This is a genomic window from Lutibacter sp. (assembly GCF_030692605.1).
Taxonomy (GTDB): Bacteria; Bacteroidota; Bacteroidia; order Flavobacteriales; family Flavobacteriaceae; genus Lutibacter.
In genome coordinates this window covers 1-45,170 of record NZ_JAUYUD010000124.1, presented here as the reverse complement: position 1 = coordinate 45,170, position 45,170 = coordinate 1, and the positions used below count along the sequence as shown (strand labels likewise).

Genomic DNA, 45,170 nt, shown 5'->3' with positions numbered 1-45,170 from the left:
GCCAAAACATTTGATGGATTTAAAACAAGAATACTTTCTAAATTAACCTCGTTGACAATTATTCAATACATTAACAAGTTTATTTTTGAGAGAAATATTAACAACTTAAAAATTAACATTGTCTAAATGCACAACGGGTTAAATAAAATTATTTCTTCATCAAAAGTGTTGAAATCATAAATAATAACAAATAGCTTAAATTGGCTTATTTTCTAAATAGCTAATTGGCTCATTAAATAACGAAGTTATGAGTTTAAAAAATACACAAAATTTCAACTACGGATTAGAAAAAATATTTTCGGAAGCAGAAGATTTTTTACCATTATTAGGAACCGATTATGTAGAGCTTTATGTTGGCAATGCTAAACAAGCGGCACATTATTATAAAACAGCATTCGGATTTCAATCTCTTGCATATGCAGGTTTAGAAACTGGGATGAAAGACCAAACAAGTTATGTATTGGTTCAAGATAAAATTCGATTGGTTTTAACAACACCCATGCCAAATTCAAAAAACAAAGAACTCTTTGAACATATAGAAAATCATGGTGACGGTGTAAAAGTAGTTGCACTTTGGGTTGAAGACGCTACAAAAGCTTGGGAAGAAACTACAAAAAGAGGGGCAAAATCATTTCTAAAACCCATTAAAGAAAGTGATGAAAACGGTGAAGTTGTTCGCTCAGGAATTCATACATATGGTGATACTGTTCATATTTTTGTTGAACGAAAAAATTATAAGGGCATCTTTTTACCAAAATTTGAAAAATGGGAATCAAAATATAACCCTTCAGATCTTGGATTAAAATATGTTGATCATATGGTTGGAAATGTTGGTTGGAATGAAATGAATGTTTGGTCTAAATTTTATGCCGAAACAATGGGATTTGCAAACCTAATTACCTTTGATGATAAAGACATTTCGACCCAATTTACTGCTTTAATGAGTAAGGTAATGACCAACGGAAATGGGAGAGTTAAATTTCCAATTAATGAACCTGCTGAAGGTTTAAAAAAATCTCAAATTGAAGAATATTTAGATTTCTATAATGGTCCTGGAGTACAACATATTGCAGTTGCAACAAACAATATTTTAGAAACTGTAAAAGCAATGACCGAGCGAGGCGTTGAATTTTTATATGTTCCTGGCACTTATTACGACACTGTTTTAGACAGAGTTGGCGAAATAGATGAAAATTTGGCAGAGCTAAAAGAATTAGGAATTTTAGTTGATAGAGATGAGGAAGGATATTTGCTTCAAATATTTACCAAACCTGTTTCAGATAGGCCCACATTGTTTTTCGAAATTATTCAACGAAAAGGGGCTCAATCATTCGGAAAAGGAAATTTTAAGGCCTTGTTTGAATCTATTGAAGCAGAACAGGAACGAAGAGGAACATTATAAAAAAATTTATTTAATAAAAGCTTAACAATACAATCCTAACCCTTTTATTATTTTTGGAACAAAAATTACAACCTCAATAATCTAATGCCTATAAATTTTTAAAATGAAGAAATATTTTGTCATACTATTTACACTTTTACTTTCTTTAGGTTTGTTCGCTCAGCCTTCAAAAGGTATGAAAACCATTACCAATCATGCATTTAAACATGGAGAATGGTTAAAATTTAGAATGAGTTATAGTAATTTTTTAAATGCAGGTTATTCTACAATTCAAGTTTCAGAATTAAAAACAAACGGAAGAGATGCTTTTCATATAGCAGGAATAGGGAAATCTACGGGCTTGGTGAGCCTTTTTTTCACAGTAAAAAATGATTACCAAACCTATATGTACAAAGAGACCTTACAGCCATATAAATTTATCCGAAAAATTAATGAAGGTGGTTACACTAAGGATCTAGAAATTTTATTCGATTATGAAACAAAGCAGGCAACTGTTAAAGATTTTAAACATAACAAAATAGACCGTTATCCAATAGGTACTAATATTCAGGATATGATGTCGGCTTTATATTTTTTGAGAAATCAAGATATGAGTTCTTTAAAAGTAAACGACCAAATAGATTTAAAAATGTTTATTGATGATGAAGTTGTATCGTTTAAACTTCACTTTTTAGGAAAAGAAGTAATTAGAACAAAATTTGGAAAAATTAGGGCTTTAAAATTTAGACCTTTAGTACAAACCGGACGTGTTTTTAAAGAGCAAGAAAGCCTAACAATATGGGTGAGTGACGACGATAATAAAATTCCACTTCAAATAAAAGCGTCACTTGCAGTTGGTTCTTTACGTGCAGATTTAGACGAATTTAAAGGTTTAGCACATCCTTTTAACATTATTTTTTGACAATTAAATTGTACTTTTGCATTTTATTTTTTAAAACCAATTAATTTACAAAATTTACAAAATTGAAAAAAATAGTTTTCCTTCTTTTAATATCCTTCATATTCTCTTGTAAAAACAAAAATGGTGATAATGATATAATAGTAGCAGAGCCAAAAATAATATTTGAATTCGGATACAGATTAAATGATTATAAGGTTATTAATGATACGATTAAACCAGGAGAAAATTTTAGTACAATTCTAGATAAATATGGTATTGAATATGTGAAAGTATTAGAAATTGTAACTAAAATTAAAGACACCTTTGATGTTAGAAAAATAAAAGGAGGTATTCCCTATACCATTTTAGCCAAATTAGATTCTACTCAAAAAGCCCAAGTTTTTATATACAAACATTCACTTGTAAATTATACAGTAATTGATTTTAAAGATTCATTAGTTGTTGCCTATAATGGTAAAAAACCAATGAAAACCATTGTAAAAACAGCTTCAGGAATTATTAATAGTAGTTTAACACAATCTATAATTGATGCAGGGTTAACTACTTATTTAGCCTATAAAATGGAAGATATTTATGGGTGGTCTATTGATTTTTATCGACTTCAAAAAAACGATCGATTTAAATTAATTTATGAACAACATTATATAAATGATACTATTCCTGTTGGAATTGGCGAAGTTAAAGCTGCCTTTTTTGAACATGACGGCAAGCCTTATTATGCCTTCACATATGTGATTGATTCTACAAATAATAAAGTAGATTATTATGATGATGTTGCCAATGCCTTACGTCGTCAATTTTTAAAAGCCCCTGTTAAACTAAGTAGAATTTCATCTCGTTATAACTTAAACAGAAGAATTGCACTTTATGGGAATCGTGTTAGAGCTCATAAAGGAACTGATTATGCTGCTCCTATAGGAACTCCAATTTTAACTACAGCTAGTGGTATCGTTCAAGAATCTAGGTATGGCGGCGGAAATGGAAATTATGTAAAGGTTAGACATAGTGGAGCCTATAGCACTCAATACCTTCACATGAGTAAAAGAGCTGTGCAAGTAGGACAAAGAGTGAGCCAAGGCGATGTTATTGGCTATATTGGAATGACTGGAAATACATCGGGACCCCATGTTTGTTACCGGTTTTGGAAAAACGGAGTTCAGGTAGATCCATTAAGAGAGCGATTGCCAAATTCTGAACCGATGAAGGAAAGCAAAATACCTGCTTATTTTAAATACATTGAACCAATAAAATTAAAATTAGATGCAATTCCTTTTGCCAAAAAGAAATCTATTATTCCATCCTAATTTATTAAAAATAATTTAATTCATTTAGTTATGAAAAATGTAAATCCGACCCAAACAAAATCTTGGGAAAAATTAACGAATCATTTTAACGAAACAAAAAACGTTCATATAAAATCGCTTTTTAATCAGAATCCAAATCGTTCAAAAGAATTTAGTATTAAATTTAGTGAATATGAATTCGATTTTTCTAAAAACAGAATAACCGCTGAAACTCTGAATTATTTGGTTGAATTAGCAAATGAGGTAGATTTAAAAAGCGCTATGAATTCTTATTTTTCAGGAGAAATAATAAATAAAACTGAAAATAGAGCAGTATTACATACTGCTTTAAGGAATCAGAATTTGTCTGAAATCAATGTTGAAGGAGAAAATATTGTTCCTAAAATAAAGGAAACTCTTCAAAAAATAGAATCTTTTACCAATGAAGTAGTTTCAGGTAATTGGAAAGGATTTACAGGAAAAAAAATAACTGATGTTGTAAATATTGGAATTGGAGGTTCAGATCTAGGTCCAGATATGATTGTTGAATCACTAAAATTCTACAAAAATCATTTAAATGTTCATTTCGTTTCTAATATAGATGGAGATCACGTACAAGAAGTTATTAAGAATTTAAATCCAGAAACCACGTTGTTTGTAATTGTTTCAAAAACTTTCACTACTCAAGAAACCCTTACAAATTCAACTACTATAAAAAATTGGTTTTTACAAACTGCATCTGAAGAAGATGTAGCAAAACACTTTGTGGCAGTTTCTACCAACTTAAAAACAGTAAGTGAATTTGGAATAGACTCCAATAACATTTTTCCAATGTGGGATTGGGTTGGAGGCCGTTTTTCATTATGGAGTAGTGTTGGTTTATCTATCAGTTTAGCAGTTGGATTCGATAATTTTAACCAACTTTTAATAGGAGCTTTTGAAATGGATGAACATTTTAAAAATGAACCATTTGAAAAAAATGCACCCGTTATTTTAAGTTTAATTGGCATTTGGTATACCAATTTTTTTAACTGTGAAACAGAAGTAATTTTACCCTATACTCAATATTTAAGCAAACTTGCTCCTTATTTGCAACAAGCAATAATGGAGAGTAACGGAAAAAGTGTTGATAGAAATGGAAAACCAGTTTCATACCAAACCGGAACCGTTATTTGGGGTAGTACAGGTACAAATTCTCAACATGCTTTTATGCAATTATTACATCAAGGTACCAAACTAATTCCTGCCGATTTTATAGGGTTTAAAGAATCTCTTTATGGAAACGAAGACCATCATACTAAATTGATGGCAAACTTTTATGCACAAACACAAGCTTTAGCAGAAGGTAAAACAAAGGAAGAAGTTCATTTAGACTTAAAAACTCAAGGTAAAATGGACGCTATTGAAACGTTATTGCCATACAAAGTATTTGAAGGCAATAAACCAAGTAATACTGTATTAATAAACAAATTAACTCCAAAAACATTGGGTGGGTTAGTTGCTTTTTATGAACATAAGATATTTGTTCAAGGTGTTATTTGGAATATTTTTAGTTTCGATCAATTTGGTGTTGAGCTAGGTAAAGAATTGGCTCATAAATATTTGCAAAAATTTAACTAACCAGCCACATACAAAGCATTTAAAGTTTTTAACAATTTTTAACATTTTCTTCGATATTTGTTAATATTTATTTGGTTGATATTCAGTAAGGCTTTGCCTTTTTTGTATATTTAAACTTTCTTAATTTAATGTTAAATATTAACATTAAATTAAAGGAGAAAAGAACAAAAAGTCGCATTTTTGCAGAACATTTAATTCAAATCAAATTCAAATTAAACAATGAGAAATTTAAAAAATTGGCTAATTGCCTTGGTGTTTATCACTACAGCATCCATGTTTGGGCAAGGTGTGACCACCTCTTCCATTAATGGTAAAATACTAGACAACAACGGTGCTCCTTTACCCGGTGCAAACGTAGTTGCTGTCCACACAGAATCAGGTACGAAATATGGTGTTTCTACAGATTTCGATGGTTATTTCAGAATCTCAAATATGAGAGCTGGAGGGCCATACAACATTACACTTTCTTATGTAGGATTTAATGACTACGCTCAAAACAATGTTTACCTTCAATTAGGTCAAACTTTTGCAATTAACCACAAAATGGTGGAGGCAGCAAATGCATTGCAAGAGGTGGTTATTACGGGTGCACTTAATGGTGTATTTGATGGTAATAAAACAGGTACTGGTACCTATGTGAGTAAAAAACAAATAGAAACTTTACCAACAGTTTCTAGAGGTATTGGAGATTTTTTACGTACAACACCACAAGCTCAAGTTAGTGGAAGTACAATTTCAATTGGTGGTCAAAACAATAGGTACAACGCAATCTATATAGATGGGGCTGTAAATAATGATGTTTTTGGTTTAGCTTCTTCTGGAACAAATGGAGGTCAAACAGGTGTTAATCCAATTTCAGTAGATGCTATTGAATCTTTCCAAGTTTCTGTTGCTCCTTTTGATGTTAGAATCTCTGGTTTTTCTGGTGGAGCAATTAGTGCAGTTACACGTTCTGGAACAAATAATTTTGAAGGATCTGTATATGGTTTTATTCGTAACGAATCATTAGCTGGTAAAACGCCTGTTGATTTGGTTCCTTCTGGAGGTAGCAGAGAAAAATTATCTGATTTTTCAGCTAAAACATTTGGAGTTAGAGCTTCTGGTGCTATAACTAAAGATAAATTATTTTATTTTGTAAACTACGAAAATCAAAACGATGAAACTCCAAGACCATTTAATTTCGCTAATTATATTGGAACTTCAAATGAAAGTGCCATTCAAGGTTTAAGCAATTTTCTAACAACCACCTACGGATTTAATCCTGGAACATATTTAAGTACTGCTGATGAATTAAAAAGTGATAAGTTAGTTGTTAAATTAGACTGGAATATTAATGAAAACAATAAACTATCTTTTAAACACAGTTATGTAAATGCAGAACAAATTAATGCGTCTACTTCTAATACAACTAGCATAAATTTCAGTAGTGGTTCTATTTATTTCCCATCTACAACCAATACAACTTCAGTAGAACTAAACTCAAAATTAAGCGAAAAAACTTCAAACAGCTTAACTTTAGCTTACACTTCTGTACTTGATGATAGAGATCCTTTAGGAGATCCTTTCCCAAGAGTTAGAATTAAAGATGGATCAGGTAATATCTTTTTTGGTTCAGAACCTTTTTCAACTGGAAATATATTAGAACAAAAAATAATGACTCTTACAGATAATTTTGAAATTTATAAAGGTGCACACACTATAACTTTAGGTACACATTTAGAGTCTTCTGATGTAAGAAATGTATTTATAAGACAAAATTATGGAGATTATGTGTTTACTAATTTAAATAGATTTTTAACTGGTGGTCTTGCAGAAGATTACAACAGAAGTTATTCATTACAAGGAGGTATCGGGGATGATTCAAAAGGAGCTGCTGAGTTTGATATGTTCCAAGTTGGAGTGTATGTTCAAGATGAAATACAAGCAACTGATAATCTTAAACTTACAATTGGATTACGTTTTGATGCACCTATTTGGTCTGATGGTTTAGTGAATGATTCTTTCAATAACACGACTGTTGGCTTATTAGAAGCACAAGGAAAAGATTTACAAGGGGCAAGAGTTGGAAAAGGAGTATCTACTTCAATCCATATTTCTCCAAGAGTTGGATTTAACTGGAACGTAAATGGCGAATCAGATACCCAAGTTCGTGGTGGTTTTGGTATATTTACCTCAAGAGTGCCTTTAGTTTGGCCTGGAGCTGTTTATAACAATAATGGTATGGCAATTGGAGCCGCTGAAGAACGAAACCTACCTGGTGGAGGTTTATTTGTAGCAGATCCTTTTGGGCAGCCTGTTGGGCCTGCAGTGGGTTCAGGACAATTAGGAGGTGATATCAACCTTTTTTCAAGTGATTTTAAATTACCTCAAGTATTTAAAGTAAATTTAGCTGTAGATCAAAAATTACCTTTCTGGGGATTAGTTGCCTCTGCTGATTTATTATACAACAAAAACATCTCAGCTGTTTATTACGAAAACTTAAATCTTAAAGCTCCTATTTTATTCCAATCAGGAACTGGGGATACACGTCCTTATTATAATAGAAGTTCTAGAATTGACCCAACTTATTTTGGAATTTATTTAGGATCTAATACAAGTGAAGGTCATTCTTGGAATAGCTCTTTAACAATTACAAAACCTTTAGCTAATGGTTTCCAAGGTAGTGTTTCATATGGTTATGGTGATTCTCAAACAATTTTTGAAGGAACAAGTTCGCAAAACTCGTCACAGTGGAGAAATCAACTTAGTGTGAATGGGAAAAATTCAAAATTACCAACTTCTAGATCTCAATTCGCTCAAGGGCATAGAGTTATAGCAAATGGTTCTTATGATATAAAATGGAATGACAACATTAAAACTACTTTTGGTTTATTTTACCAAGGTGTTAACGGAAATTCATTTACTTATACTTATCAAGAAGGACAAGACGTGTTAAATGATGACTCAAGTGATAATGCTGTTATTTACGTTCCAAAAAATGCTGCTGATATTAGATTAAAAGAAGGTGCTAATGGTTTAACTGCAGCTCAACAATGGACTGCCTTAGATGGATTTATTCAAGGTAATGATTACCTTAGAAGTAGAAGAGGAAAATATGCTGAAATAAATGCAGACAGAGCTCCTTGGAGTCATATTGTTGATTTAAAAGTTTTACAAGATTTCTCAATTAAGTTTGGCGAAAAGAAACATACTTTCCAAGCTTCATTTGATATTTTCAACTTTACCAATTTAATTAACAAAGAATGGGGTGTTCAAAAATTCGCTCCTAATTTTGGAGAAATTGATATTCTAAGAACTGAGACCGCTGGTGTTGCTCCAGTTTATAGTTTTAATCCAGCTGTTATTGATAATATGTTCACTATTGATGATAGTGGTATTGAAAGTTCAAGATGGCAAATGCAAGTTGGAATAAGATATTCTTTTAATTAGTATTTTCACAAATAAAAATTTAAATCCGCTCAATTTGAGCGGATTTTTTGTTTAATAACACCCGAATAAGTTTAAATTAAATTTCATATTTTTACAACCAATTAAAACTAACTATTATGACAAAAATGATTCATTCTTATTGGGCTTACTTAGTATTACTTATTATTGTAATTGCAGTTGCAAATGCCATTATTGGATTAAACTCTAAAAAGGAATTTAAAGCAACCGATTTACGTATTTCATTGTTCGCATTAATTGCTTCTCACATTCAATTAATACTCGGTTTTATAGCCTACTATACTTCTGTGTTTTACGAAACAATGCGCGATATGGGTATGGGTGAAGTGATGAAAAATAGCGAACTTAGAAAACCGCTGATTGAACATCCTTTATTAATATTAATTGCAATTGCATTAATTACTATTGGTTTTTCTAAACATAAAAAGAAAACTACAGATGCTGCAAAATTTAAGACTATTGCTGTTTTTTATGGTATTGCATTGTTACTAATTTTAGTTGTAATTCCTTGGGGTTTATGGTTTACTAAATAATAATAAACATGTCTGTTTTGAGCCTGCCTGACTTGCAAGCAGGCTCAAATTGGCAAACAAAATTACCTTATAGATATTTACATTCTTTTTAAAAATGAAAAATATTCTTTCTTACATACTCTCCATCATTTTTTACTTTTTTTATGGTTTTTTACTCATCCTATTTCATGTGATTCAATGGGTAGGTTTTAACCTAGGAAAATATCGTGGGCATAAAATAACCGTTGATTTAATGAATGGTACGTTAACATATCTCCTCTATGTTTTAGGTACTAGAATTCAATTTGTTAGTAAATATCCTATTCCACAAAATGTTCCTTTAATAATTGTATCCAATCATCAAAGCATGCATGATATTTGCCCCATTGCATTTTTTTTAAGAAAATACCATCCTAAATTTGTTTCTAAAATTGAATTAGGGAAAGGCATCCCGAGTGTTTCGTATAATTTAAGGCACGGTGGTTCGGTTTTGATTGATAGAAAAGATGCCCGACAATCTTTAACAGCGCTTAAAGAATTTGGACAATATATTGAAAAAAACAATTATGCGGCAGTTATTTTTCCTGAAGGCACCAGAAGCAAAGACGGTGCTCCTAAACGATTTTCAGAAAACGGATTAAAAATGCTTACCAAATTTGCACCTTCAGCTTACATTATTCCTGTTACCATCAATAATTGTTGGAAACTTAATAAACAAGGTGCGTTCCCGCTAGGTATTGGAGAAAAAATCACTTTTGAATTTCATCAAGCCATTGAAGCGAAATCATTAACATTTGAAAATTTATTTCAAAAAGTAAAAACTACCATTAAAAATTCGGTAGTTTAGCAAACTACTACTAAAAAAATGGACATGTCGGCACACAATATCAGGTTAGAGGTAATGCTAACCCTTGAAAAGAATATAGATATCTTTGTTGAAAAATTTTTAATTACCCCCGAAAAAATTTGGCAACCAACTGATTTTTTACCCAACTCTCAAAGCGATTCATTTATTGAAGAAATCAAAGAAATTCAAGAGCTCTCCAAAGACTTAAATGATGATTTTTGGACTGTTTTAGTTGGAGATACCATTACAGAAGAGGCCTTACCAACCTACGAATCGTGGCTGTTAGATGTTGATGGTGTTTCACAGCATAGTAATGAAAATGGTGGAGGAGATAATGGCTGGGCAAAATGGTTACGGGCTTGGACTGGAGAAGAAAACAGGCATGGTGATGTGTTGAGTAAATACTTATATCTATCTGGCAGGGTTAATATGCGCGAAGTAGAAATTACTACTCAACATTTAATTGCAGACGGATTTGATATTGGAAGTGCTCGCGATCCATACAAAAACTTTGTATACACAAGCTTTCAAGAGTTAGCTACTTATGTTTCACATAATAATGTTGCTAAAATTGCACGTAAAAATGGGCATAAATTATTAGCAAAAATGTCTATGATTATTGCAGGAGATGAAATGCGCCATCATTTAGCATATACCGAGTTTGTTAAGCAAATTTTTCAGCACGACCCAAGTGAAATGATGTTAGCTTATCAATACATGATGAAATATAAAATTGTTATGCCAGCAATGAATTTAAGACATTCTGGTGAAGAAAAAGGAAGCCTTTTCAATCAATTTTCAACAGTTGCTCAACGCGTTGGTGTTTATACCAGCTTTGATTATATCGATATTATTACGAAATTAAATACTTCTTGGGAACTTGATAAAATTACAGGTTTATCTGCTGAAGCTGAAAAAGCCAGAGACTATTTAATGAATTTACCAGACCGAATGTGTCGTATTGCCGAACGTATTGTTGTTCCAAACACAAAATACAATTTTAAATGGATAAATCCTGTATGCTAAGTTTGTTTTAAACTACTTAACCTAATCATGTCTAAGTAACTATATTTCGTCAAGATAAATTAGATTGTTTATTACTTTATTTCAAAGCTATCTTTATCATTCAAAAAGTTTAACTTAGTTCGCACTTCTGCTATATGTTTTTTATGCAACGTTATAATGGTGTTATCCTCCTGATTTGTTTTTAGATGGGTTAGCTTTTTCCCTAAACAATTATATGCTACTGAATGGCCTGAATATTCAAAATGGTTTTCATCAACTCCTACTCTATTTACACCAATAACATAGCTTAAATTCTCAATGGATCTCGCTTTTAATAAAGCATCCCAAGCGGCAATTCTTGGTTTTGGCCAATTGGCAACATATAAAAGAACATCGTAATTTTCTACATTTCTCGACCAAACAGGAAAACGCAAATCGTAACAAACTAATGGGCAAATTTTCCAATCATTATAATTAACTATCAGTTTTTCTGTTCCAGTTGTATATTTCAAGTGCTCACCAGCCAAGCTAAATAAGTGTCTTTTATTGTAATAATTTATTTCACCTGAAGGATGAACAAATAATAATCTATTGTAAAAATTGTTATTTTCAATTATAATAATACTTCCTGCAATTGCTGCATTTTTTTTTAGTGCCAAATTACGCATCCATTCCACTGTTTCACCTTGCATTGTTTCAGCAACGTGTTGCGGATTCATTGTAAAACCAGAGGTGAACATTTCAGGCAAAACAAATAAGTCAACCTCCTTAGAAATTGACTCAATGGTAGTTGAAAAATTTGATCTATTTTTTTTAGGTTGTTCCCAAACTAGATTACTTTGAATAATGGCAATGTTTAGGGTATTTTTCATTTATAATTTTTTGCGTTTTTTTTCAACATCACGTTTCATTCTATCTATTTTTTTTTGCCACTTCTCATCGTCTAGTGGTGATATTTTTCCGTTACTTTTTAGCTTATCGTACTTTTTATGTTTTTATCTAAGCTATTTCGTGCTTTGCTATATTTCTTTTCAGCATGTTCTTTTTGCTTTATTTCCTTTTCAGCTTTTTTTACCTTTTTTTCTGCAGCTTTTTGTTTTTTAGCTGCCTTTTTAGCTGCCTTCTCAGCCTCTCTCAATTTTCGGTCTGCCAATAATCGTTCACTGTTTTTATTTTTTATGGCAATTTGTTGTTCAAAAGAAAGACTTTTTGTTACTTCCTTCCCGTCAAAAAATATTTTATTGCCTTTAACATCATACATTCTACCTTCATAATCAACTTGTTGTGCGGTTAAAATTGAAAGTGAAAATAACAACATAATTACCCAGAATAATTTTATTTTTTCATATTTCATAATTTTATATACACAAATTTACAACTAAATATTACATAATATATCGGCAGCTCTTTTTAATGTTTCTTCCGTTTTAGAAAAACAAAAGCGCAATACTTTAGTGTCGTAATTACTATTGTTGAAAACTGAAATTGGCACAGACGCTATTTTATATTCTTTTGTTAATCTAATGGCAAAGTCATAATCGCTTTCTTCTGTTATATTTTTAAAATTTAACAACTGAAAATAAGTCCCTTTTGAAGGTATACTGGTAAATTTAGAATCCTTAATGAGCGACAAAAACAAATCCCTTTTTTCTTGATAAAAAGAACCTAAATAATTATAATTATCTGGCGATTTCAAATAAGAAGCAAGTGCTATTTGCATGGGATGATTCACACTAAACACATTAAATTGATGCACTTTTCTTAGTTCATTTGTTAACTGTGCTGGAGCTAAACAATATCCCATTTTCCAGCCTGTATTGTGAAATGTTTTACCAAATGAAGCTACAATAAAAGCTCTTTCGGCTAAAGAAGGAAATAAAGCTGCCGAATAATGCTTTTCATTATCAAAAATAATATGTTCATACACCTCATCGCTTAATAATAAAATATTGGTGTCTTTAAGTAATTGTTCCAATTGAAACATATCTGAATAAGTCATTATTCTCCCCGAAGGATTATGAGGTGAGTTTATAATAATCATTTTCGTTTTATCGCTTATTAAACCTCTAACCTGTTGCCAATCTATTTTAAAATCTTCAGGATCTAACTGAATTGCAATTGGTTTACCTCCAAATAATTCTATTGTTGGCTCGTAACAATCATACGCTGGTTTAAAAATTATAACTTCATCATCCTTTTTAATAGTGGTTGCAATTATGGTAAAAATTGCCTGAGTAGCACCCGCTGTAACAGTAATTTCTGTATCTGGATTATAATTTACTTGATAAAGACTCTCCGTTTTTTGAGCAATTGATTCTCTTAAACTCATTACTCCAGGCATTGGAGCGTATTGGTTATTTCCTTCAACCATTGCTTTATTAACTAATGAAATTAATTTTTCATCACTCTCAAAATTTGGAAATCCTTGCGCCAAATTCAAGGCGCTGTGTTCATTGGCTAAACCACTCATTATAGCAAAAATGGAAGTTGGTACATTTGGTAATTTTGATTGAAAAGGTATGTTATATGTTGGCATATATTTAAGGTTTAATTATTCTTAAAATTTCTGAATTTCATCTTTCAATAAATAAAATGAGTTTGAGACTCTGAACTTGATTTAGGGTAACAAAATCGGTTTTAAAAATACTAAATATTCACTTTATTAACGGCTTTTGTAAACAAAAAACCCATTTCAAAATTGAAATAGGTTTTAATATTGAACTTAATATGTAAAATAACTATATAATGCTTGCTTTCAAATACTCACGATTCATACGTGCAATATTTTCTAATGAAATTCCTTTCGGACATTCAACTTCACAAGCACCTGTGTTTGTACAGTTTCCAAATCCTTCTATATCCATTTGGGCAACCATGTTAAGTACACGTTCTTTAGCTTCCACTTTACCTTGTGGTAACAACGCAAATTGCGACACTTTTGCAGCAACAAATAGCATAGCACTCGAGTTTTTACAACTAGCTACACAAGCTCCACAGCCAATACATGAAGCAGCATCCATAGATAAATCTGCATTGTATTTTGAAATTGGAATTGAATTAGCGTCTTGAGTATTCCCAGAAGTATTTACTGAAATATAACCACCAGCTTGTTGAATACGTTCAAAAGCCATACGATCTACAATTAAATCTTTAATTACTGGGAATGCTTTCGCTCTCCAAGGTTCTATATAAATAGTATCGCCATCTTTAAAAGTACGCATGTGTAATTGGCATGTTGTTATACCTCTGTCTGGACCGTGAGGTTCTCCATTAATATGTAATGAACACATTCCACAAATACCTTCTCTACAATCGTGATCAAATGCAATAGGCACTTCATCTTTTGCTACCAAACTTTCATTTAAAACATCCATCATTTCTAAGAATGACATATGCTCTGAAATATCGGTTACTTTATATTCGACCATTTGACCCTTTTCTTGAGGTCCTTTTTGTCTCCAAATTTTTAACGTTAAATTCATATCTTAAGTTTATTAGCCATTAGGCAATAGGCAATAGTTTTTTAATTGCTTATTGATTTAATAAAGGCATTTAACATTTTGTTTTCTTCTGTGATTAAATTTATTATTTTATCAAACTGATCATTACTTATCAAATCTAATTCTCTTGAAATAATTATTTGAGTTTCTAACTCTAATAATCAACCTCTGGCAATTTCAGAAATTGAATATAATTTTGAGTGTAATTTCTACCATAACCCTCTGCAATATTTGAAGGGATAGAAATTGCTGCTCTTTTCATTTGACTTTGCAAACCAAACACTTCGTCTTTAGGTAAATCTTTACATAATAAATAAATTTCTTTGACTAACTGAATTCCTTTTTTCCAAATTAATAGATCTTTATAAGATTTTATTGAACTCATTTTACCTATTGCCTAATGCCTTATTCACTATTGCCTATTTATAAGAACGAGTTTTTAATTCGATATCTTTAAATTCTAATTGTTCTTTATGCAAAATAGCTTCACTAGGTTTTCCTGTGTATTCCCAAGCTGCGACATACGCAAAGTTTTTATCGTCACGTTTTGCCTCACCATCTTCAGTTACGTGCTCTTCTCTAAAGTGACCTCCACAAGATTCTTCACGCTCTAAAGCATCTTTTGCAAATAATTCTCCTAATTCTAAGAAATCAGCTACTCTACCTGCTTTTTCTAATTCAGGATTCATTTCATTTAAATCTCCAGGAACTTTTACGTTTTTCCAGAAATCTTCACGAATTTCTTGAATTTCCTTAATCGCTTCTTTTAAACCTTTTTCATTTCGGGCCATTCCAACTTTATCCCACATTACTTGTCCCAATTTTTTGTGGAAATAATCTACAGAATGTGTTCCTTTATTATTGATAAAGAATTCTAATTGATCTTTTACAGATTTTTCAACTTCATCAAATTCAGGAGAATTGGTTGGTATCTTCCCTGTTCTAATATCATCAGCTAAATAATCACCAATAGTATAAGGCAATACAAAATATCCATCTGCCAAACCTTGCATTAAAGCAGAAGCTCCTAATCTGTTTGCACCGTGATCAGAGAAATTTGCTTCACCAATACAATACAATCCAGGAACAGTTGTCATTAAGTTATAATCTACCCAAACACCACCCATTGTATAGTGCGTTGCTGGATAAATCATCATAGGAGTTTTATATGGATTTTCATCTATAATTTTCTCATACATTTGGAACAAGTTTCCGTATTTTTCTTCAATAACAGCTTCACCTAATTTAATAACTTCTTCTTTTGAAGGATTATGAAGTCCTTGAATTTTAGCTTGTGTGCTTCCGTATCTATGAATAGCAGCAGCAAAATCTAAATACACAGCTTCTCCAGTTGCATTTACTCCGTGACCTGCATCACAACGTTCTTTAGCTGCTCTTGAAGCAACATCTCTAGGAACTAAATTCCCATAAGCAGGATATCTTCTTTCTAAGAAATAATCTCTATCTACTTCAGAAATTGCAGTTGGCTTTAAGTTGCCTTGTTGAATTGCCTTTGCATCTTCTATTTTTGCAGGAACCCAAATTCTACCATCATTACGCAATGATTCTGACATTAACGTTAATTTAGATTGGTAATCTCCTGAACGTGGAATACACGTTGGGTGAATTTGCGTAAAACAAGGATTTGCAAAATATGCTCCTTTTTTATGAATTTTCCAAGCTGCAGTTGCGTTAGAACCCATAGCGTTGGTTGATAAGAAATAAACATTTCCATAACCGCCAGTTGCAATAACTACGGCGTGAGCAGAATGACGCTCAATTTCACCAGTTATTAAATCACGAGCAATAATACCTCTTGCTTTACCATCAACTTTAACTACATCTAACATTTCGTGACGATTGAACATTTCAATTTTCCCTCGAGCAATTTGACGGTTCATTGCAGAATAACATCCTAGCAATAATTGTTGTCCTGTTTGTCCTTTTGCGTAAAAAGTTCTTGAAACCAATACTCCACCAAATGAACGGTTGTCTAACAATCCACCATAATCACGAGCAAAAGGAACACCTTGCGCCACACATTGGTCAATAATAGCTCCTGAAACCTCCGCTAAACGATGCACGTTTGCTTCACGTGAACGGTAATCTCCACCTTTTACGGTATCATAAAATAAGCGATAGTTAGAATCTCCATCACCCATATAATTTTTTGCGGCATTGATACCTCCTTGTGCTGCTATTGAATGCGCTCTTCTTGGAGAATCTTGGTACGCAAATGCTTTTACGTTATATCCTAGCTCAGCTAAAGTTGCAGCGGCTGAACCACCAGCCAAACCTGTTCCAACAACTATAATATCAATATTTCGTTTGTTAGCTGGGTTTACTAGGTTAATTTTATCTTTATAAATTGTCCATTTATCTTTTATTGGACCTTCTGGTACTCTTGAATTTAAAGTAGTCATATTCTCTTAAGATTAATGGTTAAAATGGTGAAACAATGCAATAATGATAAATCCTAAAGGAATTACTATTGAATAAATAGTTCCTAAATTTTTCACACATTTTGTGTATTTGTTGTTAAAACCCATTGATTGAAATGCCGATTGAAAACCATGTGCCAAATGAAGGCCTAATAAAATAAAAGCAACTATATACGCTCCCACCCTCAACGGACTTACGAACTTGTGTTGCAATTCTTCAAAATAACGAAGCTTCTCAGTCCCTTCTAAATAACCAGACATATCACCTAGGACATATTTAGTGTTTAATTCAGGAATCCAAAAATCTAGAAAGTGAATTACTATAAAAATTAAAATAACTCCGCCGCTAATTGCCATATTTCTTGACATCCAAGTAGCACTTGCCGCGCCATTATATTTTACATATTTTACATTTCTTGACGCTCTATTCTTTAGTTCTAAAACAAACCCCATAACAAAATGAAAAACAACTCCAAAAATTAATACAGGTTGCATTGCAAACTGAATTAATGGATTGGTACCCATAAAATGTGACGCTTGGTTAAAAGCGTCTTCACTAAATAATGATGTTACGTTTACTGCTAAGTGAATAATTAAGAAAATTATTAAGAAAAGTGCTGATAGTGCCATGGCAACCTTTCTAGCAATTGATGAAGATAAAATCCCGCTCATTAGTTTTAAATTTTAAAACATCAAAGATAATAAATATGTTAAAGTTAATTTGCTCTATTTGGACATTTAATCTTATTTAGAATTGATTTAAATAATATATATTATTCTAAATTTAACACTTGTTAACACTGATTTATTTAATTTTATTCATAAACCTTTTTAAAACCAAACATAATGAAAAAACTTGTTCTGCTAGCCTTCTTTATTTCACTAGCTACTGTTTCACAGGAAATTAATTTAGAAAAACTAAAAAATATTAAGCCAAGATCTATTGGGCCAGCTGGAATGAGCGGAAGAGTAACTGCTATTGATGTGGTTGAAAATCAACCAGATGTGATTTATGTTGGTACAGCCTCTGGAGGGTTGTGGAAATCTGAAAGCGGTGGTGTAGATTGGATTCCTGTTTTTGATGAACAAGGCGTTTCTTCAATTGGAGCAGTTGCCATACAACAAAGTAATCCAGATGTTATTTGGGCTGGAACGGGCGAGGGAAATCCTAGAAATAGTTTAAATGGTGGTTATGGCTTATACAAAAGTTTAGATGCTGGTAAAACATGGAAGTTAGTTGGGTTAGAAAAAACTAGAAATATTCATAGAATTATAATTGATAAAGACAATCCAAATACCGTTTATGTTGGGGCTATTGGTTCTCCTTGGGGAGCTCATTCAGAACGTGGCGTTTTTAAAACTACCGATGGAGGAAAAACATGGACGAAATCTCTATATGTAAATGATCAAACAGGATGTGCAGATTTAGTTGTAGACCGTTCAAACCCAAATAAAATAATTGCTGCCATGTGGCAACACAGTCGTAAACCGTGGACATTTAATTCTGGTGGCGAAGGTTCAGGTTTGTACATAACTTATGATGGTGGTGAAAATTGGAAAAAATTAACAGATAAAGACGGCCTTCCAGAAGGTAATTTAGGAAGAATTGGATTGGCTATTTCACAAAGCAATCCAAAAATTATATATGCTTTGGTTGAAGCAAAAAAGAATGCCCTATACAAATCTGAAGACGGCGGAGTTAAATGGAAAATGGTAAATGATAAATCAAGTGGAAGAGGTCCCGATGGAATTGGAAATAGACCTTTTTACTATTCTGATATTGCTGTAGATCCACTAAATGAAAATAGAATTTATTCAGTTTTTACCTATGTAAATGTAAGTGAAGATGGAGGTAAATCTTTTAATCAATTAATGCCTGCTTATGGTACCGATAAAGGGGTTCATCCTGATCATCATGCATGGTATATTCATCCTAAAAATCCTTCATTTATGATTGACGGAAATGATGGAGGTTTATATATTACAAGAGATAAAGGAACAACGTGGCGTTTTGTTGAAAATTTACCGGTTGCCCAATTTTATCATATAAGTGTTGATAATGATTATCCGTATAATGTATATGGCGGTATGCAAGATAATGGGTCTTGGGTTGGTCCTGGTTATGTCCTAAAAGATCAAGGTATTCGTAATTCCTATTGGCAAGAAATTATGTTTGGTGATGGTTTTGATGTGGTTCCAGACCCAAAAGATTCTCGTTACGGCTATGCAATGTCTCAACAAGGTTCTGTTGGAAGATATGATAGAGAAACGGGAAATACGAAAATGATCGTTCCTACACATCCTAATCCAGACGTAAAACTTCGTTTTAATTGGAACTCTGCAATTGCTATGAATCCAACAAATCAAGAAACTATTTATTTTGGAAGTCAGTTTGTTCATAAATCATCCGATAAAGGCCATACTTGGGATATTATTTCACCCGATTTAACAACTAATAATCCAGAAAAACAAAAACAACACGAAAGTGGTGGAATAACTATGGACGCTACTGGTGCAGAAAATCATTGCACTATTTTAGTTATTGAACCAAGTATTTTAGATGAAAAAATGTTATGGGTTGGAACCGATGATGGAAATATTCAATTAAGTTTAGATGGAGGAGCAACTTGGGAGAATGTTTCAAAAAACATTAAAGGAATGCCAAATGAAAGTTGGGTTGCACAAATACGTGCTTCAAAATTTAAAAAGGGGGAAGCCTATGTCGTTATCAATAATTACAGGCAATTCGATTTTTTACCATATCTATATAGAACCCGTGATTATGGAAAAACTTGGGAAAATTTATTGGTTGGAAAAAACGAAACATTTGGATATACCCTTTCGGTAATTCAAGATATAGAAGAGCCTAAGCTATTGTTTTTAGGAACAGAAAATGGTCTTTATTTTAGTATTGATGAAGGCAAAATTTGGACTAAATACACCAATGGTTACCCTACTGTTCCTACCATAGATTTAGCAATTCACCCACGTGAGCACGACTTAATTATTGGGACTTTTGGTAGAGCTGCCTATGTTTTAGATGATATTAGACCTTTTAGAGCCTTAGCAAAAGAAGGTAAACAACTTTTAGATAAAACGTTACATTTATTTGTGCCTCCAGCAGCTATAAATGCTGAAAACCAACAACCAGCTGGTACTCGTTTTGGTGCAAATGCCATCTTTAATGGTGAAAATCGAAAAGAAGGAGCTATGATCACTTATATTATAAACACCCCCGAATCTGCAAAAAAGAAGGACGATTCTGATAGTAAAAATTCAAAAGAAAAATCGTCAGAAAAAACAGCAGTTAAAGGTGAAAAACCTGCAGTAAAATTTGATTCAATATTTTTTGAAGTATTTAATGTCAATAATGAATTAATAAGAAGCATTAAAACAAAAGCACCCAAAGAAAATGGTGCCCATAGAATTTATTGGGGACTAGAAGAAAAAGGGGAGCGAGGCCCATCGAGAAGAAAAGAAAGAGACAATGCCCAAGAACCAAGAGGCAACACAGTATTACCCGGTACTTATACTATAAAAATTCACTTTGGGAATTTAACTGAAACCTCATCAATCAATGTTTCTTACGATCCAAGAATTCCAATGAGCTTTGATGTGTTAAAAAGTAAATATGACCTGTTAAAACAATTAGAATCTAAAACTGGAATTGCCGGAAAAGCTACACAACAATTACTTGAATCTAAAGAAATTGTTGAAGATTATAAAAAACGTTTAAAGGCACAGGATGAAAAAGAAAAATTAAAAGATTTGATAAAATCTCACGATGAATTAATAAAAAAAATAGATGGTTTATTGGATGATATGTTAGGAAAAGAAGATGAGCGACAAGGTATTACCGATACTGAATTTCCAAGTACTGTTTCATATTTATTTACAGCAAGAAGATATGTTGGGTCATTAATGCAACTTCCTGGTAAAACAGAATATAAATTAATTGAAAATGCCAATGCAAAAGTTGGCGCTGTCATTGAAAAAATTAACGAATTTTATAAAACCGATTGGGTAAATTATAGAAAGTCTGTTGAGAACTTACAGCTTTCGAAATTTAAAGAAATTGAAGAGTTAAAGTATTAGATACAAATTAGGTTATATTTTAAAAGCCATTCTGAATTTGATTCAGAATGGCTTTTAAAATATAGAGATTTTTTTTGTTTTAAAAATTAAATCTTGGATTAACAATTGTGTTATATATAGATCCAAAAGAATAATTTAAACCAGTACTTATAAAATAATTATAACCCGATTTTACTTGTTGTTGCCTTAATAATAACTCTTCTAAAGACAAATTACCGCCAGCTAAATTAATTTGGTTATTTGTTATCTCGTAATTAGCGTTAACATTTAATGATAATCCTTTAAATATTCTAAAACTAGTTCCTAAGTAAAAAGAAAATTGATGTAACGAAGTGTCTTGTAAAAAGCTTTGATACGAAACTTCGCTTGTTATATTTCCCCAATTTTGATTTACACTTCCGCCTAACATAAAATTGTGTTCCCATAAAAATTCCTTTTCTTTATTAAATATGGTTTTTTCTACATAATTATTTTGTAAGGCTCCAACTTTATATGATAATGTTAATTGTTTTTTTGAAGAATCATCATAAGAAAAGAGATTATACTCAACAGCTGGTTTTAATGATGTGTAAAAATCATAATTTCTAAAAGTAGATTCCCCGGCCGTTGCAAATATTCCGGCAGACCAATGCTTATTAATGCTAACTACATTGTACATTGTTAAATTGGTAGATTTCTGTTTTGAAATAATATCGTTACCGTCGTAGGTAAAAACCGATTTACTATTATTCAAACTTCCTCTTAAATAAAATTTATTTTTTTCGGTAACTTGTTTAATAGTTGTGCTAAAACTTATACTGTTATCCTTGCTGGTCTCTTGCCCATAAAAATATCCATTAACCCCTAAATTAAACACCCATTTGTTCCAAGGATCCTTTTCTTCCTCCTTTGTATTTGGCTCAATTTTTTCTAATTGAATGGAAATTTTATCTTGTTTTCCGTTTTTGACCCAATAACGAACCAATCCCAATTTTATATTTTTAAAAATTAAATCTCTAATCTCATTCTCTGTATTATCTGCATTTGTAGAAAAAATTAACTTTTCGTTAATTTCACTATAACTATTTTGACCTGTAAATTCAATTTCATAAGAAGTACCACCGCTACCGTTTTGCTGAGTTCTAAATAACACAATTGCATCAGCATAATTTTGGTCTCTTACAAATTCTACAAATGTCAAATTTTGTTTAATGTACGTCTCGTCGCAATAATTACAATTAAGAAATAATTTAATGTTTGATTCATTGTTTTGAGAAAAAAGTTGGAAACAAGAAAATATAGTAATTATTAATGTGTGCTTCTTCATAGATTTTTTTTTAATTATAACTAAATATTGAATCAATAATTATGCCTAGAAAGGCGTTTTATTTTATTTATTGTTAATTCTAAATAAATCCCCCTTTTTAATAAAAATGGTTAGCTATTAAAAATCTATTTATTTGAAGGAATTACACATTTACCATTTTCCCAAGTATGACGTATTTCTTCAACTAGAATTACATTACCATTACAAGAAATATAATTTCCTAAAGTATCCTTTTTGATAATTTTTAAATTGCCTTGATGAATTTTATTTACAATTTTAAAAATAAGACCACTTTTTAAACGTGAGTCGTTTTTATATGTCATACCTAGTCCAACATCATTATTAAACAAATCCATTTCTTTCGAAGCTTTGTCTGGCAATATACCATCTTCCAATTGGTGATTTTTAAATAATTTATAATTAGCTCTTTCGTGTGCTTTCCCTAATGAACGAGCCGCGCATTTACCAATTTCTTGGCGCAATGTAGCCATCCAATAAGCGTGTCTAAATGCATCTACTTGCCCACCAGATTGGTCTTTATCCAATAAATTTGTTTTAGAAATAGAATCGGAAACCTTATTTGCTTCCAAAGAAATTTTATATGCTTTTTTAACCTTAAAAGGATGCATTAGTACCCAAACCTTAATTGGATTTGATTCTTTCCGAAAAAGTTCCCAATTAGACTGTGCATTTAGTTGACTACATAGCAACAAAAACAAGCCTGTAATTGGGAGATTTTTCATTATTTATTTTATCTCAAAAAATTGAGAGGCTTCACCAATGGTAACCTTATATTTTCCTTTAATGAAATAATAAATATTGTTCTTGGCTTTTTTAATTTCAGCAGTTTTACTCTTTTTTAAATAAGTTTCTTTCCCTCTTTCTGAATAAGCCAAGTTGAAATTAGTTGAGTTGAACCCTGCTGTAACATTTATTTGAATTCGATTAAGTTCAATGCCATCTTCTGAAGAAATAATAACATCATATTTCCCTTCATTTATGGCATAAAATGGTATGGCAATTGATGGTTCATTTACATCGTACCATTGGCCCCAAGAACTACCCCAACGCGAAGATTGGCGAACATCTGAAATATCAAAAATTGCCACTGGTTTCGATTTTACTTTATTATATTGTTGCAATGCTGCAATACTAGTTTTGTAAATAGAACGCCCGTGAGTTCCAACAACTAAGTCTTTTGCCTCTTTCTGAATTACTAAATCGTGCACCGCAACTTTTGGTAAATCTTTTGAAAATTCTTGCCAGTTTTCACCTTTATCAAAGCTAACAAACACGTTATTATCAGTTCCAACATATAAAATGTTATCATCTAAGGTATCTTCAACAATTACATTCACCGAAAAATTTGGTAAATTACTACCAATATTTTTCCAAGTTTTTCCCATATTTTCACTCATAAAAATGTATGGTTTAAAATCGTCGTTTCTATACCCATTTAAGGTAACATATATTCTTTCTTTTTCATGCTGTGAAGTTACAACTCTAGAAACCCAAAGACCTTGTGGTAAATTATCTGAAATTTTAGTCCAGCTACTTCCACCATTGGAAGTTAAATGCACAAAACCATCATCACTTCCAACATAAATTAATCCAAATTGAAAAGGACTCTCAGAAATACAAGTCAGTGTTCCAAAAGGAACATTCCCTTTTTTTCCTCCAGTTGTTAAATCTTCTGAGATTACATCAAAAGTTTCTCCTTTATTCATAGAGCGCAATAATTTATTGGCACCCATGTATAAAATATCTTGGTTGTGAGGAGACAATAATATTGGTGTTTGCCAATTGTATCGATACGGTGTGTCTCCTAATTCATGTTTTGGATGAATATTAAGTCGCTCTCCTGATTTTAAATTTACTCGATAATAATAGCCAAATTGTGAACCAGAATAAACCACATTATTATCTCTGCTATCTATTTGAACTTGCATACCGTCACCGCCTCCAATGCTCTTATAAGGATATTGACCAGAATCGTTCCAATCTTTAGAAGCTTTATAATTACTTGGCCCATACCAAACCCCATTATCTTGAAGCCCTCCATAAACATTGTAAGGCTCTTGATTATCAACGTTTATGCTATAAAATTGCCCTACTGATGGCACATTATTTTTTGTCCAGTTTTCACCATCATCATAGGTTATATTTAGTCCGCCGTCGTTACCATTTACAACATGGCCTTCTGCATTTGGATTTACCCATAGAGCCTGATGATCTGAATGTACATTTTCTTTGCCTATTGCTTTAAAGTTTTTTCCACCATCATCCGATTTTAACAAAGGAACCCCGCCAATATAAATTTTATTTTCATTGGCGGTATTTACTGCAATAATCCCAAAATAATACCCATAGGAACTATACACATCATCTAAAAATCCATCGTGTGTTTTTCTCCAAGTTTTTCCGCCATCAATAGATTTATAAACCTCTGCTCCAATAACTTCTGAATTTAACAATACAAAATTGGCATCCTCTAAATAAAATGCTAAATCGCTTGGTTTTATTTTTCCTTTTTTAACAGAAGATTTTACACTTTCGGCAGTATACTTTTTATCAAAATCATTATCTTTTAAATAAGTATTTAACTTTTTGTTGTCCAAATTTGAAAAATCAATTACACTCATTGATTTAAAATCGTCCTTTTTAAGTCCTTCACCTTCTTTCTTTTTTTCTTCAGGACGCATAAATTGATTATCTAACAACGCATAAATTACTTCATTATTAAAGGTTGCTAAACCAATTCTGCCCACTCCTGCTCCTGTTGGGAAACCACTCCCTTCTGAAGTGATTTTAGCCCATGTCGAACCTGCATCGATGCTTTTATAAATAGCAGAATTTTCGCCATCACCATCAAAATTCCACGATTTTCGGTCGCGTTCCCAAGATGCTGCATATAAAACCTTAGAATCAGTTGGAGAAACACTTACGTCTATCACACCCGTGTTTTCATTTATAAATAATACATTTTCCCACGTCTTTCCTCCATCAGAAGTTTTAAAGATTCCTCGTTCGTTATTTGGGGTGTATAAATGTCCAATAACTCCAACTACAACCTCATCTGGATTATTTTTATTAATGATAATTCTGCCAATATGATGCGAATCTGTTAAACCAACATTTTGCCATGTTTTACCTTTATCGGTGCTTTTTAAAATTCCTATACCTGCATAAGAAGATCGTGAAGAATTGCTTTCTCCAGTTCCAACCCAAATAGTTCCTGTATTCCAATCTACTGCAATATCTCCAATATTTTGGGTTTCAGAATTGTCCATAACAGGCGTAAATGAAGTTCCATTATTATTAGTATACCATAAGCCTCCGGAAGCATAAGCGGCATAAAATTCAACCGTATTGGCTGGGTTAACATCTACGTCCACAATTCTACCGCTCATAATAGATGGCCCAATATTAGTAAATGAAATGTTTTCAACTATTGATTTTTGAGCGACAATTCCTGTTGAAATTAATAAAAAACTAAAAAAGAAGGTTAATTTTTTCATTTTAAAAAAGTTTGAATTATAAAAGAATGTGTTTATTTATATACTATCTAATGAATTCAAATTTATTATAAAATAACTTTTATAACCTATAAAATTTCAAAAACTTTTCTTAAACAATTATTTAATAGCGTTTTGCTATTATTATTAATTTATTATACTAATGAAGTATTAAAAATGGTGTTATAAAATAATATCTAATATTTTTAATTTTTGGCCTAAAAAGTATTTGCTCAAACAAATTCAAATTTTTTGCAGCCATTACTATTAAATCTATATGGTTTTTTTTAATAAAATTTTCAATAGATAATTCTAAATTATTATTAATTTCAGTGTGAAAACTATGAGATTGGTTTACAAAATAATCTTGTAAAGTCTCCATATTCCAACGTTGTTCTTTATTTAACTCCTCATTCTTCTTTGCCATGAATACAAATCTAGTTGATGATTTATGGGAGTTTAATAAATTCATCATATTTTGCAATAATACTGCCTCGTTAAAATAAGTATAATCTGTTGGGAATGCAACCTCTTTTAAACTGCTAAAACTAGCTTCATTTGGTACTACTAAAATAGAACATTTTAATTTCGTAATTATTTCTTCAGATGTGGGACTTATATTATTCTTCCTCCCATTGGATGACATTCCGTTAGTTCCAATTACAATTAAATTAATTTTTTTTTCGATGATTTGGAGTCTCGCTTCCTCAATAATATCTTTTTCCCCTATAATTGGAATAAATATGTGGTTGCCCTTTAAGGCTGAAGAATTAATTTTATTTATTAATTTTTCAAATTCAATTTTTGGATTTATTGCGTTTTTTTTCTTCTCTAAATTTGGTTTTTCATCCCCTTTATCTTCTAACCTTTCTTTGTGCAAGTTTAATGCATTCAACAAGTAAAAATTACAACTTTTATTTTGAAAAAGCGCAAGTGCATACTTTATTGAATTCCATGAATTATCTGAAAAATCAGTTAAGATTAATATATTATTCATTCCCTTTGTTATTCAAACAAACTTAAACAAAGGTGTATTAACAATCAATGACATTAATCAGTGATATGAATTAGTGAATTTTGGGGATATTAGTTTTTATTTTAGTTAAAATTAAGCCCTAATTAATTCATTTTTTCTAATTTTTCAAGATTGAGTATTCTTATATTTCTTCCTTCAATTTCAAGAATTCCCATCTTTTTAAAATCGGTTAAAGTTCTAATTAAACTTTCTGTTGCAATACCTGCAACGCTAGCAAGATCCCGACGAGATATATTAATGCTGTCTGATGGTTTATGACTCATCATATTAGTAAATTTCAGGATGGTTTTGGCTGTTCTTCGTCGCATAGATCCATAAGCCATTTGTAATAATTGTTTTTTAACTTCTGTTAAACTCTCATTTATCAATTGAAAAATTTCTAAAGAGAGTTTATGGTTATTCTCCAATATTTCTTGTAAATTATTTTTAGAAACATGTATGATTTCTGTAATGTCCATTGCCATAACAGATTCATAATAATATGACTTATCTATTATAGCTGACATACCTAAAAAATCATCATCGTTATAAATATCAAGAATAAGTTCTTTCCCAAATTCATCAATCTTAAAGCTTTTTACTTTCCCTTTATAAACTAAATAAATGTTATTAGAATACTCCCCTTCTTTATAAATGAATTCTCCTTTTTTATATTTTTTGGAAGTGCCAAAATCACAAAAATAATTTTTAAGGTCTTCTATATTACCAATATCATTTATTGAAATTCCTTTTTCCAATTGCTTTTTTGTAACTAATTCTTCTTCTTTTAAAAGAGCGAATTTTGCCAATCTACTTGCGACAGCACTTAACAATAATTCTTCACTAATAGGTTTAGTTAAATAATCATCCGCTCCCAAATCCATTCCTTTTCGAATATCTATTATTTCTGTTTTAGCAGACATAAATATAAATGGAATCCTTTTAGTTTGTTCTTCTTTTGAAAGAACTTTCAATAATTCATAGCCATCCATTTCAGGCATCATAATGTCGCACAAAATAAGGTCTGGAAGCATTACTCTTGCCTGTTCCGCTCCTAATCTGCCATTTGGTGCTGTTTGCACTTTATAATTTTCTAATTCAAGAATTTCGGCAGTAGTTTCTCTTAATACAATGTCATCTTCAATTATTAATATTGTTTTCATTTTTCTTTAATAAATGGTAATTTAACAACAAATGTGGTTCCTTCATTTTTAATGCTTTTAAATTCAATAGTTCCTCCTAAATTTTCTAAGTGTCCTTTTACAATATTTAACCCTATTCCAGTCCCTTGGTTTGTTAATGCATTCTCTGCTCTAAAATAGCGTTCGAAAATATGCTTTTGATCTTCAAAAGGAATGCCGATGCCTTTATCTTTTATTTCAAAAATGAACCCCTCAAAAGTTTGCTTAATTTTGAAATCTATTTTTGTGTTTTCAGGAGAATATTTAATGGCATTATGTAACAAATTTGAAAGTGTTAATTCTAATATTTTTTCATCATGATAAACATTAAGTTCATCAATGTTATTTGGGTAAACAATGTATTGCCCACTTTTTAACATCATGTTGGCATTGTAAATAACCTCATTAATTACTTTGCTCAATTTAAAAGTGCTTAGTTTATAGTTTACTTTTCCAGATTCTAACCTTTCTACCGATAAAAAATCATTGAGTATTCCATCCAAATAATGTACTTTATTTTTAATAGTTAAAAGGTGTTTATCTCTTTTATCTTGCATTTCAGTTTGTGTATACTTCCCCACCAAAACTGCAGCATTTAAAACACCACTTAAAGGGGTTTTAAATTCATGAGATACCAATGATAAAAATTTGGTTTTTAATTCGTTTAACTCCTTTTCTTTTTTAAGGGCTTTCCTTAACTCAGATTCTGCGTTTGCACGCTTTTCTATTTCCTCTTTTAGATTGGTAACAGTTTTGTTTAGTTCAAATGTTCTGTCTGAAATTTTTTCTTCCAATAAATTATTTAGCTCATTAATTTTAATTTCATTAGCCCTTCTAATGGTAATATCAATTACAATAGACATTACAAAAATTTTATTATTTATTTTAAACGGATTTAATCCAACCTCCACAGGAAATTTGTATCCATTTTTATGAGCTCCATACAGGTCTTTGTTTTGACCCATTTTTCTGGCAGATGATTGTTTATAAAATGCGTCGTAATACCCCCCGTGAACTCCATGAAAGTTGGGTGGAATAAGTATATTTAAATGTTGTTCGTTTAATTCGTCTTTATCATATCCAAACATTTGATCTGCAGCAGTATTGGTTGCAACAATTATTTGATTTTCATCAACAACTATTACACCTTCTGAAACTGCTTCAAATAAAACATTAAAAACGAATTTGTTTTCATGAAATAAATTAGGCAATGTATTTTTTTTAGCTATTAGTAATTCCGAAGTTAGTAAAAATTAAATAATATATAATAGTATTATGCCTAAATTTTTTAATAAAATTATTAATTATTTCCAGTTAATGTGTTTTGGTCATTGTTGTTGGTACTACGATTATAAAATCGGCTTTAGATTTTTCATTTTTATCGAACTTCCCGATATCATCCTGTTCCAAAACACTTACAGTTACAATTTTTAAAGTTGGATTTTCTTGTTTTAGATACCAATAAATACCTTCGTAATTATCGGAATGATATGAACCGTTGTAATGAATAAATAATTTGGTATTTTCTCGGTTTTTTATTAAAAAATAAGCCATTGTAGCATCTTTTATCGCTTGCGATTTTGGTAAATTATCACCACCATGACCACCCATCATTTCTTTTATTTTTACATAATTTGGTAAATTGGCATCATATTTAATTGGCAGAGGGGCAATCCATGATTTTTCTACAATTGATAAGGAATCAAGGCCTTCAAATCCTTTTTTATAAACCACACTAGCATATTTTCTTGGAATATTGGTTGCAATAAATTTAATCCCATTTTGTTTTGCAAAATCTACTAAAGGCTTGTAATCTGTGCTATAATTTCTCCATAATCTTGCCAAAGTGTCCAGTCCTTTCTGTGTAATTTCACCTGCTAAATATTTATTTAACGGTTGTTGATTATCGGCTTCTATCATTTCTGCACCCAATGTTAATTTACGTTGTTTGCTTAAATCTTTTGTGGCTTCAAATTGCAACCAGTGCACAATTGGGTTATTATGATGTTCTCCAAACAAAACTACATCAGCCTTGTTCATCGATGAAATCATTGATACATACGATACTTTCTTTCCACTTGCATTGTACAATTTATAAGCTGGTTTGTTTTGTGAAAAAAGAAAAGCCGTGCTAAGTAAGAATAATGAGGTAATTGCTAAAAAACGCATAAATTAAATAGGTTTATAAGGTTTGGTTATCAACAAATTTATAACTTTGTTACTAAATTATATAATTAAATCCATTCCAATGAAATACCTTCCAATAAATAATCAACTTTTTATAAAAAACAGAGCGAAGTTTGTAGCACAAATGAAGCCAAAGTCCATTGCTATTTTTAATTCGAACGATACATTTGCAACTGGTGCAGATAGTACACTTCCTTTTAAACAACATAGTGATGTTTTATATTTAAGCGGTGCCGACCAAGAAGAAAGTATCTTATTACTTTTTCCTGAGGCTATCGATCCTAACCATCGAGAAATTTTATTTTTAACCGAAACCAATGAACATATTGCTATATGGTACGGCGAAAAATTTTCTAAAGAAGATGCTACAAAGGTTTCTGGTATAAAAACAATTTATTGGCTTTCCGAGTTTAAAAAAATATTTTATGATTTAATGACTGAGGCTGAAACCGTTTATTTTAATACCAATGAACATTACCGCCAATCGGTTGAAATTGAAACTAGAGAAGACCGATTTATTAAAAAATGTAAATCCGATTTTCCTGCACACAAATGGGAGAAAAGTGGTCAGATTATGCAACAGCTTCGTGGTGTGAAAGAACCAGAAGAAATAGAATTAATGCAAACTGCCTGTGAAATAACCAACAAGGGCTTTAGAAGAATTTTACCTTTTGTAAAACCTGGTATTATGGAGTTTGAAATTGAAGCTGAATTTATGCACGAATTTTTAAGAAATCGTTCTAAAGGTTTTGCTTATACTCCAATTATTGGCTCTGGATACAGTGCTTGTGTGCTGCATTATATCGAAAATAATAAGGAATGTAAAGATGGCGATATGATTTTGCTAGATGTTGGTGCCGAATATGCCAATTATTCGAGTGATATGACACGTACCATTCCTGTAAACGGAAAATTTACCGACAGACAAAAAGTAGTTTATAATGCCGTTTTAAGAGTTAAAAATGAAGCCACAAAAATGTTGGTTCCTGGTGCTTTTTGGGCTGAATATCATAAAGAAGTTGGTAAAATAATGACTTCCGAATTGCTCGGACTTGGATTAATTTCAAAAGTTGATGTTCAAAATGAAGATCCAAAATGGCCTGCTTATAAAAAATATTTTATGCACGGAACATCACATCACTTAGGTTTAGACACTCACGATTATGGCGAATTAAAAACGCCAATGAAAGCAAATATGGTGTTTACTGTTGAGCCAGGAATATACATTCCAGAAGAAAAAATGGGAATTAGAATTGAAGATGACGTTGTGATTCAAAAAACAGGTGAGCCGTTTAACCTAATGCGTAATATTCCTATTGAAACTGAAGAAATTGAAGATTTAATGAATCAATAAAAAACAATCACTAATTACCAGATGTAAAACTTCAAAAGGAAGTGATTAATTATTTTTGTATATATTCCTATTTCATATGTATGATAATTAATGGTAAATTGAAATGCAAAAAAAAATCGAAGTAATTACTTCGATTTTTTTAACCAATTAATCATCATAACAAGTTATACTGTTACAGCTTCAAAAATATAAGTATTCAATTTTTTAAGTGCCGTTATTTTATCGTTGGTGTTTACTAAAAGTGAAATGTTATTATTGCTTCCTCCATAAGATATCATTCTAACTGAAATGTCTTTTAGTACTTCAAAAAGGCGATGTGTTTCTGGATGCAAAACTACATCATGTCCAACTAAACATATTATACTTTGCTGTTTGTCTATTTCTACTGAAGAAAATTTTTCTAATTCTTCAATTATTGAAATAAGGTTTTTATCGTTATCAATTGTTAATGACACAGCAATTTCTGAAGTAGTAATCATATCAATCGATGTTTCGTATTTTTCAAAAATTTCAAATACTTTTTTCAAAAACCCGTGAGCCAGTAACATTCGCGCCGATTTAATTTTAATGGCTGTAATATTATCTTTCGCTGCAATTGCTTTAATTCCCTCACCTTTGTATTTACTTGAAATTAATGTGCCATAAGAAGTCGGTTCCATGGTGTTTTTTAACCGAACAGGAATATTTGCTTCTCGAGCAGGCATAACAGTTTGTGGATGCAAAATTTTTGCCCCAAAATAAGCCAACTCCGCAGCTTCATCAAACGATAAATTTGAAATTGCGTGAGTGTTTTCTACAAAACGTGGGTCGTTATTATGCATTCCATCAATATCAGTCCAAATTTCAACCTCATCAGCATTCATAACTGCTCCAATAATAGTAGCTGTATAATCACTCCCTCCTCGCTGCAAATTGGCAATTTTACCCATTGCATCCAAACAAATGAAACCCTGAGTTATATAAATATCTGCTGGAAACGATTCGTTAATAATACGCTGCAAATTTTGTTTAATATAAAATTCGTCTGGCTCATTTGCTTTATCTATTCTCATAAAATCTAAGGCAGGTAATAGTTGGACATTTATCTTTTCCTGAATTAAATATTTAGTAAAAATAAACGTAGATAAAAGCTCACCTTGGGCAACAATTTTGTTATACAATAACTCTGAATAGCTATCCAAAATCAGCGAATTTAAAAACTCAAAAACGCTATTTATATAATCTTCAACATCTTGTTTTAAGTTAGAAACTTCAATTAAATCATTCAAAACAATTTGATATTTTTTATGTAATTCCGCTATACAATCTATGGCTTTATTCTGTTCTCCTTTTCTAATAAATTCAGCTATTTCAACTAAAGAATTTGTTGTTCCGGACATTGCAGACAACACCACAATTTTTTTCTCATTGTCGGTTATAATCTCTTTAACAAGTTTCATGTTTTTTATTGACCCAACCGATGTTCCTCCAAATTTTAAAACCTTCATTTTTTCTATTTTGAGGCACAAATGTAGAATTATTTTCAACCTTTTGTGCTTATTTAAAATAAAATGAACTAATTTTGCACAAACTGTTAACTATTTAACAAATGAAAACGATTGCAACTTGTGTTGAAGAAATATTAGTTTCTCAACCTTTTTTGGAAGATGCTTTAACAAGAAACATTCTTAATTTTAGTGCCTTGGCAGAAGAAATGAGAGATCCTATCTCTAAAATTCTTCGAAAACCTATAAAATCTGGTGCCATTATGATGGCATTACGCAGGTATAGCCCTCCAAAAGAAATGGCAAATACCATTAAATTAAATAAAGTTTTGCAAGACTTGGGAGATATTACAGTACGCTCAGATTTGTCTGACTATACGTTTAAAAATTCTGAAAGTTTAATTCACTGTCATTTAAAAATGTTAGATGTTTTAAAACAAAACGCTAGAATATTTTACACGTTTACACGAGGTGTTCACGAAAGTAATGTGCTTATAACAACATCATTAAAAGAGGAAATTGAAGAAATTTATAAAGATGAACTATGTACTGCTGTACAAGATAAATTATCAGCCATAACCATAGGTTTACCTTCAGAAAACACCAAAATAGCTGGTTTATATTATCAATTTTTTAAACGATTAGCTTGGGAAGGAATCGCATTGTACGAAGTGGTTTCTACTACCAATGAATTTACCATTTTAGTGGAAGAGGAATTTGTTGATAAAGCTTTTACTGCTGTTAAGGGGTTAAAAAACTAATTTTTATGGAAATCCTATACAAAAATTCCACCATTCATTTTTCTTCACAAGGTAAAGGAAAGGTAGTTATTTTACTGCATGGTTTTTTAGAAAATAGCTCCATGTGGAATAATTTGGTTGAAGTGTTAAGCAAAAAAAATAGGATAATTTGTATAGACTTACTAGGTCATGGAAAAACTGGAAACGTAGGTTATATTCATACTATGGAACAACAAGCTGAGATGGTTAAGTTTGTTCTAAATCATTTAAAGTTAAGAAAGTACATTTTTATTGGTCATAGTATGGGTGGCTATGTTGCCTTGGCATTCTTTAAGTTATTTCCACAACATTTAAAAGGTATTTGTTTAATGAATTCAACGGCACTCGCAGATACTACAGAAAAAAAAATAAATAGAGATAGAGCTATTGTTGCTGTAAAAGAAAATCATAAAACATTTGTTAGAATTGCAATTCCTCAATTATTTGCAGAATATAATAGAACTATTCTAGTAAAAGAAATTAACGAAGTAACTAAAGAAGCGCTACAAATTTTACCTCAAGGAATAATTGCCGCTTTAGAAGGAATGAAAATTAGAAAAGATCAAACTTCAATTTTTAAAACAGCTATTTTTCCAATTCAAATGATAATTGGTAAACAAGATCCTGCGCTAGAATATAAAACCTTAATTAATCAAACCAAAAATACTACTGTTAGGGTTGTTGAATTTCCAGATGGACATATGAGTCACATTGAAAATAAAAATGTATTAATTGAAAGTTTAGTTTCGTTTGTAAAAAGTTGTAAATAACCTTATCTATTTAATTTCGGCAACTCCCCAGTAATTATAACTAGCAGGTTTCCAGCCAGGAATATACATCGTATCCAGTTTTATAATTTTAAAACCATTTTTTTTAATAATAAAAGGAATATCTCTATTTAAATTGCATCCACCACCAATTTTTTTCCACATCGAATTAATTAAATTCTGCCACTTTTCTGTTTTTGTATCTGGCGCTTTTCCATGTTCACAAAAAATAAGTTTCCCGTTTGTTTTTAACACTCTTTTTATTTCGTCAAAAGCTTTATTTACATTTACAATAGTACAAAGTGTATATGTGATTACAACTGTATCATAGTTATTAGATTCAACAGGAATTTGTTCGGCTGAAGCTTCAATAAATTTAAATTCAAACGGAAAAATTTTGGTGTCAAACGTGTTCTTTTTCCAAATTTCAATATTTGAATCAATAGCTGTTAATTGCGTTACTTTGGTAATATCATAATAAGATAAATTTAATCCAGAGCCAATACCAATTTCTAGCACTTTACCCCTTGCTAAAGGAATAACTTTTTCTCGTTGTTTCATACTTGAGCTTTGTTTACAAGCCCAATTTATTGCACTTGGAAGTATGTATTTATCGTAAAGATTCATATAAAGGATGTGTTAATTATATTGGAGAATTTATATGTTTTTTTGGCAACTACCTTTATGCTGCCTTACTTGTTTACGATTGGTTATTTAACAGCACCTTTTGTTTTCTTGAATTGGAGGACAAGAAACTGTCCCATAAGAACAATAAACACAGCAATCTCCTTCTTTCGGCTTAAGAACCATTTTGCATTTCTCACACTCATAAAAAAATTGACAAGCATTTGTTGGCATTTCTTCTACTTTTTTATGCTCGCAATTTGGACAAGTAATTTCAGATTTTAACTGAATTTTCATATTATTCATTTTTTATTGCAATTCCAAATTTGGAAAACCCGACAAGACTCAATTTGAATGAACCTATTAAAGTAAATTAATTTTTATTTAAAGCATTCCAACCTTGAGCGGTTAATGCCACTTTTTGATTAGCCCTAGTTACCAGATTCACACCTTCACTTTCTTCGGTAATATGCCCAATAACAGTTAAGTGCGGATTTCCTTTTATTTTAGGAAAATCGTTTGGCGAAATAGTAAATAACAATTCATAGTCTTCCCCTCCACTCAATGCTACGGTGGTACTATTTAAATCAAATTCTTCACAAGTTGAAATAACCTGTTGATCTAAAGGAATTTTTTCTTCATATAAATTACAACCCACTTTAGATTGCTTACAAATATGTAAAATTTCAGAAGAAAGTCCGTCAGAAATATCAATCATTGCTGTTGGTTTAACCTCTAACTCTTTTAATAGTTTAACAATATCTTTCCTTGCTTCAGGCTTTAATTGTCGCTCTATCAAATATGTATAATCCGTTAAATCTGGTTGAGAATTTGGGTTTACTTCAAAAACTTGCTTTTCGCGTTCCAAAACTTGCAACCCTAAATAAGCCCCACCTAAATCTCCAGAAACGACCAATAAATCGTTTTGTTTTGCAGTATTTCTATAAACTGCTTTCCCTTTTTCAACTTCACCAATAGCAGTAATACTAATTAGCAATCCTTTTGTTGAAGAAGTTGTATCGCCACCTATTAAATCAACATTATAAGCTTCGCAAGCAGCAAAAATTCCTTCGTATAATTCTTCCAAAGCTTCCAACGGAAAACGATTAGAAACAGCAATTGAAACAGTAATTTGAGTTGCAGCACCGTTCATAGCATACACATCAGACAGGTTAACCATTACCGCTTTATAACCCAAATGCTTTAAAGGCATATAACTTAAATCGAAATGTACACCTTCAACCAACAAATCGGTTGTAACAACAATTTGTCTATTTGAAAAGTTCAAAATAGCACCATCATCTCCCACCCCTTTTATAGTAGAATTATGGTTTATTTTAAAATTTTTGGTTAAATGATCAATCAATCCGAATTCTCCCAATTCAGATAAACTTGTGCGTGGTTGGTTTTTGTCTTCAATCATTTTGCAAAGATAATTTTTTATAAATATTTGCTATGCACTAATAGATTTAATTCATACAAAATGGTTGTTCAACGGCAATATTTGACCTATATTTGCACTAATTTAGAATTAATCTATATAAGGAAAATGATAAAAGTTTCAGACATCGCTAAAAAGAAAGTTATTGAGTTAATGAGTGAAGACGGCTTTAATCCAGAAAATGATTATGTAAGAGTAGGTGTTAAAAGTGGCGGTTGCTCAGGTCTTTCGTACGATTTAAAATTTGATAAAGAACAATTAGAAGCAGATAAGGTTTTTGAAGATAATGGTGTGAAAATTATAGTCGACAAAAAAAGCTTCTTATATTTAATTGGAACTACCTTAGAATATAAAGGAGGATTAAATGGTGCTGGTTTTGTTTTTAACAATCCAAACGCACAAAGAACATGTGGGTGTGGGGAAAGTTTTTCACTTTAGTGAAATAACTCGTCATTCTGAACTTGTTTCAGAATCTCATCAAGCCAATTTTTATAGCATGCGAACTTGAAATGGATATTCACGAATACCTTAAAATAATATTAAAAGGTAATGAGTAAACAAGTTCAGGTTGACGAATAATAAAACAATGAAATAGATTAAATTATTGATTATTTTAATCTTTAAATGAATCCAATGAACAAGTTTACCGAAGACGATTTAAAAAAAGAACTCGAAACCAAAGAGTACGAATATGGATTTTATACTGATATTGAATCAGATAAGTTTCCTGTTGGTTTAAATAAAGATGTTGTAATTGCAATTTCTAAAAAGAAAAATGAACCCGAATGGATGACCAATTGGCGCTTAGAGGCTTTTAATGTTTGGGAGCAAATGAAAGAACCTGAGTGGGCTAATGTAACTTATAAAAAACCTTCTTTTCAGGATATTAGTTATTATTCTGCACCAATTCAAAAGAAAAAATTAGATAGTTTGGATCAAGTTGATCCAGAGCTATTAAAAACATTCGCTAAACTTGGAATTTCGATAGATGAGCAAAAACGTTTATCAAATGTTGCAATAGATATTGTTATAGATTCTGTTTCTGTAGCCACCACTTTTAAAAAGACTTTAAACGAAAGAGGCATTATATTTTGCCCAATTTCAGAAGCCATACAAGAACATCCAGAATTGGTTAAGAAATATTTAGGAACCATTGTCCCAACTACCGATAATTTTTATGCAGCCTTAAATTCTGCAGTTTTTTCGGATGGTTCTTTTTGTTATATTCCAAAAGGTGTTACTTGTCCTATGGAACTTTCAACCTATTTTAGAATTAATGAAGGAGGAACTGGCCAGTTTGAACGCACATTGGTAATTGCAGACGAAGGTAGTTTTGTTAGTTACTTAGAAGGCTGTACTGCTCCGGCTCGAGATGAAAATCAATTACATGCCGCTGTTGTTGAATTAATAGCTTTAGATGATGCCGAAATAAAATATTCAACCGTACAAAACTGGTTTCCTGGTGATAAAGAAGGAAAAGGTGGTGTATACAATTTTGTAACCAAACGCGGATTGTGCGAGAAAAACGCAAAAATTTCTTGGACCCAAGTAGAAACTGGAAGTGCAATTACGTGGAAATATCCAAGTTGTATTTTAAAAGGTGATAATTCAGTTGGAGAATTTTACTCCATTGCTGTAACCAATAATTTTCAACAAGCCGATACCGGGACAAAAATGATTCACTTAGGGAATAATACGAGAAGTACCATTATTTCTAAAGGTATTTCAGCTGGCAAATCACAAAATTCATATAGAGGATTAGTTCAAATTAGTCCAAGAGCAAATAACGCTAGAAATTTTTCGCAATGCGATTCTTTACTTATGGGAGACCAATGTGGAGCGCACACTTTTCCATATATAGAATGTAAAAATAAAACTGCTCAAATAGAGCACGAAGCTACAACCAGTAAAATTGGAGAAGATCAGTTATTTTATTGCAATCAGCGTGGTATTAATACTGAAAAAGCGATTGCATTAATTGTAAATGGATTTAGTAAAGAAGTATTGAATAAATTACCAATGGAATTTGCAGTTGAAGCACAAAAATTATTAGAAATTAGTTTGGAAGGTTCAGTTGGTTAAATGCCACTCGCTTCCGAAGGAGGAATTATATAAAATGTTAAAAAGTAAGAAGATAAAAGTTTAATAAAAATGAATCCTTTAAACTTTAACCTTTAATCAAAATAAAAAAATGTTACAAATAAAAAATTTACACGCAAGTATTAACGATAAGGAGATTTTAAAAGGAATATCTCTCGAAATAAAAGCAGGTGAAGTACACGCAATTATGGGTCCTAATGGTTCAGGGAAAAGTACTCTTTCAGCTGTTATTGCAGGGAAAGAAGAATATGAAGTTACTGAAGGATCTGTAATTTTAAATGGTGAAGATTTAGCAGAATTTGCTCCGGAAGAAAGAGCACATAAAGGTATCTTTTTATCGTTTCAATATCCAATTGAAATTCCTGGTGTTACTGTTACAAACTTTATTAAAACCGCTATTAACGAAACTCGTAAAGCAAAAGGTCAAGAAGAATTACCAGCAAAAGAAATGTTGAAGCTAATTCGTGAAAAAGCGGATTTGTTAGAAATCGATCGCAAATTTTTATCCCGTTCCTTAAATGAAGGTTTTTCTGGAGGAGAAAAAAAACGTAACGAAATTTTTCAAATGGCCATGTTAGAGCCTAAATTGGCAATTTTAGATGAAACCGATTCTGGATTAGATATTGATGCTTTAAAAGTAGTTGCAAATGGTGTAAATAAATTGAAAAACGAAAATAATGCCATTTTAGTAATTACTCATTATCAGCGTTTACTCGATTATATAGTGCCAGATTTTGTTCACGTTTTACACAATGGCAAAATTGTAAAATCGGGAGGAAAAGAATTAGCACTTGAATTAGAAGAAAAAGGATACGACTGGCTTAAATAAATAATACTTAATGAAGTAAGCAGTTGCAGTAGACAGTCAATAACTGAAAACTGAAAACTGTTACTGAATACCATAAAACAATGGAATTAAAAGAAAAACTTATTTCTTCATTTTTAGCTTTTGAAAATAAAGGCGGATTAGATTTAGACTCTAACGTTCATGCAATTCGGACAAAAGCAATGCAGAATTTTGAAAAAGATGGCTTTCCTGCAAAAAAAGATGAAGAGTGGAAATATACAAACCTTGCTTCTCTTTTAAAAACCGATTTTAACATATTTCTTTCCGATACAAAATCGGTTGGATTTGAACAAATTGAAAATTATTTGATAAACGATTTAGACGCCTACACTTTAATTTTTGTAGATGGTGTATTTAATTCATTTTTATCTACAACAACTCACGAAGATTGTGATGTATGTGTTATGTCATCCGCTTTAACAAAGCCAAAATATAAAATGATTATAGATAATTATTTTAATAAATTAGCAAACGAAAATAATAGTTTATCCGAATTAAACACCGCTTTTGTTAAAGAAGGATCATATATTAACATACCGAAAAACACCGTTGTTATAAAACCAATTCAGCTGCTTTATTTTTCTACAGAAGCGGCAAAAGATGTTTTATTTCAGCCTAGAAACTTAATTATTGTTGGTGAAAATTCACATGTTCAAATTATAGAACGTCATCAAAATTTATCTGCTAGTTTAAATTTTACCAACTCTGTAACTGAAATATTTGCACACAAAAGAGCAATTATAGATTATTACAAAATTCAAAACGACAGTTTGAATTCGTCATTGGTTGATAGCACTTTTATTTCTCAAAAACAACAAAGTATTGCTACTGTTAATACCTATTCTTTTGGTGGAAAATTAACTAGAAATAATTTAGAATTTCATCAAGAAGGTGAGCATATTACTTCTTATTTAAACGGTATTTCTATTTTAAACGGAAAACAACATGTAGATAATCATACCTTGGTAAATCATAAATTTCCAAATTGTGAAAGCCATGAATTGTATAAAGGAATTTATTCCGACAAATCGGTAGGTGTATTTAACGGTAAAGTTATTGTGCAACAAGCGGCTCAAAAAACCAATGCTTTTCAGCAAAATAATAACATTTTATTGCACGATGGCGCCACTATAAATGCAAAACCACAATTAGAAATTTTTGCCGATGATGTAAAATGTTCTCACGGTTGTACTATTGGTCAATTAGATGAAAGTGCTTTGTTTTATATGCAATCTAGAGGTATTCCAAAAGAAAGTGCCAAAGCATTATTGTTATACGCATTTGCAAATGATGTGGTTGAAAAAATAAAAATTCCACAACTTAAAACCAAAATCACAACCATCGTAGCTAAAAATTTAGCTGTTGATTTAGGGTTTGAATTTTAGTTATAAAAAAGCACAAAAAAAGGGAGGTTTGTATCACAATTACAAATCTCCCTTTTTTGTTTATTTCCAAACTTACTTTATTGCCTCTGGATTTAAAATAACAAATTCCGTTCTTCTATTAAGTTGATGATCAACTTCAGAACATTTTACATTGTTAGCGCAATTATTAATTAATTTCGTTTCACCATAACCTTGACCTGTTATACTTTCTGCAGCAATTCCTTTATTAATTATCCAATTTAACGTTGATTTTGCTCTTCTTTGTGACAACTGCAAATTATATAAGTCAGCCGCCCTGCTATCTGTATGTGACCCTAAATCTATTTTAAGATTTGGATACTTTTTCATGATATTTACAACTTTCTCTAACTCAATGGCAGCATCCTTTCTTATATTCGATTTATCTAAATCAAAATAAATAGGGTTAATATTAACCAATAATGCACCCCTTTTACTAATAAAATCACTTTGTTTTAATTTCAAATCTAAAACTAATTTTATACCGTTTTCATCTGTAGTTTTAAATTCTATAAAATTATTATTAAAGTTTTCTTTTGATCCCGAAATTTTATATTCTTTTTCACAATCAACTTTAAACTCAAACTTACCATCTTTATCAGAAAAAACACTTGAAATTATTTCTCCATTAAGATTAGAAATTTCTACTAAAACATTCGATAATTTAGTATTTGAGCTTCCTACACTAATAACACCTTCAACTATTTGATTACAACTAAATTTAACGGGAATTAATTCCTTGAAAAAGTAAATATCATCATCTCCTTTTCCTCCATTTCTGTTCGATGAAAAATAGCCTCTTCTGGTTTCAGAATTTATAATATATGCAAAATCATCCTTTACACTATTAATTGGGGTTCCTAAATTTTGCGGTTCAGTTATGCTATTTTCATATATCTTGGAAACATAAACGTCTAATCCACCTAAACCATCTATTCGCCCATCTGAAGAAAAATATAGCTCATCATTACCACTTATTGACGCAAACATTTCTCTTCCTAACGTATTAATTTTTGATCCCAAATTTAATGGCATCCCAATAGTTCCATCATTATTTATGCTTGCCTTAAAAACATCAGTTTTTCCATACGTTCCTGGCATATCAGAAATAAAATACAATGTTTTTTCATCACTGCTTAATGCTGGGTGACCTGTTTGATATTGATCACTATTAAATGGCATAGCTTCAACATTTATCCATTCTCCAATATCGCTTATTTGAGCACGGTATAATTGTATTAAATTTATACCTGTCGAATCCATTTTAAACTTGTCATCTAGGTAATTGTTTCTTGAGAAATAAACAGTTTTTTTATCTTTTGTAAATGCTACATCGGCTTCATGGTAACGTGTATTCAACTTGTTTGAAAACTTTTCTACATTCTTTAGTTCTCCATCTTCAGAAATATCTCCAATATACAAATCTAAAAAAGGCTGATTATTACCCTCCCATACATTTCTAATAATATAAGATTTCTTTTTTGGTGAAGCATACACTACTTTACCATCACCATAAAAAGTAGTACCAAAATTTGAATAGCTATTATTAATGTCAAGATTTTTAATGGTATATCTCTCTTGTGAATTTGCTGTAAAAGCAACTAAAAGAACAACTAGTAAGGAAATTTTATTAAGCATCATTGGTTGTTTTTAATTAAAAGAATCGTGGTGATTTTAAATTTCTTTTCGATAAATCTATATCATACAGCATAAATACTTCGTGCGATCCCGTATTATAATCTCCAAGGTTAGATAAGGTGTAATCATAGGCATATCCAACTCTTAAATTTGGTGAAACCAAAAAATTCATCATACCACTTATTGAATCGTCTACTCTCCAAGCCAATCCTAATTCAAAGAAATTATAGAAGAGCGCATTTGCCGAAAGGTCTATTGAAAGTGGTGCACCACTTACTGCTTTTAGCATTGTAGATGGCTTTAACTTTAAATCATCCGAAATATCAAATACGTAACCGCTTGTTAAAAAATAATGCATTTTCTCTGAAGCACTTGAAATAATTCCATTTCCTCTTTTAAAATGTCTGGTTTCTAACATATTTGGCATCGATAATCCTACATAAAATTTATCTGTATAATAAAAGGTTCCTGCTCCAAAATTTGGATAAATTTCATTCAAATTATCCGAAATTAAAGGATCATTTGCTTGATTCGTTGATAACTTAAAAAAATCTATGTTTTGAGATGTAAAACCACCCTTAACCCCAAAAGCCAAACGACCTTCATCGGAAGTTTCTATAGTATACGAAAAATCTGCATAGATATTTTGCTCTTTAACCGGACCTATTTTATCAGCTATGGCCGAAAAACCTAATCCAACATTTCTACCAACTGGGGCATGTATAACGGCGGTCATTGTACTTGGTGCTCCATCAATACCAACCCATTGAGTTCTACCTAACAATCCAATACTCAATGTTCCTTGTGAACCAGCATAAGCAGGATTCAGAACATTCATATTGTACATGTACTGGGTATATTGAGGGTCTTGCTGACTATAGGATAGCGAAGCGGTTATAAATGCTACCAATAAAAATAATAATTTTACTTTTTTCATTCTTGAGTTTATTATTTTAAGGAGGAAATTTTTATTTCCTCCTTATACAATTATTATTTATTTAAATAAATATATCCTTGAACTGGTTTTTGATTATTCTTATTCAAGTTCAAAATGTAATAATACGTTCCAACTGGAAGAATTTCACCTTTATTAATAGTCATTCTGCCATACGATTTTCCATCCCACCAAACTGGAATACTTGATGAATTCCCATTATGCTTATATTCAAACACCTCATTACCATATCTATTGAAAATTTGAATTTGGTAATCTGGATAGCAATTTTGAAGAAATTCAATTTCGAAATAATCATTAACACCATCCCCATTAGGTGTAAATGCATATCCTTCATAATCACTATCACGTTGTCCTGGAAATACAATAACACAATCTGATAATACAAATGCTCCTCTAATATTTACAGTTGATGTATCACAATTTCCATAAGAATCACAAATGGTATAAGTAAAGAAATCATCTCCAACATAATTAGCATTTGGTGTGTAAATTAATACATCATCACTCATGTTGTTTGGAGTTCCATTATTATCAATATTAACACTTCCTTTTAGAGGGATGGTAAATGTAATTGTCCCAACAGTTGGAACATCATTATCATTAGCAAAAATATCAACTCTTAAAGGCTGTAAGTTTTGAAGAATATATTCATCATCGGTTGTATTAACACCATTGATAACTGTAACGGTTACACTAGCTGAATCGCAATTGGTTGGATTCAAAATTTCACATATTGTATAATTTACAGTATAAATACCCGCTGGGGTACCTGGAACAACTGTTACAGTTCCATTAGCATTCACTTTCAATGGTCCAATCGAGATTGATGAAATCACAACATTAATTGGATTTATGGCAACGCCATTAAACGTATCGTTTTGCAAAACATTTATTCCACCATTACCGCCAATTAGCCCGTTAATAGGGCCTACTGTATCATTTACGGCATCAATCAATAAAGCTACAACTGTTACCTTTACAGTAGCTATATCACAATTTACTGGTGTAGCTACGGTACAAATTTGATATTGTACATCATAACTTCCCGAAGCTGTGCCTGGAGCTACCGTTACAGTGCCATCTGCATTTAACGTAATGCCTGTTGGATACACGCCTACCGTGGTTAACGTAACTGTATTAAAGGTTGCTGGGGTTAAGGATACGCCATTTACCGTATCATTTAACAAGACACTCGGCGTAGTGCCTCCTGTTCCATTAAGCGCTACTGGTGTATCATTTAACGCATCAATCGTATTCACAACTATCCTTACCGTAGTGGTATCACAAATTACTGGTGTAGCTACCGTACAAATTTGATATTGTACATCATAACTTCCCGAAGCCGTGCCTGAAGCTACCGTTACTGTGCCATCTGCATTTAACGTAATGCCTGTTGGATACACGCCTACCGTGGTTAACGTGACCGTGTTAAAGGTTGCTGGGGTTAAGGTTACGCCATTTACCGTATCATTTAACAAGACACTTGGTGTGGTGCCTCCTGTTCCATTAAGCGCTACT

Annotated in this window: 38 protein-coding genes and 1 pseudogene; 17 read left to right on the top strand and 22 right to left on the bottom strand. The window is 31.4% G+C overall.

Annotated features, from left to right (window positions below; all coding sequences use genetic code 11):
• From Q8S45_RS13570 to Q8S45_RS13530, 9 genes and pseudogenes are all read left to right on the top strand, one after another.
• Window positions 1–126, top strand: a pseudogene (locus Q8S45_RS13570) (IS982 family transposase); the annotation flags it as partial.
• A 121-nt stretch (window positions 127–247) separates the two neighbouring features.
• Window positions 248–1,402 (top strand): 4-hydroxyphenylpyruvate dioxygenase, encoded by a 1,155-nt coding sequence (gene hppD, locus Q8S45_RS13565; protein WP_305606015.1) that lies wholly within the window; start codon window positions 248–250, stop codon window positions 1,400–1,402.
• Window positions 1,403–1,505: 103 nt separating this feature from the next.
• On the top strand, window positions 1,506–2,303 hold the full coding sequence (locus tag Q8S45_RS13560) for a DUF3108 domain-containing protein (RefSeq protein WP_305606013.1): 798 nt from the start codon (window positions 1,506–1,508) through the stop codon (window positions 2,301–2,303).
• 62 nt (window positions 2,304–2,365) lie between these two features.
• Entirely contained in the window at window positions 2,366–3,607 is a 1,242-nt protein-coding gene (locus Q8S45_RS13555; RefSeq protein WP_305606010.1) for a peptidoglycan DD-metalloendopeptidase family protein, read from the top strand.
• Window positions 3,608–3,637: 30 nt separating this feature from the next.
• A complete protein-coding gene (gene pgi / locus Q8S45_RS13550; protein ID WP_305606007.1) occupies window positions 3,638–5,206 on the top strand; it encodes a glucose-6-phosphate isomerase in 1,569 nt (522 codons plus the stop codon).
• A 219-nt stretch (window positions 5,207–5,425) separates the two neighbouring features.
• Window positions 5,426–8,635: a carboxypeptidase regulatory-like domain-containing protein gene (locus Q8S45_RS13545; protein ID WP_305606005.1), complete on the top strand. Its 3,210-nt coding sequence runs from the start codon at window positions 5,426–5,428 to the stop codon at window positions 8,633–8,635.
• Window positions 8,636–8,751: 116 nt separating this feature from the next.
• Window positions 8,752–9,186 carry a hypothetical protein gene (locus Q8S45_RS13540; protein ID WP_305606002.1) on the top strand — a complete coding sequence of 145 codons (435 nt, stop codon included), beginning with the start codon at window positions 8,752–8,754 and terminating at the stop codon, window positions 9,184–9,186.
• 94 nt (window positions 9,187–9,280) lie between these two features.
• The gene (locus Q8S45_RS13535; protein ID WP_305605999.1) at window positions 9,281–10,012 is read left to right on the top strand and encodes a 1-acyl-sn-glycerol-3-phosphate acyltransferase; all 732 of its coding nucleotides are present in this window, start codon (window positions 9,281–9,283) and stop codon (window positions 10,010–10,012) included.
• A 24-nt stretch (window positions 10,013–10,036) separates the two neighbouring features.
• A complete protein-coding gene (locus Q8S45_RS13530) occupies window positions 10,037–11,038 on the top strand; it encodes an acyl-ACP desaturase (RefSeq protein WP_305605996.1) in 1,002 nt (333 codons plus the stop codon).
• A gap of 71 nt (window positions 11,039–11,109) precedes the next feature.
• Here Q8S45_RS13530 and Q8S45_RS13525 read toward each other — a convergent pair whose 3' ends face one another.
• From Q8S45_RS13525 to Q8S45_RS13490, 8 genes are all read right to left on the bottom strand, one after another.
• Window positions 11,110–11,889, bottom strand: a complete 780-nt coding sequence (locus Q8S45_RS13525; protein ID WP_305605993.1) for an amidohydrolase — start codon at window positions 11,887–11,889, stop codon at window positions 11,110–11,112.
• 98 nt (window positions 11,890–11,987) lie between these two features.
• Window positions 11,988–12,371, bottom strand: a complete 384-nt coding sequence (locus Q8S45_RS13520) for a hypothetical protein (RefSeq protein WP_305605991.1) — start codon at window positions 12,369–12,371, stop codon at window positions 11,988–11,990.
• Between the two features lie 24 nt (window positions 12,372–12,395).
• On the bottom strand, window positions 12,396–13,553 hold the full coding sequence (locus tag Q8S45_RS13515; RefSeq protein WP_305605988.1) for a methionine aminotransferase: 1,158 nt from the start codon (window positions 13,551–13,553) through the stop codon (window positions 12,396–12,398).
• Between the two features lie 202 nt (window positions 13,554–13,755).
• Window positions 13,756–14,499: a succinate dehydrogenase/fumarate reductase iron-sulfur subunit gene (locus Q8S45_RS13510; RefSeq protein WP_305605986.1), complete on the bottom strand. Its 744-nt coding sequence runs from the start codon at window positions 14,497–14,499 to the stop codon at window positions 13,756–13,758.
• 41 nt (window positions 14,500–14,540) lie between these two features.
• Entirely contained in the window at window positions 14,541–14,633 is a 93-nt protein-coding gene (locus Q8S45_RS13505; protein WP_305605983.1) for a hypothetical protein, read from the bottom strand.
• A 38-nt stretch (window positions 14,634–14,671) separates the two neighbouring features.
• The gene (locus tag Q8S45_RS13500; RefSeq protein ID WP_305605980.1) at window positions 14,672–14,902 is read right to left on the bottom strand and encodes a four helix bundle protein; all 231 of its coding nucleotides are present in this window, start codon (window positions 14,900–14,902) and stop codon (window positions 14,672–14,674) included.
• A gap of 34 nt (window positions 14,903–14,936) precedes the next feature.
• The gene (locus Q8S45_RS13495; protein ID WP_305605977.1) at window positions 14,937–16,940 is read right to left on the bottom strand and encodes a fumarate reductase/succinate dehydrogenase flavoprotein subunit; all 2,004 of its coding nucleotides are present in this window, start codon (window positions 16,938–16,940) and stop codon (window positions 14,937–14,939) included.
• A 12-nt stretch (window positions 16,941–16,952) separates the two neighbouring features.
• On the bottom strand, window positions 16,953–17,630 hold the full coding sequence (locus Q8S45_RS13490) for a succinate dehydrogenase cytochrome b subunit (protein WP_305605974.1): 678 nt from the start codon (window positions 17,628–17,630) through the stop codon (window positions 16,953–16,955).
• Between the two features lie 174 nt (window positions 17,631–17,804).
• Here Q8S45_RS13490 and Q8S45_RS13485 point away from each other — a divergent pair, with 174 nt between their 5' ends.
• Window positions 17,805–21,053 (top strand): hypothetical protein, encoded by a 3,249-nt coding sequence (locus Q8S45_RS13485; RefSeq protein WP_305605971.1) that lies wholly within the window; start codon window positions 17,805–17,807, stop codon window positions 21,051–21,053.
• A 79-nt stretch (window positions 21,054–21,132) separates the two neighbouring features.
• Here the strand turns inward: Q8S45_RS13485 and Q8S45_RS13480 are convergent, their stop codons facing one another.
• The 7 genes from Q8S45_RS13480 to Q8S45_RS13450 all read right to left on the bottom strand — a co-directional run bounded on the left by Q8S45_RS13480 (window position 21,133) and on the right by Q8S45_RS13450 (window position 30,239).
• Window positions 21,133–22,359 carry a hypothetical protein gene (locus Q8S45_RS13480; protein WP_305605968.1) on the bottom strand — a complete coding sequence of 409 codons (1,227 nt, stop codon included), beginning with the start codon at window positions 22,357–22,359 and terminating at the stop codon, window positions 21,133–21,135.
• A 125-nt stretch (window positions 22,360–22,484) separates the two neighbouring features.
• Window positions 22,485–23,102 (bottom strand): hypothetical protein, encoded by a 618-nt coding sequence (locus tag Q8S45_RS13475; protein WP_305605966.1) that lies wholly within the window; start codon window positions 23,100–23,102, stop codon window positions 22,485–22,487.
• A gap of 3 nt (window positions 23,103–23,105) precedes the next feature.
• A complete protein-coding gene (locus tag Q8S45_RS13470; RefSeq protein WP_305605963.1) occupies window positions 23,106–25,877 on the bottom strand; it encodes a sialidase family protein in 2,772 nt (923 codons plus the stop codon).
• A gap of 157 nt (window positions 25,878–26,034) precedes the next feature.
• Window positions 26,035–26,871, bottom strand: coding sequence for a universal stress protein (locus Q8S45_RS13465; protein ID WP_305605960.1), 837 nt, complete (start codon window positions 26,869–26,871; stop codon window positions 26,035–26,037).
• Between the two features lie 122 nt (window positions 26,872–26,993).
• A complete protein-coding gene (locus Q8S45_RS13460) occupies window positions 26,994–28,052 on the bottom strand; it encodes a response regulator (RefSeq protein WP_305605957.1) in 1,059 nt (352 codons plus the stop codon).
• Entirely contained in the window at window positions 28,049–29,281 is a 1,233-nt protein-coding gene (locus Q8S45_RS13455; protein WP_305605954.1) for a PAS domain-containing sensor histidine kinase, read from the bottom strand. Before Q8S45_RS13455 ends, Q8S45_RS13460 begins: the two co-directional genes overlap by 4 nt.
• Window positions 29,282–29,384: 103 nt before the next feature.
• Window positions 29,385–30,239 (bottom strand): ChaN family lipoprotein, encoded by an 855-nt coding sequence (locus Q8S45_RS13450; protein WP_305605953.1) that lies wholly within the window; start codon window positions 30,237–30,239, stop codon window positions 29,385–29,387.
• 79 nt (window positions 30,240–30,318) lie between these two features.
• On the opposite strand from Q8S45_RS13450, the gene Q8S45_RS13445 reads away from it, so the two are divergent.
• A complete protein-coding gene (locus Q8S45_RS13445) occupies window positions 30,319–31,611 on the top strand; it encodes an aminopeptidase P family protein (protein WP_305605950.1) in 1,293 nt (430 codons plus the stop codon).
• 164 nt (window positions 31,612–31,775) lie between these two features.
• Here Q8S45_RS13445 and Q8S45_RS13440 read toward each other — a convergent pair whose 3' ends face one another.
• Entirely contained in the window at window positions 31,776–33,098 is a 1,323-nt protein-coding gene (locus Q8S45_RS13440; RefSeq protein WP_305605947.1) for an aspartate kinase, read from the bottom strand.
• A 101-nt stretch (window positions 33,099–33,199) separates the two neighbouring features.
• Between Q8S45_RS13440 and Q8S45_RS13435 the strand changes: the two genes are divergently transcribed.
• Together Q8S45_RS13435 and Q8S45_RS13430 are read left to right on the top strand one after the other, a co-directional pair.
• On the top strand, window positions 33,200–33,856 hold the full coding sequence (locus Q8S45_RS13435) for a hypothetical protein (protein ID WP_305605935.1): 657 nt from the start codon (window positions 33,200–33,202) through the stop codon (window positions 33,854–33,856).
• Between the two features lie 5 nt (window positions 33,857–33,861).
• Window positions 33,862–34,644: an alpha/beta fold hydrolase gene (locus Q8S45_RS13430; RefSeq protein ID WP_305605932.1), complete on the top strand. Its 783-nt coding sequence runs from the start codon at window positions 33,862–33,864 to the stop codon at window positions 34,642–34,644.
• Between the two features lie 6 nt (window positions 34,645–34,650).
• On the opposite strand, the gene Q8S45_RS13425 is transcribed toward Q8S45_RS13430, so the two are convergent.
• The 3 genes from Q8S45_RS13425 to thiL all read right to left on the bottom strand — a co-directional run bounded on the left by Q8S45_RS13425 (window position 34,651) and on the right by thiL (window position 36,688).
• Window positions 34,651–35,268: a class I SAM-dependent methyltransferase gene (locus tag Q8S45_RS13425; protein WP_305605930.1), complete on the bottom strand. Its 618-nt coding sequence runs from the start codon at window positions 35,266–35,268 to the stop codon at window positions 34,651–34,653.
• A gap of 87 nt (window positions 35,269–35,355) precedes the next feature.
• The gene (locus Q8S45_RS13420) at window positions 35,356–35,562 is read right to left on the bottom strand and encodes a GDCCVxC domain-containing (seleno)protein (protein WP_305605927.1); all 207 of its coding nucleotides are present in this window, start codon (window positions 35,560–35,562) and stop codon (window positions 35,356–35,358) included.
• Window positions 35,563–35,638: 76 nt separating this feature from the next.
• On the bottom strand, window positions 35,639–36,688 hold the full coding sequence (gene thiL / locus Q8S45_RS13415) for a thiamine-phosphate kinase (protein WP_305605924.1): 1,050 nt from the start codon (window positions 36,686–36,688) through the stop codon (window positions 35,639–35,641).
• 126 nt (window positions 36,689–36,814) lie between these two features.
• On the opposite strand from thiL, the gene Q8S45_RS13410 reads away from it, so the two are divergent.
• The 4 genes from Q8S45_RS13410 to sufD all read left to right on the top strand — a co-directional run bounded on the left by Q8S45_RS13410 (window position 36,815) and on the right by sufD (window position 41,038).
• Entirely contained in the window at window positions 36,815–37,144 is a 330-nt protein-coding gene (locus tag Q8S45_RS13410; RefSeq protein ID WP_305605922.1) for an iron-sulfur cluster assembly accessory protein, read from the top strand.
• 195 nt (window positions 37,145–37,339) lie between these two features.
• The gene (gene sufB, locus Q8S45_RS13405) at window positions 37,340–38,788 is read left to right on the top strand and encodes a Fe-S cluster assembly protein SufB (RefSeq protein ID WP_305605919.1); all 1,449 of its coding nucleotides are present in this window, start codon (window positions 37,340–37,342) and stop codon (window positions 38,786–38,788) included.
• Window positions 38,789–38,897: 109 nt separating this feature from the next.
• Window positions 38,898–39,635 (top strand): Fe-S cluster assembly ATPase SufC, encoded by a 738-nt coding sequence (gene sufC / locus Q8S45_RS13400; protein ID WP_305605917.1) that lies wholly within the window; start codon window positions 38,898–38,900, stop codon window positions 39,633–39,635.
• A gap of 80 nt (window positions 39,636–39,715) precedes the next feature.
• Window positions 39,716–41,038, top strand: coding sequence for a Fe-S cluster assembly protein SufD (sufD, locus tag Q8S45_RS13395; protein WP_305605914.1), 1,323 nt, complete (start codon window positions 39,716–39,718; stop codon window positions 41,036–41,038).
• Window positions 41,039–41,110: 72 nt separating this feature from the next.
• Here the strand turns inward: sufD and Q8S45_RS13390 are convergent, their stop codons facing one another.
• The 3 genes from Q8S45_RS13390 to Q8S45_RS13380 form a co-directional block, all read right to left on the bottom strand.
• A complete protein-coding gene (locus Q8S45_RS13390; RefSeq protein ID WP_305605912.1) occupies window positions 41,111–42,697 on the bottom strand; it encodes an OmpA family protein in 1,587 nt (528 codons plus the stop codon).
• Between the two features lie 13 nt (window positions 42,698–42,710).
• Window positions 42,711–43,631, bottom strand: a complete 921-nt coding sequence (locus Q8S45_RS13385; RefSeq protein ID WP_305605909.1) for a type IX secretion system membrane protein PorP/SprF — start codon at window positions 43,629–43,631, stop codon at window positions 42,711–42,713.
• A gap of 53 nt (window positions 43,632–43,684) precedes the next feature.
• Window positions 43,685–45,170: gliding motility-associated C-terminal domain-containing protein (locus tag Q8S45_RS13380; protein ID WP_305605906.1), on the bottom strand; the 1,486-nt coding region annotated here is incomplete at its 5' end.

Bases quoted from the DNA above. Each gene is read 5' to 3' on its own strand.
- Q8S45_RS13445 (WP_305605950.1), top strand. From the start codon at position 30,319: ATGAAATACCTTCCAATAAATAATCAACTTTTTATAAAAAACAGAGCG.
- Q8S45_RS13515 (WP_305605988.1), bottom strand. From the start codon at position 13,553: ATGCCAACATATAACATACCTTTTCAATCAAAATTACCAAATGTACCA.
- sufB (WP_305605919.1), top strand. From the start codon at position 37,340: ATGAACAAGTTTACCGAAGACGATTTAAAAAAAGAACTCGAAACCAAA.
- Q8S45_RS13485 (WP_305605971.1), top strand. From the start codon at position 17,805: ATGAAAAAACTTGTTCTGCTAGCCTTCTTTATTTCACTAGCTACTGTT.
- Q8S45_RS13520 (WP_305605991.1), bottom strand. From the start codon at position 12,371: ATGAAATATGAAAAAATAAAATTATTCTGGGTAATTATGTTGTTATTT.
- Q8S45_RS13435 (WP_305605935.1), top strand. From the start codon at position 33,200: ATGAAAACGATTGCAACTTGTGTTGAAGAAATATTAGTTTCTCAACCT.
- sufD (WP_305605914.1), top strand. From the start codon at position 39,716: ATGGAATTAAAAGAAAAACTTATTTCTTCATTTTTAGCTTTTGAAAAT.
- Q8S45_RS13525 (WP_305605993.1), bottom strand. From the start codon at position 11,889: ATGAAAAATACCCTAAACATTGCCATTATTCAAAGTAATCTAGTTTGG.
- hppD (WP_305606015.1), top strand. From the start codon at position 248: ATGAGTTTAAAAAATACACAAAATTTCAACTACGGATTAGAAAAAATA.
- Q8S45_RS13465 (WP_305605960.1), bottom strand. From the start codon at position 26,871: ATGAATAATATATTAATCTTAACTGATTTTTCAGATAATTCATGGAAT.
- Q8S45_RS13540 (WP_305606002.1), top strand. From the start codon at position 8,752: ATGACAAAAATGATTCATTCTTATTGGGCTTACTTAGTATTACTTATT.
- sufC (WP_305605917.1), top strand. From the start codon at position 38,898: ATGTTACAAATAAAAAATTTACACGCAAGTATTAACGATAAGGAGATT.
- Q8S45_RS13390 (WP_305605912.1), bottom strand. From the start codon at position 42,697: ATGATGCTTAATAAAATTTCCTTACTAGTTGTTCTTTTAGTTGCTTTT.
- Q8S45_RS13560 (WP_305606013.1), top strand. From the start codon at position 1,506: ATGAAGAAATATTTTGTCATACTATTTACACTTTTACTTTCTTTAGGT.
- Q8S45_RS13535 (WP_305605999.1), top strand. From the start codon at position 9,281: ATGAAAAATATTCTTTCTTACATACTCTCCATCATTTTTTACTTTTTT.
- Q8S45_RS13480 (WP_305605968.1), bottom strand. From the start codon at position 22,359: ATGAAGAAGCACACATTAATAATTACTATATTTTCTTGTTTCCAACTT.
- pgi (WP_305606007.1), top strand. From the start codon at position 3,638: ATGAAAAATGTAAATCCGACCCAAACAAAATCTTGGGAAAAATTAACG.
- Q8S45_RS13425 (WP_305605930.1), bottom strand. From the start codon at position 35,268: ATGAATCTTTACGATAAATACATACTTCCAAGTGCAATAAATTGGGCT.
- Q8S45_RS13410 (WP_305605922.1), top strand. From the start codon at position 36,815: ATGATAAAAGTTTCAGACATCGCTAAAAAGAAAGTTATTGAGTTAATG.
- Q8S45_RS13500 (WP_305605980.1), bottom strand. From the start codon at position 14,902: ATGAGTTCAATAAAATCTTATAAAGATCTATTAATTTGGAAAAAAGGA.
- Q8S45_RS13510 (WP_305605986.1), bottom strand. From the start codon at position 14,499: ATGAATTTAACGTTAAAAATTTGGAGACAAAAAGGACCTCAAGAAAAG.
- Q8S45_RS13470 (WP_305605963.1), bottom strand. From the start codon at position 25,877: ATGAAAAAATTAACCTTCTTTTTTAGTTTTTTATTAATTTCAACAGGA.
- Q8S45_RS13440 (WP_305605947.1), bottom strand. From the start codon at position 33,098: ATGAAGGTTTTAAAATTTGGAGGAACATCGGTTGGGTCAATAAAAAAC.
- Q8S45_RS13420 (WP_305605927.1), bottom strand. From the start codon at position 35,562: ATGAAAATTCAGTTAAAATCTGAAATTACTTGTCCAAATTGCGAGCAT.
- Q8S45_RS13495 (WP_305605977.1), bottom strand. From the start codon at position 16,940: ATGACTACTTTAAATTCAAGAGTACCAGAAGGTCCAATAAAAGATAAA.
- thiL (WP_305605924.1), bottom strand. From the start codon at position 36,688: ATGATTGAAGACAAAAACCAACCACGCACAAGTTTATCTGAATTGGGA.
- Q8S45_RS13530 (WP_305605996.1), top strand. From the start codon at position 10,037: ATGTCGGCACACAATATCAGGTTAGAGGTAATGCTAACCCTTGAAAAG.
- Q8S45_RS13545 (WP_305606005.1), top strand. From the start codon at position 5,426: ATGAGAAATTTAAAAAATTGGCTAATTGCCTTGGTGTTTATCACTACA.
- Q8S45_RS13430 (WP_305605932.1), top strand. From the start codon at position 33,862: ATGGAAATCCTATACAAAAATTCCACCATTCATTTTTCTTCACAAGGT.
- Q8S45_RS13385 (WP_305605909.1), bottom strand. From the start codon at position 43,631: ATGAAAAAAGTAAAATTATTATTTTTATTGGTAGCATTTATAACCGCT.
- Q8S45_RS13475 (WP_305605966.1), bottom strand. From the start codon at position 23,102: ATGAAAAATCTCCCAATTACAGGCTTGTTTTTGTTGCTATGTAGTCAA.
- Q8S45_RS13450 (WP_305605953.1), bottom strand. From the start codon at position 30,239: ATGCGTTTTTTAGCAATTACCTCATTATTCTTACTTAGCACGGCTTTT.
- Q8S45_RS13490 (WP_305605974.1), bottom strand. From the start codon at position 17,630: ATGAGCGGGATTTTATCTTCATCAATTGCTAGAAAGGTTGCCATGGCA.
- Q8S45_RS13460 (WP_305605957.1), bottom strand. From the start codon at position 28,052: ATGAAAACAATATTAATAATTGAAGATGACATTGTATTAAGAGAAACT.